This is a genomic window from Cupriavidus sp. UYPR2.512 (assembly GCF_000379565.1).
GTDB lineage: Bacteria > Pseudomonadota > Gammaproteobacteria > Burkholderiales > Burkholderiaceae > Cupriavidus.
Window position 1 is genome coordinate 1 of the sequence record NZ_KB903156.1, and the last position, 46,482, is coordinate 46,482.

At 67.2% G+C, this 46,482-nt stretch carries 46 protein-coding genes; 27 read left to right on the plus strand and 19 right to left on the minus strand.

Going from position 1 to position 46,482, the window contains the following annotated elements:
- Together A3A5_RS0126700 and A3A5_RS0126705 are read right to left on the minus strand one after the other, a co-directional pair.
- On the minus strand, positions 1-1,517 hold a 1,517-nt coding region (locus A3A5_RS0126700), incomplete at its 3' end, for a DUF802 domain-containing protein (protein ID WP_018313534.1).
- Positions 1,518-1,527: 10 nt separating this feature from the next.
- Positions 1,528-2,268 (minus strand): DUF3348 domain-containing protein, encoded by a 741-nt coding sequence (locus A3A5_RS0126705; RefSeq protein WP_026201169.1) that lies wholly within the window; start codon positions 2,266-2,268, stop codon positions 1,528-1,530.
- Between the two features lie 116 nt (positions 2,269-2,384).
- On the opposite strand from A3A5_RS0126705, the gene A3A5_RS0126710 reads away from it, so the two are divergent.
- The gene (locus A3A5_RS0126710; RefSeq protein ID WP_026201170.1) at positions 2,385-3,008 is read left to right on the plus strand and encodes a glutathione S-transferase family protein; all 624 of its coding nucleotides are present in this window, start codon (positions 2,385-2,387) and stop codon (positions 3,006-3,008) included.
- Between the two features lie 335 nt (positions 3,009-3,343).
- Positions 3,344-4,720, plus strand: a complete 1,377-nt coding sequence (locus A3A5_RS0126715; RefSeq protein ID WP_018313537.1) for a DUF1214 domain-containing protein — start codon at positions 3,344-3,346, stop codon at positions 4,718-4,720.
- A gap of 153 nt (positions 4,721-4,873) precedes the next feature.
- Here the strand turns inward: A3A5_RS0126715 and A3A5_RS0126720 are convergent, their stop codons facing one another.
- From A3A5_RS0126720 to A3A5_RS0126730, 3 genes are all read right to left on the minus strand, one after another.
- The gene (locus tag A3A5_RS0126720) at positions 4,874-5,239 is read right to left on the minus strand and encodes a glyoxalase superfamily protein (RefSeq protein WP_018313538.1); all 366 of its coding nucleotides are present in this window, start codon (positions 5,237-5,239) and stop codon (positions 4,874-4,876) included.
- 132 nt (positions 5,240-5,371) lie between these two features.
- A complete protein-coding gene (locus A3A5_RS0126725) occupies positions 5,372-7,576 on the minus strand; it encodes a phosphocholine-specific phospholipase C (RefSeq protein WP_018313539.1) in 2,205 nt (734 codons plus the stop codon).
- 46 nt (positions 7,577-7,622) lie between these two features.
- Positions 7,623-7,832 carry a hypothetical protein gene (locus A3A5_RS0126730; protein WP_026201171.1) on the minus strand — a complete coding sequence of 70 codons (210 nt, stop codon included), beginning with the start codon at positions 7,830-7,832 and terminating at the stop codon, positions 7,623-7,625.
- Between the two features lie 419 nt (positions 7,833-8,251).
- Here A3A5_RS0126730 and A3A5_RS0126735 point away from each other — a divergent pair, with 419 nt between their 5' ends.
- A complete protein-coding gene (locus A3A5_RS0126735; protein ID WP_018313541.1) occupies positions 8,252-8,938 on the plus strand; it encodes a GntR family transcriptional regulator in 687 nt (228 codons plus the stop codon).
- Between the two features lie 22 nt (positions 8,939-8,960).
- Here the strand turns inward: A3A5_RS0126735 and A3A5_RS0126740 are convergent, their stop codons facing one another.
- Positions 8,961-9,938 (minus strand): tripartite tricarboxylate transporter substrate binding protein, encoded by a 978-nt coding sequence (locus tag A3A5_RS0126740; protein WP_018313542.1) that lies wholly within the window; start codon positions 9,936-9,938, stop codon positions 8,961-8,963.
- A gap of 53 nt (positions 9,939-9,991) precedes the next feature.
- A complete protein-coding gene (locus A3A5_RS0126745) occupies positions 9,992-11,227 on the minus strand; it encodes a CaiB/BaiF CoA-transferase family protein (RefSeq protein ID WP_026201172.1) in 1,236 nt (411 codons plus the stop codon).
- Between the two features lie 253 nt (positions 11,228-11,480).
- Here A3A5_RS0126745 and A3A5_RS0126750 point away from each other — a divergent pair, with 253 nt between their 5' ends.
- Together A3A5_RS0126750 and A3A5_RS0126755 are read left to right on the plus strand one after the other, a co-directional pair.
- Entirely contained in the window at positions 11,481-12,461 is a 981-nt protein-coding gene (locus tag A3A5_RS0126750; protein WP_026201173.1) for a quinone oxidoreductase, read from the plus strand.
- Positions 12,462-12,605: 144 nt separating this feature from the next.
- On the plus strand, positions 12,606-13,364 hold the full coding sequence (locus A3A5_RS0126755; RefSeq protein WP_018313545.1) for an enoyl-CoA hydratase/isomerase family protein: 759 nt from the start codon (positions 12,606-12,608) through the stop codon (positions 13,362-13,364).
- 6 nt (positions 13,365-13,370) lie between these two features.
- On the opposite strand, the gene A3A5_RS0126760 is transcribed toward A3A5_RS0126755, so the two are convergent.
- On the minus strand, positions 13,371-14,261 hold the full coding sequence (locus tag A3A5_RS0126760) for a LysR family transcriptional regulator (protein ID WP_018313546.1): 891 nt from the start codon (positions 14,259-14,261) through the stop codon (positions 13,371-13,373).
- A gap of 111 nt (positions 14,262-14,372) precedes the next feature.
- Between A3A5_RS0126760 and A3A5_RS0126765 the strand changes: the two genes are divergently transcribed.
- The 18 genes from A3A5_RS0126765 (at position 14,373) to dmpG (ending at position 30,505) form a co-directional block, all read left to right on the plus strand.
- Positions 14,373-15,491, plus strand: coding sequence for a muconate/chloromuconate family cycloisomerase (locus A3A5_RS0126765; protein WP_018313547.1), 1,119 nt, complete (start codon positions 14,373-14,375; stop codon positions 15,489-15,491).
- 64 nt (positions 15,492-15,555) lie between these two features.
- On the plus strand, positions 15,556-16,551 hold the full coding sequence (locus tag A3A5_RS0126770) for a tripartite tricarboxylate transporter substrate binding protein (RefSeq protein ID WP_018313548.1): 996 nt from the start codon (positions 15,556-15,558) through the stop codon (positions 16,549-16,551).
- 155 nt (positions 16,552-16,706) lie between these two features.
- A complete protein-coding gene (gene poxR, locus A3A5_RS0126775; protein ID WP_018313549.1) occupies positions 16,707-18,440 on the plus strand; it encodes a phenol degradation transcriptional regulator PoxR in 1,734 nt (577 codons plus the stop codon).
- A 304-nt stretch (positions 18,441-18,744) separates the two neighbouring features.
- Positions 18,745-18,891, plus strand: coding sequence for a hypothetical protein (locus tag A3A5_RS43625; protein WP_157637306.1), 147 nt, complete (start codon positions 18,745-18,747; stop codon positions 18,889-18,891).
- A gap of 176 nt (positions 18,892-19,067) precedes the next feature.
- Positions 19,068-19,292, plus strand: coding sequence for a phenol hydroxylase subunit (locus tag A3A5_RS0126780; RefSeq protein ID WP_013952185.1), 225 nt, complete (start codon positions 19,068-19,070; stop codon positions 19,290-19,292).
- Positions 19,293-19,342: 50 nt separating this feature from the next.
- Complete coding sequence (locus A3A5_RS0126785) at positions 19,343-20,338, plus strand: aromatic/alkene monooxygenase hydroxylase subunit beta (RefSeq protein ID WP_018313550.1); 996 nt, start codon at positions 19,343-19,345, stop codon at positions 20,336-20,338.
- A gap of 32 nt (positions 20,339-20,370) precedes the next feature.
- Positions 20,371-20,652 (plus strand): MmoB/DmpM family protein, encoded by a 282-nt coding sequence (locus tag A3A5_RS0126790; protein ID WP_018313551.1) that lies wholly within the window; start codon positions 20,371-20,373, stop codon positions 20,650-20,652.
- A 35-nt stretch (positions 20,653-20,687) separates the two neighbouring features.
- On the plus strand, positions 20,688-22,208 hold the full coding sequence (locus A3A5_RS0126795; protein WP_018313552.1) for an aromatic/alkene/methane monooxygenase hydroxylase/oxygenase subunit alpha: 1,521 nt from the start codon (positions 20,688-20,690) through the stop codon (positions 22,206-22,208).
- A 31-nt stretch (positions 22,209-22,239) separates the two neighbouring features.
- A complete protein-coding gene (locus A3A5_RS0126800) occupies positions 22,240-22,599 on the plus strand; it encodes a phenol hydroxylase subunit P4 (protein ID WP_018313553.1) in 360 nt (119 codons plus the stop codon).
- Between the two features lie 37 nt (positions 22,600-22,636).
- Complete coding sequence (locus A3A5_RS0126805) at positions 22,637-23,704, plus strand: NADH:ubiquinone reductase (Na(+)-transporting) subunit F (RefSeq protein WP_018313554.1); 1,068 nt, start codon at positions 22,637-22,639, stop codon at positions 23,702-23,704.
- Positions 23,705-23,715: 11 nt separating this feature from the next.
- A complete protein-coding gene (locus A3A5_RS0126810; RefSeq protein WP_018313555.1) occupies positions 23,716-24,039 on the plus strand; it encodes a 2Fe-2S iron-sulfur cluster binding domain-containing protein in 324 nt (107 codons plus the stop codon).
- A gap of 71 nt (positions 24,040-24,110) precedes the next feature.
- On the plus strand, positions 24,111-25,046 hold the full coding sequence (locus A3A5_RS0126815; RefSeq protein ID WP_026201174.1) for a catechol 2,3-dioxygenase: 936 nt from the start codon (positions 24,111-24,113) through the stop codon (positions 25,044-25,046).
- Positions 25,047-25,160: 114 nt separating this feature from the next.
- Positions 25,161-26,615 carry a 2-hydroxymuconic semialdehyde dehydrogenase gene (locus tag A3A5_RS0126820; RefSeq protein WP_018313557.1) on the plus strand — a complete coding sequence of 485 codons (1,455 nt, stop codon included), beginning with the start codon at positions 25,161-25,163 and terminating at the stop codon, positions 26,613-26,615.
- An 8-nt stretch (positions 26,616-26,623) separates the two neighbouring features.
- Positions 26,624-27,406, plus strand: a complete 783-nt coding sequence (gene dmpE / locus A3A5_RS0126825) for a 2-oxopent-4-enoate hydratase (RefSeq protein WP_018313558.1) — start codon at positions 26,624-26,626, stop codon at positions 27,404-27,406.
- Positions 27,407-27,442: 36 nt separating this feature from the next.
- Positions 27,443-28,231: a 2-oxo-3-hexenedioate decarboxylase gene (gene dmpH / locus A3A5_RS0126830; RefSeq protein ID WP_018313559.1), complete on the plus strand. Its 789-nt coding sequence runs from the start codon at positions 27,443-27,445 to the stop codon at positions 28,229-28,231.
- Complete coding sequence (locus tag A3A5_RS0126835; RefSeq protein ID WP_255343542.1) at positions 28,228-28,446, plus strand: 2-hydroxymuconate tautomerase; 219 nt, start codon at positions 28,228-28,230, stop codon at positions 28,444-28,446. Before dmpH ends, A3A5_RS0126835 begins: the two co-directional genes overlap by 4 nt.
- Before the next feature lie 32 nt (positions 28,447-28,478).
- On the plus strand, positions 28,479-29,423 hold the full coding sequence (locus tag A3A5_RS0126840) for an acetaldehyde dehydrogenase (acetylating) (protein ID WP_018313561.1): 945 nt from the start codon (positions 28,479-28,481) through the stop codon (positions 29,421-29,423).
- 17 nt (positions 29,424-29,440) lie between these two features.
- On the plus strand, positions 29,441-30,505 hold the full coding sequence (gene dmpG / locus A3A5_RS0126845) for a 4-hydroxy-2-oxovalerate aldolase (RefSeq protein WP_018313562.1): 1,065 nt from the start codon (positions 29,441-29,443) through the stop codon (positions 30,503-30,505).
- 16 nt (positions 30,506-30,521) lie between these two features.
- Here the strand turns inward: dmpG and A3A5_RS0126850 are convergent, their stop codons facing one another.
- Positions 30,522-32,183, minus strand: a complete 1,662-nt coding sequence (locus tag A3A5_RS0126850; RefSeq protein ID WP_018313563.1) for a serine hydrolase — start codon at positions 32,181-32,183, stop codon at positions 30,522-30,524.
- Between the two features lie 358 nt (positions 32,184-32,541).
- On the opposite strand from A3A5_RS0126850, the gene A3A5_RS0126855 reads away from it, so the two are divergent.
- The 3 genes from A3A5_RS0126855 to A3A5_RS0126865 all read left to right on the plus strand — a co-directional run bounded on the left by A3A5_RS0126855 (position 32,542) and on the right by A3A5_RS0126865 (position 36,525).
- A complete protein-coding gene (locus tag A3A5_RS0126855; RefSeq protein WP_018313564.1) occupies positions 32,542-34,176 on the plus strand; it encodes a methyl-accepting chemotaxis protein in 1,635 nt (544 codons plus the stop codon).
- Positions 34,177-34,254: 78 nt separating this feature from the next.
- The gene (locus A3A5_RS0126860; protein WP_018313565.1) at positions 34,255-35,220 is read left to right on the plus strand and encodes a threo-3-hydroxy-L-aspartate ammonia-lyase; all 966 of its coding nucleotides are present in this window, start codon (positions 34,255-34,257) and stop codon (positions 35,218-35,220) included.
- Positions 35,221-35,295: 75 nt separating this feature from the next.
- Positions 35,296-36,525, plus strand: coding sequence for an RtcB family protein (locus tag A3A5_RS0126865; protein ID WP_018313566.1), 1,230 nt, complete (start codon positions 35,296-35,298; stop codon positions 36,523-36,525).
- A gap of 209 nt (positions 36,526-36,734) precedes the next feature.
- Here A3A5_RS0126865 and A3A5_RS0126870 read toward each other — a convergent pair whose 3' ends face one another.
- Both A3A5_RS0126870 and phnN read right to left on the minus strand, forming a co-directional pair.
- Entirely contained in the window at positions 36,735-37,727 is a 993-nt protein-coding gene (locus A3A5_RS0126870; RefSeq protein WP_018313567.1) for a tripartite tricarboxylate transporter substrate binding protein, read from the minus strand.
- Between the two features lie 43 nt (positions 37,728-37,770).
- Complete coding sequence (gene phnN / locus A3A5_RS0126875; protein WP_018313568.1) at positions 37,771-39,576, minus strand: phosphonate metabolism protein/1,5-bisphosphokinase (PRPP-forming) PhnN; 1,806 nt, start codon at positions 39,574-39,576, stop codon at positions 37,771-37,773.
- A gap of 353 nt (positions 39,577-39,929) precedes the next feature.
- On the opposite strand from phnN, the gene A3A5_RS0126880 reads away from it, so the two are divergent.
- Positions 39,930-40,475, plus strand: a complete 546-nt coding sequence (locus tag A3A5_RS0126880; RefSeq protein ID WP_018313569.1) for a MarR family winged helix-turn-helix transcriptional regulator — start codon at positions 39,930-39,932, stop codon at positions 40,473-40,475.
- A 102-nt stretch (positions 40,476-40,577) separates the two neighbouring features.
- Here the strand turns inward: A3A5_RS0126880 and nadC are convergent, their stop codons facing one another.
- The 8 genes from nadC to fliL form a co-directional block, all read right to left on the minus strand.
- Complete coding sequence (gene nadC / locus A3A5_RS0126885; protein WP_018313570.1) at positions 40,578-41,411, minus strand: carboxylating nicotinate-nucleotide diphosphorylase; 834 nt, start codon at positions 41,409-41,411, stop codon at positions 40,578-40,580.
- 123 nt (positions 41,412-41,534) lie between these two features.
- Positions 41,535-42,320 (minus strand): flagellar biosynthetic protein FliR, encoded by a 786-nt coding sequence (gene fliR, locus A3A5_RS0126890; protein WP_018313571.1) that lies wholly within the window; start codon positions 42,318-42,320, stop codon positions 41,535-41,537.
- A gap of 60 nt (positions 42,321-42,380) precedes the next feature.
- A complete protein-coding gene (gene fliQ, locus A3A5_RS0126895; RefSeq protein ID WP_012355210.1) occupies positions 42,381-42,650 on the minus strand; it encodes a flagellar biosynthesis protein FliQ in 270 nt (89 codons plus the stop codon).
- Between the two features lie 40 nt (positions 42,651-42,690).
- Positions 42,691-43,437 (minus strand): flagellar type III secretion system pore protein FliP, encoded by a 747-nt coding sequence (gene fliP, locus A3A5_RS0126900; RefSeq protein WP_198293179.1) that lies wholly within the window; start codon positions 43,435-43,437, stop codon positions 42,691-42,693.
- Between the two features lie 71 nt (positions 43,438-43,508).
- Positions 43,509-43,964: a flagellar biosynthetic protein FliO gene (gene fliO, locus A3A5_RS0126905; protein WP_018313574.1), complete on the minus strand. Its 456-nt coding sequence runs from the start codon at positions 43,962-43,964 to the stop codon at positions 43,509-43,511.
- Positions 43,961-44,410: a flagellar motor switch protein FliN gene (gene fliN, locus A3A5_RS0126910; RefSeq protein WP_018313575.1), complete on the minus strand. Its 450-nt coding sequence runs from the start codon at positions 44,408-44,410 to the stop codon at positions 43,961-43,963. Before fliN ends, fliO begins: the two co-directional genes overlap by 4 nt.
- Complete coding sequence (gene fliM, locus A3A5_RS0126915; RefSeq protein ID WP_010810394.1) at positions 44,403-45,422, minus strand: flagellar motor switch protein FliM; 1,020 nt, start codon at positions 45,420-45,422, stop codon at positions 44,403-44,405. The genes fliN and fliM overlap by 8 nt, the downstream gene beginning before the upstream one ends.
- A 59-nt stretch (positions 45,423-45,481) precedes the next feature.
- Positions 45,482-45,973, minus strand: a complete 492-nt coding sequence (gene fliL, locus A3A5_RS0126920; RefSeq protein ID WP_018313576.1) for a flagellar basal body-associated protein FliL — start codon at positions 45,971-45,973, stop codon at positions 45,482-45,484.
- Positions 45,974-46,482: the final 509 nt, after the last annotated feature.

Sequence of the window (46,482 nt, forward strand, 5' to 3'; positions counted from 1 at the left end):
GCAAGGGTCTGGCTGGCATGCGCCTGGGTCTGGGCCGAGATCTCGCGCACGCTCTGCGCCAGCGTAGTGCTGATCTCGTCCTGGCGGCTTACCGTATGCGCGTTCAGTTGTTCCCACTCCTGGCGCAAGGCAGTCGTCATGGTGCCGAGCGTATCGGCCCAGGCCGACAGGCGCTGCGCATCGTGCGCGGCCAGCTGCGTCTGCAGCCCGGCATGCGACTCGCCCACGGTGCGCACCAGCGCCGCCGCATGTTCGCCGAAGGCGGCCGCGGCGGCCGTCAGGGCTTGCCGGTTGTCGCCGGCGAGCTGCTCGCCGGTGCGCTCCTGGCGCGACAGCGCCTCGCGCCACGCGTCGGCAGCGCTGGCGGCAGCAGTGTCGAGACGGGTGGCGACACTGTCCAGCAGCCCGGCCGAGCGTTGTTCGAAGGTCTGGGCAAAGCCGTCGAGGGACGTGCGCAGATCCGCTGCCAGTGCCTCGCTCGTGCGTTGATGCCCGGCCAGCGCCTGGTTCCAGGTATCCGCGACGCCCGCGGTGGCGCTCTCGAAGCGGCTCGATACCCCGTCCAGATGCTGTTGCACGGCGTGGGTAACGGTATCGCGCAAGGCAGTGGTTTCGCGTGCCAGGCCCGCCATAGTTGCGTCCACCGCAGGCTGGATCGCGGCGCTTGCGGCGCGGGCGCTGTCGGCAATGCTGTCCTTCAGCGATTGCTCCACCGAAGCCGCCAGGCGGGTGTAGACCACTTCAGTCTTGCCGTGGAAGGCGTCCTGGCTGGCGGCCAGGCGCTCGGTCAGGGCCAGGTTCTGTTCCGCCATCGTGGTCATCATGGCCTGCATGCGCTCGACCAGTGCCGGCATCACGTCGGCCTGGCGCTGCAGCAGCCGGAACGCTTCATCGCGCTGGTGGCCGCGCGAGTAGGGGCGCAGCGTGGTGGCGATGCGGGCGTCCAGCGCCTGCGCGGCCTGGATCCGCTCGCGCCGGCACAATGCCGACAGCAGCCCCAGCATCGCGGACGTGGCCACGCCCGCGACCGAGGTGCCGAAGGCAAAGCCCAGGCCCTTGACCGGTGCGGCCAGCGAGGCGCGGATGGCCTGCAGGTCGGTGGCGGTCTCCAGCGCGATGCCGGTGCCGCGCAGGGTTGCCACCATGCCCAGGAACGTGCCCAGCATGCCCAGCAGCACCAGCAGCCCGACCAGGTAGGGTGTCAGCGCGGGGCCGGGCAGGCCGACGCGCTCGCCTTCCACGCGCAGGCGGGCGCTGTCGCGCAGGCTGGGATGCAGCCGTTCCAGCCAGCTGCCAAGGCTGGCCGGCGCTTCGGACAGGCCGGCGACGGCCTGTGCCAGCGTGGCGGTGGCCTGCCGGTAACGGTGCAGCTCAAACGCCCCCGCCAGATAGCAGCCGCCGATCAGCAGCGTCACGGCCAGTGCCAGGAAGTTCGTGCCTGCATAGCCGGCGGCGATCCAGCACACGATGGCCAGGCCCGCCAGGAAAGCGACAATATGGGTAAGGTATCGGGTCATGATGTTCTGGTTAGCTGTCCTGCAGCGCCGCCAGCAAGCCTTCAAGGGGCTGCCAGCGGATGTCGAGTTCGGCGAGCAACACGCTCTGCATATCTTTGCGGAATACCCCCAGCCATGCCCCGGGCCTGGCCGTTGCGGGCTGTCCAGCGGCCTGGGCTTCGGCCAGCGCCGCGGCTTCGGCCTGGCGCAGGCGCTGGAAGTGCGGCTCCAGCATCGTCGGCAAGGCGCCCAGCAGGCTCTGTTCGCGCGCGGCCAGCACGCGCTCCATCACGGCATCGACCATGGCCAGCTTGGCCATGCCGGGTGCGTGGCCGGACAACGCGCTGCGCAGGCGCCCGCGCAGGTTGCCGATCGCGGTTTCCATGGTCTGTTGCAGCGTCAGGTAGCGCTGGCGATAGACCGCGTAGTCGACCTGCGTATCCACGGGGTCGGGCAGCGCGGACGGCCGGGCCGGCCCGCGCCGCTTGCCGGCAAGCGTGGTGTCTTCCACGATGGCATCGGCCAGCGCGGCGCGCACGCGGGCGCATTCGCGTGCCTCAGTGCTGTCGACAGCACGTGCGGCAGGCGCCGCCGCCGGCGCATTGGCCTTCAGCGCCGATGACAGCGCGATCGCATCCGCCCAGCCAAGCCATTGGCTCAGCTGGCTCGAGAGCGAGCTTGCAGGAGGAGGGGCATCGGCGTCAGTCAGGCGAGCCAGCAGGCGGACGAGCGTCGGGCCGCTGAAACCTGTGCGCCGGGGCACTTGTAACATTGCGCCGGATTCGAAAAATCCAGCAGTTTACACGCCCGGGCGGTGGCGCGGCCGGCTGGCGTGGTGGATGATGGGCGGGAATCCGTCCCGGACCCATTCCACCACGGAGTGAAATCATGAGACTGGTTGGCATGCTTGATTCCCCTTATGTCCGCCGCACGGCGATCTCGCTGCGCCTGCTCGGGTTGCCGTTCACGCATGAGTCGGTATCCGTCTTCCGTGAATTCGAGCGCTTCCATGCCATCAACCCGGTGGTCAAGGCGCCTTCGCTGGTCTGCGACAACGGGGTCGTGCTGATGGACTCGACGCTTATCATCGACTATGCCGAGTCGCTGGCGGGCCGCAGCCTGATGCCGGCGCAAACTGCGTCACGGCAGGCCGCGTTGCGCATCGTCGGGCTGGCGCTGGCGGCGAGCGAGAAGGTGGTGCAGAACTTCTATGAGCACAGCCAGCGGCCGGCGGGCAAGCTGCACCAGCCGTGGCTGCACCAGCCGTGGCTGGACCGTGTGGATGCCCAGCGCGAGAGCGCCTTTGCACTGCTGGAGGCCGAGCTGGCCAGGCGTCCCGTCCCTGCAGGCGAGGCGGATATCGGCCAGGCCGAGCTGACCGCCGCGGTCACCTGGACCTTTGCGCAGTTCATGATGCCAGGCGCGGTCGATACGGCGCGGCATCCGGCGCTGGTTGCGCTGACGGCGGCGCTTGAGCGGCTACCCGCATTTGAGGCATTGCCCTGCGCATAGGTGGCCGCTGGCGCGCCTACCGCGGTAGGGTGCCAATCGCAGGCATTCCGATGCAACATCAGTCCCCCTGTGGAACGCGATTTCAACGGGGAAGACATGAAGACCAGCCGGCGGCGATCGAGCCGGTTTACGAGCCCGGTGGCCTGTCGGCCTCCACCCTGCTGCAGGGCGTCTGCCTGGTCGTCGAGGACGATCCGCTGGTGCATCTCTGGGGGGAAGCAGTGTCCAGGTCGACTTTATTCAGATCACCTGGACAATTTATTTAGTTCACTTTTTTCCACCCCTCAGCGACAGTCTAGCGATCGCAAATCGCGATACTGGAAAGAGAGGGCCCCATGTCGATCTCAAACCGCGCCGTCGGTGCCTCCATGCTGGCCGTTTCCATGTTGGCGGGCCTGGCCGGATGCCATAACCCGCCGGCCGCGGCGTTGGCTGCGGCGTCGGCTGTCCCGTCGCGCCCCCCGCCGGCCGCGGTGTCGGAACAGGACATCTACGATGCCTACATCTACCTGCTGGGCCGGCTGCTTGTCCTGCGCCAGCAGCAAATCGACTTCAAGAAGGAAGGTTTCCAGTGGAACCGGATCATTCATCGCGACGTCGGCGGTGTGTCGTGGGCCAACCCCAATCTGGATGTCGCCTACAGTGAGGCCTGGATTGCGGTCGACGAAAAGACCTGCACGGTCTTCAGCGTGCCGGCCATCAAGGGGCGCTACTACACCATTCAGTTCCTGAACGGCTGGGGCGAAACCGTCGCCAATATCAACGAGCGCAACTATCCGGACCATCCAAGCGGCGAATTCGCGATGTGCCTGAAGGGTGCCAGTGCGGCACTTTCGCCCAAGGCCAGGCGCATCGATCTGCCGGGCAAGACCTCACGGGTGCTGGCCCGGGTGGAAATCGGAGCAGACAAGAAGCAGGCCATTGCCCTGCAGCATCGGATCACGACGCGGATCACTGGCACGCCGACGATTGCCCCGGTGCCCGCCACGCCCGCCTTCAGCAATGACAAGCTCCCCGGTGTCGAAGCCTTTGACTCGGCCGCCGTTGCGCTTGGCTCGGAGCCGGACATCAATCCGGGCATGGAGCCCATCCAGGCCAAGGTGCGCGCCGTGAGCGCCGCGGTGGCCCGCAGCCCCGCCGAACGCGCGCGGGTGGACAAGGTCATCCGCGAACAGACGCTGCCGGCGTTCTTCCAGTCATTCTCCACCGCAGGCACCGTCAAGAACGGCTGGAACAGGCCCGCTACCATTGGCAAGTACGGCAGTGACTACCAGACCCGCACCCGCATCGACCTGGGGGGGATCTGGGCCAACAGCACGGATGAGGTCGTCTATTTCAAGACGGATACAGACGGGACGGGCACCAGGCTCGACGGCGGCAATGTCTACACCATCACCTTCCCAAAGGACGAGCTGCCTGCCCGCCACGTCAAATACTTCTGGTCGGTGATTGCGGTGGATTCCAAGAACTTCCGCGTGATCCCGAATGCGAAGAACCGGTTCCTGATCAACAAACAGTCCAGGCTAAGCTATGACCAGGACGGTTCGCTGACGCTGTACTTCGGACCTGCCCGGCCAAAGGACGCGCCTGACGGCAACTGGCTGCCCACGCCCAAGGGAAAGAACTACAACCTGACGTTCCGCCTCTATGGGCCGGACCAGCCGATCCTGTCCGGGGAGTGGTTCCCGGCGCCGCTGGTCAAGCGCAACTGAGCTGCGAGTGAGGATCCGGTGTCCGGTCCCGCAAATAGGCTCGATATGAAAGCGCCCAGTTGCGGCCATCGCTACGGCCATGGCGCCTCCGCGCGCCTGGCCTGAGGCGCAACTGGACGATTTCATTGATCAAGCCATCCACGGGACAGGACACTAATCCACTGACACCTCGCAAAACCGCAGCCGGTTCCCGAACGGATCGGCCACCTGCAGCATCCGCCCCCAGCCCGCATCCTCAACGCCGGGCCTGGCGTACGGATACGCCTTGGCAGACAGCTCCCGCTGCAGCGCATCAATATCCTCCACCGTCACGAACACTGTCGATCCCGGCGTGGCATCGCCATGGTGCTCGCTCAGGTGCAGCGTCAGGCCACTGCGCCTGACCTGCGCGTACAGCGGAAACCCCTCTTCATACCGATGCTCCCAGTCGAGCGAGAAGCCGAGGAAGTCGAGGTAGAACTCCTTGGCCTTGTCGACCGAGAAGATCCGGAGAATGGGGATACCGGCAGACAGGTTCATGGCTTTTCGTTTGGTCGTCGTGCAGGAATGCCGGATAATAACGCCGGCCCGCGGTGATTTGCGGCTACGCTTACGCGACTTGCTTCGCACAATCTGCCCCGGGGCTCAACGCGAGCCCTGGGGCGTGCCGCATCAAACCACTCCCATCTCCGGATCGCTGACCGCGTCCTCGCCGGTCTCCATCCGCCCCGCAAAGCGACGCGCAAACGCCGGGCTGGCCTCGCAGGTCACGACGAAGTCGTACCAGTTGCCGCTGTCGGCTACCGGCCATTCCAGCGTTTCCACCTTGCCCCGCTTCACGTTTTGCGTCCACGGGCCGTCGTCGCGGTAGGCCAGCGCCGTGACGGTGAAAGTCACGTCGGCATCGCTGTCGTTATGCAGCTTCACCTGGACCGTGGGCTTCCTGCACGGGTTGTAGCAGACCTGGATTTCCGTCGGCGTGGTCACCGCTTCGTTGATATCGCCGGAGAACGAGCGGTGATAGCCGTTGGGCCCCAGCACCCACAGGTCGTACTTGCCGCCGTCGGCATTGATGTCCCACGCATCGTCCAGCGTCTTGCCGGCTTCGACCACGTAGCGGCGCGGAATGCGGTCGAGGTGCAGCTTGTCATAGACGTGGAACAGCGCGCCGGCCTGGTTGGTGCTGGCATTGGCGAACAGCAGGCGGACTGCCTTGGATGCGGCATCGACGCGCGCACTGGTATGCAGTTCGTATGGCAGCTTGCGCGACGGACGGGTGCCGGTGTCCTGCTCCGGCAGCGCGGGCGTGGCCGGCACCGGGATCGCCGGCTGGGCCTGCTGCCATGCGGTCAGGCTGGTGGCGTCGGCACGGGTGGTGCGGCCGGCCAGCGTGGGCAGGGTCTCGGCGTTGGGCGTGGCAAAGTTGAAGGCGCTGGTCAGGTCGCCGCAGATGGCACGGCGGTAGGCGCTGATCTGCGGCTCCATCACGCCGAAGCGTGCCTCCAGGAAGCGCAGCACCGAGGTGTGGTCGAAGACTTCAGAGTTGACCCAGCCGCCGCGGCTCCACGGCGACACCACCCACAGCGGCACGCGCGGGCCGGGGCCGAAGGGCTTGCCGTCCTGCGGCGGCTGCTTGGCCGTGGCGGGCTGGAAGTTGAAGTACTCGTACGCCATCTGCGCGTCGTCGAGGGTCGACTTGCCGGCCAGCGTGCCGTCCAGGTTGCGCGACGGCGCGGTCGGCGGCGGGCTGTGGTCGAAGAAGCCGTCGTTCTCGTCGAAGTTGATCAGCAGCACGGTCTTGCTCCAGACCTCGGGCGATGCCGTCAGCGCGTCCAGGATGGCCTGCACGTACCAGCCGCCCTTGGCCGGGCTGGACGGGCCGGGGTGCTCGCTGAACTCGGCCGGCGGGATGATCCAGGACACCTCGGGCAGCTTGCCGTTGAGCACGTCGTCACGCAGCGACTGCAGGAATCCGCCGTCGGGCATGGTGTTGCAGAAGCCCTTGGCCAGCGGGCTGTACTGGTCGTCGATATCCGGGTTGTAGGGCGGGTTGACGCCGGTGCCGGCAGTGTTGGAGAGCTTGCGCCCGGCGGGCATCTTCTCCATCTCGGCGCGCCAGTGCCGGAAGCTCATCATCTGGTTGCAGCCGTAGTTGTCCGGCACGTTCTGGTAGACCTTCCAGCCCACGCCGGCGGCCTGCAGGCGGTCGGCGTAGGTCTTCCAGGTCCAGCCTTCGGTGGACGGGCCCACATCGGCGCCCGCGTTGAAATCATTGACCATCACCGCGACGTTGTCGCCGGTGGGGCCGTTGCTGCCGGTCCAGTAGAACAGGCGGTTGGGGATGGTGCCGGTGTGCATCGCGCAGTGGTAGGCATCGCACAGCGTGAAGGCGTCGGCCAGCGCGCGCTGGAACGGGATCTCGGCGTCATCGTAGTAGCCCATCGACAGCGTCTTCTTGGCGACCGGCCAGCGGTCCATGCGGCCGTGGTCCCATGCGGCCTGCGCGTCGGGCCAGGTGTGCGGCGTGCCGCCGGCGCGCTGCGCGTTGCCCTGGGTTTCATCGAGATGGTAGGGCGTCAGGAGATTGCCGTTGGCATCGGTCTGGTAGAACGCGTTCTTGCCATTGGGCAGCGGGATCGCGAAGCGGTCGCCATAGCCGCGCACGCCCTTGAAGGTGCCGAAGTAGTTGTCGAACGAGCGGTTCTCCAGCATCACCATCACGACGTGCTTGACGTCCTGGATGGTGCCGGTGGCGTTGTTGGCCTCGATGGCGAGCGCGCGGCGGATGCTGGGCGGAAAGGTGGCCAGCACCGCGGCGGCGGCGCCGGTGCCGAGGCTGGTCTTCAGGAACTGTCTTTTTGACGGGTTGAAGGTCATGGCTGTGGCTGGGTCGGTCTGTCGCTGAGTCGGAAAGCGGCCCGCATTACGGGGCGCAACGCGTTGAGCAGGAGCGTGGCTGGTCAGGCTTGCCGGCGTTGTCCGGCTTGTTGCCATTGGCGGCGGCGGGCTGGAGGGTGCCGCCGCTCGCGCCCGGCGAGTCGCCGCCGCCGCAGGCGGCAAGCATCAGTGCGAGCGTGATGGTGCCGGCGGCCAGCCATGGCCGGGTGGAACGCGACAGTAATGAGGGTCTCATTTTGTGCATTGGCTTGTAGTCGTTGAGGGGATAACGATTGCCGAGCCCATGCGCCGACATCGGATGCAGGCCATGGACTTCCGCCGCGCGGACGACAAGTGCGGGGAACTGGCCGGTTGGGGTGCGGTTGGCCTTGGCTTGTCGCGACAGCGGGCGATTGTTGATTGGTCAAATGTCAGATGTTTGACATCGAACACATTTGACGATTTGGTTTTGTAACCAAAAGTGTCGCAGCTGGCAGAGTTGGCAATTGCTGGCTGCCAGGAGCCGCCTGCTACCCGGTGGCAGGCCGTTTGCGTCGGCCTTCCGTCAGGCTGGCGTAGCGGGATGCCACATCGTGTGCACGCAACGGGCATCAATGAATACGCAGGGCAGGGTAGAATCACGCCATCCCCGTCCTCCGTACGCCGCCGCAGTTCATGTCCGAAGAAAAGAAGAGCCTGTCCGAAACCATCCGCGCCGCGATCGAGCAGGAGATTCTTTCCGGAAAGCTTCCCAGCGGCACCCAGCTGGAAGAGCAGCAGTTGCTGGCGCGCTTTGGCGTGTCGCGCACGCCGGTGCGCGAAGCGCTGATCCAGCTGGAGTCGGCCGGCCTGGTGGACCTGGTGCCGCGCCAGGGCGCGATCGTGTCGTCGATCACGCTGCGCGAGTATGTGGCGATGAACGAGATCCTGGTGCAGCTTGAGGCGCTGGCGGCGCGCCTGGCCGCACGCCGCATCTCGGCGGCGCAGCGCACGGCGATGCAAGCCGCGTTCGACGACTGCCGCGCGGCCGCGGAGCGTGCCGATTCGGATCGCTACCGCGAGGCCAATGATGCCTTCCATGAAGTCATTTACGCGGCCTGCTGCAATGACATCCTGTCGCGGCAGATCCGCACCATGCGCGCGCGCATGCGCGGCATGCGCGACCTGCGCTTCGAGAAGCCGGCCCGCATCGTGGCCTCGCTGGCCGAGCATGAGGCGGTGATGGGCGCGATCGTGCGTGGCAACGAGGACGAAGCCGGGGCGGCGATGGTCCGGCATATCGCCACCGGGGGCGACGTCTACGCGGACATGATTGCCTCCATGCCCGGCGACGAAGCCGGCGGCAAGCGCGGCCGGCGCTAGTCCGCGGCCGGGGCAGGCAGGCTCAGTCCAGCTTGACGCCGGCCTGCTCGATCCGCGTCACGGCCGACTTGCCGTCTGCCGCGGCCCACTTGCCGAACTCCGCGGGCGACGCCGAGGTAGACACCTCGCTGCCGTTGGAGGCGAGCTTCGCACGCAGCTGCGGATCCGCCATCACCCTGGCGGTGGCGGCAAAGAGCTTGTCGCGGATGCCCTCGGGCAGCCCGGCCGGCCCGTACAGCCCGAACCAGAAGGTGAAATCAAAGCCCGGCAGCCCCATCTCCGCCAGCGCCGGCAAGCCCGGTGCCACCGCCGAGGGCTTGGGCGTGGTTACGCCGATCATCTTCACCACGCCCTGCGTGCCCATCGGCAACACCGACGCCGCGGTGCCAAACGACAACTCCACCTCGCCCGCGGCCACGGCCTGCAGCGCCGGCGCGCCGCCCTTGTAGGGCACGTGCGTCATCTTGACGCCAGTGGCTTTCTCGAACTGCAGCCCGGCGAGATGCGGCGAGCCGCCAATGCCGGACGACGAGTAGTTGAACTTGCCCTGCTGCGCGCGCGCCTGGGCCACCAGTGTCTTGATATCGCTGACGTTCAGGTTCTTGTTGACGGCCAGGATCAGCGGCGACACGGTCAGCCGCGTCACCGGGGTGAAGTCGGCCGCCTTGTAGCGGGCCTTGTAGAGCTGCTGGTCGATGCCGTACAGCGTGGACGTGGCCAGGCCCAGGGTGTAGCCGTCAGGGGCCGCCTGCGCCAGTGCCGCGGAGGCCAGCGTGCTGCCGGCGCCGGGCTTGTTGTCCACCAGTACGGTCTGGCCAAGCTCCTTCGACAGCGCCTCGCCGAACACGCGCGCGACATAGTCGGCCGCACCCGCCGGCGTGTAACCCACCAGCAGCCGGATCGGCCGGGTCGGGTAGTCCTGCGCACCGGCCAGGCCAGGCAGGGCGGCCAGGGTCGCAAGGGCGGCGCCGATCGCGGCACGCCCAAGAGTGTGTTTCATCGTTGTCTCCTTGGTGTTGTCATCGTCGCTATGGTTGTCCTGACTGCTGGCGCTCAGGACGCCACGTTGGCTTCGCGCAGGGCCGCGACGCCGGCTTCGTCATAGCCAAGCCCGCGCAGGATCTCGTCGGTGTGCTCGCCGGGGTCGGGCGCGGCGCGGGCAAAGCGTTCCGGATGCGGCGCGGCCGACAGGTTGATCGGCGAGCGCAGCAGTTCCAGCGGCCCCAGCGCCGGGTGTTCGGCGGGCCGGGTCATGCGCAGGTGGCGCACCTGTGCGTCCTCGAAGGCCTGGCCGATATCGAACACCGGCCCGCACGGCACGCCGGCGGCATTCAGGCGCGAAGTCAGTTCGGCCGCGCTGAAGGCGGCGGTGCACTGGTTGATGGCCTGGTCCAGCCGGTGGCGGTCGGCGGCACGGCCTGAGGCGGTCTGGAATGCGGGATCTTCCAGCAGCCAGCCGGCCTCGACCGTGCGGCAGAAGTTGGCCCACATGCGGTCGGTGCTGGCGGCGATATTGACCACGCCGTCGCGGCAGCGGTAGGTGCCCATCGGCACCAGCGTCGGGTGTGCATTGCCCTGCTGGGTCGGCACTTCGCCGTCGACGGTGTAGCGCGTGGCCTGGAAGTCCAGCTTGTTGAGCATGCCCTCGATCAGCGAGGTATGGACCCATTGCCCGCGGCCGGTGCGCGCGCGGTGCAGCAGCGCCAGCAGGATGCCCTGGCCCAGGAACATGCCCGCGGTGGTATCGGAGATGGCAATGCCCACGCGCAGCGGGCCTTTGCCGGGCTCGCCGGTGACCGAACTCAGCCCCGACATGCCCTGCACGATCTGGTCCAGTCCCGGGCGCTCGCAATAGGGCCCGTCCTGGCCGAAGCCCGAGATGCTGGCCAGGATCACGCGCGGGTTGATTGCGCTCAGGCGCTCATAGGTCAGCCCCAGCCGCTCCTTGACCACCGAGCGGAAGTTCTCCACCACCACGTCTGACTGGCGCACCAGGCGCGCCAGCACCTCGGCGCCCTGCGGTGTCTTCAGGTCCAGGCACAGGCTGCGCTTGTTGCGATGCAGGTTCTGCTCGTCCGAGCCGCGCCGCCGCCCGGTGACGGAACCGCGGTCCTGCGGCGGGGGCGGCTCCACGCGGATCACGTCAGCGCCCCAGTCCGACAGCAGGCGCACCGCCGCCGGGCCGGCGCGGGCAATGGACAGGTCCAGCACGGTGATGCCGGACAGCGGCAGGTCCGCGGGCGGGGCGTGAGGCCCGGCGGCTTCGGTGCCGGGAGGCAAAGATGTCATGGCAGGTCCTGGGCAATGGATTGCCGTGAGTATACAAATAACAATCATAAAAATACGTATACGGAGTTTCCATGATGCGGAGCGCAGCGGGATGGCGTAGGCTGCGAGGGTTTTCCTACGGATTTGCGTCACCTCGATCCTGTGAAAATGCCATTTGTGCCATTTAAGTCATACGAAATAGACGATCAGCGGCCAGGGCTGCCGGTCCTAATCGCGCCCCTGCCTAACCGGCGCCCACGTTTTGGGTGTTTGTATGCTGACTGATGCTGTTTGTATTAACAGGGTGGGCGGGCCTGAGGTGCTGGAGTCCTGCCAGGTCACAGTGCCGCTGCCCGGTCCCGGCGAAGTGCAGGTGCGCCAGTCGGCCATTGGCCTGAATTTCGCGGACATCTACCAGCGCAAGGGCGCGCATGGCCCCCACACCGCGGCGCCGTTCCCAGTCACGCTGGGCTCGGTTGGGGCCGGCAAGGTGACCGCGGTTGGTCCCGGAGCAGAAGGGTTCGAGCTTGGCCAGCGCGTTGCCTATATGCATCCCGGCGCCTGCCAGGTGACGCGCAACGTGCCAGCCGGCCGGGTCGTGCCTTTGCCGGACGCGATCCCGGAAGAGGTGGCCGGTGCCACGCTGCTGCGCGGGCTGACTGCCGAGTACCTGCTGCGCCGGCTCTACGCGGTGCAGCCGGGCGACGCCGTGCTGGTGCACGCCGCGGCCGGGGGCATGGGCGTGCTGCTGTCGCAGTGGGCGCGCGCGCTTGGCGCGACCGTGATCGGCACCGTGGGCAGCGAGGCCAAGCGCGCGGTGGCGCAGGAACATGGCTGCCACCATGTCGTCAATTACCGCGAGGCGGACTTCGTGGCCGAAGTGCTGGCGCTGACCGGCGGCGAGGGCGTGGCGGTGGTCTACGACGCCGTCGGCAAGGACGTGTTCGTGCCGTCGCTGCAATGCCTGCGGCCGTGCGGCATGGCGATCAACTACGGCACCGCGTCGGGCGACGTGGAGGCCTTCGACCTGCAGCTGCTGCACGCGCGCTCGCTGATCGTGTCGCGGCCCACGCTGCGCACCTATATCGCCAGCCCGCAGGCGCTGGCCAATGCCGCGGCCACGCTGTTCGCCGCGGTCGCGGGCGGCCAGCTGCGACTGGAGGTCAGGCACCGCTACCCGCTGGCCGCCGTGCGCGACGCGCACCGCGACCTGGAAGGCCGGGCCACCACGGGCTCGGCCGTGCTGATCCCATGAACGCGCCGCCGGCAGTGCCTGGTGGCAACGCGTGCAAGCGCGGCCCGCGTCTGCGCAAGCACGGCTGGAGCGCTTCGACAGCGCCCTTGCACGCCTGGCGCGCAGCAGGCCGGTGCCCACTGATCCCTACCTGGAGTTTTCCCGATGCAGACTGATGGTTCCCTTCCTTCGCTCGACATTGCCGGTCATGTCGCCACGATCACGCTGCGCCGCCCGGAGGTGGCCAACCGCCTCGGGCCGGATGACCTGGCCGAACTGCAACGGCACGTCGATGCAGTGAATGCCAGCGACGTGCGCGTGCTGCGCCTGCGCGGCACCGGCAAGTACTTCTGCAGCGGCTTCGATATCGGCAGGCTCGCGGCCGGGCAGCGCGGTGCCGGCTTCGAGACCCTGGTCAACGCGGTGGAGGACTGCCGCGCGGTGACCATTGCCGAGATCCACGGCGGCGTCTACGGCGGCGGCACGGACCTGGCGCTGGCGTGCGATTTCCGGCTTGGCTCCGCCGCGGTGGACATGTTCATGCCCGCGGCGCGGCTGGGGCTGCATTTCTACCAGCGCGGCATGGAGCGCTATATCAGCCGGCTGGGGCTGAACCACGCCAAGCACCTGTTCCTGAGCGCGGAGCGCATCGATGCCGACGAGATGTTCCGCCGCGGCTTCCTGACCGAGCTGCTGCCGGCCGAGCGCCTGCGCGAGCGCGCCGACCAGCTCAGCGACACGGTGGCCGGGCTGGCGCCGCTGGCGGTGCAAGGCATGAAGCGGCACCTGAACGCGATCGGGCGCGGCGCGCTGGATACCGAGGCGCTGGCTGGCGACATCAGCCGGGCTACCCAGTCGCAGGACATCCGCGAAGGCGCGCTGGCCTGGAAGGAAAAACGCAAGCCGCGGTTCACCGGCACCTGATGTCGCTTACTGCCCCTGCCGCATCACCCATTCCACCGCCCGCGCCAGGAACGGTGACGTGTCGCCTTCGCGATAGCTCATGATCACCGGCGAGACGAAGCCCGGCGCGTCGATCGGGCAGTAGCGCACGTCGTCGCGATGCAGGCGCTGGATCGACGCCGGCACCAGCGTGATGCCGATGCCGGCCGCCACCAGCCCCAGCGCGGTCTGCAGTTCGTTGGCCTCCTGCGCCACGCGCAACTGCAGGCCCTGCGCGCGGAACAGCGACAGCAGGTGGTCGGCATAGCTGGGCCGCGGCCGGGCCGGGTAAAGAATGAACGGCTGCGCCGCCAGCGCCTGTGGCGTCAGCGCCTTGCGGCGCGGCGCGGGCAGGCGTGCGGGCAGCGCGGCCACCAGTGGCTCGGCCATCACCACCTGCTGGCGGATGGCGGGGTCGTTCAGCGCGATGCGGCCGAAGCCCAGGTCGATGCGGCCGGCCTTGAGCGCCTCGATCTGCTCGACGGTGATCATCTCGGCCAGTCCTACCTCTACCTGCTGGTCGTGCCGGTCTGATTCGCGCAGTTCGCGGATCAGCTCTGGCAGCACGCCATACAGTACCGACGGCACGAAGCCGATGCCGAACCAGCGCTTGTCCTGCCGCCCGATGCGGCGCGTGCCTTCGATAGTTTCTTCCAGCCGCTGTGTCAGCTGGGTGGTCTGCTCCAGCAGGAAGCGGCCAGCCTCGGTCAGCCGCAGCCCGCGGCCGACGCGGTCGAACAGTGCCACGCCCACTTCTTCTTCCAACTGCCGGATCTGGCGCGACAGTGGCGGCTGCGCCATATGCAGCCGCTCGGCGGCGCGGGTGACGTTCAGTTCCTGGGCCACGACCTGGAAATAACGCAGGTGCCGGAGTTCCATCGGTGTCCTGTTTCCATACCTGTAGGGTATTGATTGAGACATCATCGGTCTTGGACACCGGCAAAGTCAAGCCGCATACTTGGCCTCAATATCAATTTGCATCGACAAGGTATGACCACGACTATCACTTCGGTGGAAGCCATCCTGGTGGACCTGCCCACCATCCGGGCCCACCAACTGGCCATGGCCACCATGCAGCAGCAGACGCTGGTGATCGTGCGGCTGCGCTGCAGCGATGGCGTGGAGGGCATCGGCGAGGCCACTACCATCGGCGGCCTGTCCTATGGCGACGAAAGCCCGGAAGGCATCAAGCTGACCATCGACACCTACCTGGCCCCGGCGCTGGCCGGCCAGGATGCCACCAACGTGCATGCCGCGATGGCGCGCCTGGGCAAGGTCGCGCGCGGCAACCGCTTTGCCAAGTCCGCGCTGGAAACCGCGTTGCTGGATGCGCAGGGCAAGCGCCTGGGCGTGCCGCTGGCCACGCTGCTGGGGGGCGCGGTGCGCTCGACGCTGCCGGTGCTGTGGACGCTTGCCAGCGGCGACACCGCCCGCGACATTGCCGAGGCCGAGCAACTGCTGGCCGAGCGCCGCCACCATACCTTCAAGCTGAAGATCGGCCGGCGCAGCGTGCGCGACGACGTGGCCCACGTGGCCGCGATCAAGCGCGCGCTGGGCGACCGGGCGCGCGTCACCGTCGACGTCAACCAGGCCTGGAACGAGGCCGATGCTGCCACCGGCATCGCCATGCTGGAAGCCGCCGGCATCGACCTGATCGAGCAGCCCACTCCGCGTGAGCAGCGCATGGCGCTGGCCCGGCTGGCCGCGCGCTTCGTGGTGCCGATCATGGCCGATGAAGCGGTGTGCGGCCCGGAAGACGCGATGGAACTGGCGCGCATCGGCGGCGCCGACGTGTTCGCGCTGAAGATCGCCAAGGCCGGCGGCATCTTCGGCATGCTGCGCACCGCCGCGGTGGGCGACGCCGCCGGCATCGCGCTGTACGGCGGCACCATGCTGGAGGGCAGCGTCGGCACCATCGCCGCGGCGCATGGCTTCTGCACGCTGCCGCAGCTGGCCTGGGGCACCGAGCTGTTCGGACCGCTGCTGCTCAAGGACGATATCGTGCAGCAGCGCCCGGAGTATCGTGACTTCAGCCTGCACTTGCCGGAAGGCCCGGGCCTGGGCCTGGCTCTGGACGAAGACAAGCTGGCGCACTACCGCCGCCACTGAGCTGGCGCGCCATTCCAGCGCCTGGCGCGTTGCCCGCGCCGGCGCATCAAGCAGTGAGGAGACTATGAAGACATTATTCCAGCGGCTGGCAAGCACCGGCCGCGCAGGGGCGCTGGCACTGGCCGCCGGCCTGTCGTTTGCTGCGCCGGCCGCACACGCGGCCTATCCCGACCACCCCATCCGCTGGATCGTGCCGTTCCCCGCGGGCGGTGCGATGGACAACATCGCCCGCACGCTGGGCGAAGACATGTCGCGCACGCTCGGCCAGGCCATCGTCGTCGAGAACCGGCCGGGCGCCGGCGGCAATATCGGCGCCGAACTGGTGGCGCGCGCGCCCGCCGACGGCTACACACTGATCATCGTCGCCAATGGCATGGCCGTGAACCCGGCGCTGTACGGCCGGCTGAGCTACGACCCGGTCAAGGACTTCGCGCCGGTGTCGCTGCTGGCGGTGGTGCCCAACGTACTGGTGGCCAGCAAGGCGCGGCGCCAGGAAAGCACAGTCAAGGACGTGGTGGCGCACGCCAAGGCGGCGCCGGGCAAATACACCTATGCCTCCGCGGGCAACGGCACCTCGATCCACCTGGCGGGCGAGCTGTTCACCTCGATGGCCGGCGTCGACATGCTGCATATCCCCTACAAGGGCAGCGGCCCGGCCATGACGGATCTGCTGGGTGGCCAGGTCGACTACATGTTCGACAGCATTACCTCGGCCAGGCCGCATATCGAATCGGGCAAGCTGACGGCAATCGCGGTCACCACCAGCAAGCGCTCCAGCGCGCTGCCCAATGTGCCGACGGTGGCCGAAGCCGGCCTGCCGGGCTATGAACTGTCGCCGTGGTTCGCCGCCTTCGTGCCGGCGAAGACGCCGCAGCCGGTCATCGACACGCTCAACCGCGCCATGCTCGAGGCGCTGCGCAAGCCTGCGGTGCAGAAGCGGCTGGCGCTGATCGGCGCCGAGCCGATCGGCAGTTCGCCGGCGGTGCTGCGCGAGCACCTGGCGAAGGAAACCGAGAAGTGGGGTGTGCTGATCCGTCAGCGGGGGATTCGGGCGGATTAAGCGGCCTGGACCAACGCGGTTCATAGGGGGACTCCCGGAAATGCTCCGGGAGGAATGCCATTACCCAGCCCCCGTCTCCCTGGCACATAATGTGCGTAAGATGCCAGCCGAAAGGCACACTCGAGCGGATCACCCGCCGGCACTGAGGGGAGACAATGAGCAGTTCAACCGACAAGTTCTCGGCCACCATGCGCGATGGCCTGGCCGATCTTGCCCGCCGCCTGCGCTTTGCCATGGAGGAGGGCGCGATCTGGCTGGACGAGCAGCGCATGATCCTGATCCATACTGCCGCCCTGGGCGCGCTGCGCAAGGAACTGGTGGACACCCTGGGCATGGAGCGCGCGCGCGGCCTGTTCACCCGCATGGGCTTCCATTCGGGCATGCGCGATGCGGAGGTCGCGCGCAAGCTGCGCGCCGGCCACAGCGACTTCGGCCAGCTGGAGATCGGGCCCTGCCTGCATACCATCGAGGGGGTGGTGCGGGTCACGCCGGTCAAGGTCGACATCGACATTGCCGCCGGCATCTACGAGGGCGAATTCCTGTGGGACGACTCCTTCGAGGGCGACGTCCACCGCCAGCTGTTCGGCATCGTCGATGAGCCCGCCTGCTGGATGCAGATCGGCTACGCGACTGGCTATACCTCGGCGCTGATGGGGCGCACCATCCTGTATCGCGAGGTTGAGTGCATCGCCTGCGGGCACGTGCACTGCCGCATCATCGGCAAGCCGGTGGAAGCCTGGGAAGACGGCGCACAGGCACTGGCGCTGTACCAGCCCGATCCCGTGATCGAAACGATCATCGCGCTGCAGAGCGAGGTTGAGCACCTGCGCGCGCTCCAGGGCACCCCGGCCACGCCGGCCGACCTGGTCGGCACCTCGCCCGGCTTCCGTGCCGCCTGGGGCCTGCTGCAGCGTGCTGCGGCCAGCAACGTGACGGTGCTGCTGCTGGGCGAGACCGGCGTGGGCAAGGAGCGTTTCGCGCAGGCATTGCACAGCGTGAGCGGGCGCGCCGACAAGCCCTTCATCGCCGTGAACTGCGCGGCGATCCCCGATGAGCTGATCGAGTCCGAGCTGTTTGGCGTGGAAAAGGGCGCCTTCACCGGCGCTAGCCAGTCGCGCCCCGGACGCTTCGAGCGTGCGCACGGCGGCACCCTGTTCCTTGACGAGCTGGGCGAGCTGTCGGCCTCGGCCCAGTCCAAGCTGCTGCGCGTGCTGCAGGAAGGCGAGGTCGAGCGCGTGGGCGGCACCGGCACGCGCAAGGTGGACGTGCGGCTGGTGGCCGCCACCAATGTCGACCTGGCCGAAGCCGTGAAGCAGGGCACCTTCCGCAAGGACCTGTACTACCGCCTCAACGTCTACCCGGTCACGATCCCGCCGCTGCGCGAGCGCCTGGACGATATCCGGCCGCTGGCCGAGCGCTTCGTGGCCCGCTACGGCGCGCGCCACGGCAAGCGCATCGTTGGCATCACCGACCGCGCGCTGGCCGAGCTGCGCCACTATGACTGGCCCGGCAACGTGCGCGAACTGGAGAACGTGATCGAGCGCGGCGTGATTCTGGCCAGCCAGGGCGGCCAGATCACCGCCGACCACCTGTTCCTGCCGGGGACCGTGGCACCGGTGGTGGATACCGCGCCGCGGCTGGGGGCGGGCGGCACCTTGCCAGACCTGCGCGAAGCCGCGGTCCACGCGCTCTTGGACCAGATGTCCGAGCAGCAGCTGGCGCTGGGCGACGTCGAGACCGTGCTGATGGAGGCGGCCATGCAGCGGGCCGACGGCAACATGAGCCAGGCGGCGCGGTTGCTCGGCATTACGCGGCCGCAGCTGGCGTATCGGTGGAAGATGCGCGGTACGCGCGGGGGTAACGGTAACGGCAACCACAACGGCAACTGAGGCCGCTGGCAGGCATTCAGAATGCTGAAGCTTTGCTCCCCTCTCCCGCTTGCGGGAGAGGGGCAGGGGGTGAGGGCAGCGGTGGCAAATCACAGGCTTTCACTTCGTGGACAAGCTCACCCTCACCCCAACCTCTCCCGCAAGCGGGAGAGGGAGCACACATGCGGTAGATCAAGCTCCTCCCACGCAATCCCCTGCACCAACCGTTCCTAGGCCTTCTCTGGCTTCCTCCCGTCTCCCCGGCTTTCCCCCTTGATCATTTGATGCAACCCCTTCCGGCCGCGCATCGGCCCGAAGTCGCCCGATGCTGCGCCGCGTCAGCGATTTTTCCCTGACGCATCAAGCCACATCACTAACGTTGCCCACGCACGCTGCTGCGCCGCAGGGCAATCCCATCCGCATCTGCTCGCTGCCCGCAAACGCCCACCCGGCGCGGCTTTTGATCATTTGATCAAGGTTTGCGGACAGCTTCATCAATTCATCGATAGGTTTGGGGCGGACCTTACCGGGTTAACGCGCACGCTCGCCAGCGCCAATTCCCCGCAACCCTTGCCCCACAACGCTTCGCGCTCGCTGGCACGGTCTTCGCAGTAAGGCCTGCGTCCAGCCAACGCAAAGGAGCGCGCCATGAACACCCCGTCGGTTCCCCTGTTCGAAGCCACGCCGCGCTATGTGCGGGTCGAGGGCCGCACCCCCGAAGGGTTTGTGCAGTTCGCCTTCAGCGTGGCCGACCCCGAGCTCAACGTCGAACTGATCATGCCGGAGCCGATGTTCGAAGCCTTCTGCTGCGTCAACCGCGTGCGCTTCCTGCCCCCGCTGGAAGCCGCGCCGCAGCCGCAAGCCGACGACTGACGCCGCAGCCACCGCATCACAAAGAGAGAAGGGATACAGGAGACCAAGCGATGCAAGTCGATATCAAGACCCAGCAGATCCAGCCGCTGCGCCAGACCTACGGCCATGTCGCGCGCCGTTTCGGCGACAAGCCGGCGTCGCGCTACCAGGAGGCGACCTACGACGTGCAGTCGGAGGTGAACTTCCACTACCGGCCCACCTGGGACCCCCGCTTCGAGCTGTATGACAAGCGCCGCACGGCGATCGTGATGCAAGACTGGTATGCGCTGAAGGACCCGCGCCAGTTCTACTACGGCGCCTACGTTACCGCGCGCGGGCGCCAGCAGGATGCAACGGAGAAGAGCTTTGCCTTCGTCGAGAAGCGCGGGCTGCTGCAGGCGCTGCCGGCCGAATGGCAGGAACGCCTGGCCGTTGGCCTGCTGCCGCTGCGCCATGTCGAGTGGGGCGCCAACATGAACAACTTCTACTGCGCCGACTATGGCTGGGGCACGGCCATCACGCAGGCCTGCACCTATTGCGCGATGGACCGCCTGGGTATCGCCCAATACCTGTCGCGCATCGGCATGCTGCTGGACGGCAATACCGGCGTGGCGCTGGAGCGGGCCAGGGTGGCTTGGCTAGAGAGCGCCGCGTGGCAGCCGCTGCGCCGCTTTGTCGAGCACACCTTTGTCACCGAGGACTGGTTCGAGACCTTCGTCGCCCAGAACCTGGTGCTCGACGGGCTGCTCTACCCGCTGGTCTACCAGCATGCCGACGCGGTGATCGCGCGCGCCTGCGGCACCGGGCTGGCGGTGCTGACCGAATTCATGAACGACTGGCGCGACGAGCACGCACGCTGGGTCGATGCCGTGATCCAGGCCGCCGCGGCCGAGTCGGACGCCAACCGCGTGCTGCTGTCGGGCTGGGCGCGCGCCGCCTGCGCCGAGGTGGCACAGGCGCTGGTGCCGGTGGCCGATGCGCTCACCGGCGAGGACGGCGCGCAGATGGTGGCGCTGTGCCGCGAGCAGTTCGAAGTTCGCCTGGGCAAGCTCGGCCTGGCTGCCTGATCCGCCCGCAACGAACCCCACGGAGACACGCCATGTCAGCGACCGCTGCCAACGTCTACATCGCCCTGCAGAACAACGACGACACCCGACTCATCATCGACGCCATCACCGAGGCCAACCCGCATGCGGTGGTGTCGCAGTTTCCCGCCATGGTCAAGATCGACGCCCCCGGCCACCTGACCATCGTGCGCGAACTGGTGGCCGGCAAGCTCGGCCGCGACTGGGACCTGCAGGAGATCCACCTGAACCTGATCTCGCTGTGCGGAAACATCGACGAAGACGAAGACGCCTTCACGCTGCGCTGGAACGCCTGACCGGACAGCGGCACACAGAACATCACGGAGACATCATGGACGCACGCAAGAAGCTCAACCTGCGCGAGAAGTACGCCTCGATGACGCGGGACCTGGCCTGGGAAACGACCTACGAGCCGATGGACAAGGTCTTCCCGTTCGACAAGTACGAGGGCATCCGCATCCACGACTGGGACAAATGGGAAGACCCGTTCCGCATGACCATGGATGCCTATTGGAAATATCAGTCGGAGAAAGAGCGCAAGCTGTACGCGATCATCGACTCGTTCGTGCAGAACAACGGCCACCTGAACGTATCCGACCCGCGCTACCTGAACGCGCTGCGGCTGTTCCTGACCGGCGTGACGCCGCTGGAATACGCCGCCCACCGCGGCTACGCGCACCTGGGTCGGCATTTCCGCGGCGCCGGCGCGCGCGTTGCGGCGCAGATGCAGTCGGTCGACGAGCTGCGCCACGCCCAGACCCAGTTGCACACGCTGTCCGTCTACAACAAGTACTTCCATGGCTTTGGCGAATGGCGTCACATGCACGACCGGGTCTGGTACCTGTCGGTGCCCAAGTCCTACTTCGAGGACGCGATGAGCGCGGGGCCGTTCGAGTTCATCACCGCGATCTCGTTCTCGTTCGAGTACGTGCTGACCAACCTGCTGTTCATGCCGTTCATGTCGGGCGCCGCCTACAACGGCGACATGGCCACGGTGACCTTCGGCTTCTCTGCGCAGTCCGACGAGTCGCGCCACATGACGCTGGGCCTGGAAGTGGTCAAGTTCCTGTGCGAGCAGGACCCCGGCAATATCCCGGTCCTGCAGAAGTGGCTGGACAAATGGTTCTGGCGCGGCTTCCGCCTGCTCACGCTGGTCGGCATGATGATGGACTACATGCTGCCCAAGCGCGTGATGTCGTGGGCGGAGGCCTGGGAGATGTACTTCGAGCAGGCGGGCGGGGCGCTGTTCAAGGACCTGGAGCGCTACGGCCTGCGCATGCCCAAGTACCACGAAGTGGCCACCAAGACCAAGGACCGCATCACGCACGAAGCCTGGGCCACCTTTTACAACTACGCGGGCGCGGCCGGCTTCCATACCTGGGTGCCCAAGGCCGACGAGATGGCATGGCTGACCGAGAAGTACCCGCAGACCTTCGAGCGCTACTACAAGCCGCGCCTGGACCACTGGCAGGAGCGCCAGCAGGCCGGCGACCGCTTCTACAACGCCACGCTGCCGATGCTGTGCCAGACGTGCCAGATCCCGATGGTGTTCTCGGAGCCGGACGATCCCACCCAGACCTGCTACCGCGAAAGCAGCTACCACGGCATGAAGTTCCACTTCTGCTCGGACGGCTGCAAGGACATCTTCGACGACGAGCCCGCCAAGTACGCGCAGGCCTGGCTGCCGGTGCACCAGATCTACCAGGGCAACTGCGGCGGCGCCACGCTGGAGGACGTGCTCAAGTGGTACCGGCTGAACCCGGGCGCTGACAACCTGGACTTCGAGGGCTCGCAGGACCAGCGCAACTGGAACGCGTGGAAGGGCATCGGGCCTGCCGCCGACGCCGCCTGAAGCGGCCCCATCAAAAGACAAGGAGACAACCATGCCCGTCGTATCCATCGGCGACTACGCCTTCGAGGCAGCCGACCGCGAGGCCGTGTTCCACGGCAACCGCCTGCTCTATATCGGCTGGGACGGCCACCTGCTGTTCTGCGCCCCGCATTGCTTCCCGTTCCCGCCGTCGATGCCGCTGCGCGACGTGGTGGACAAGGTGCTGCCCGGCGTCTACGGCTACCACCCCGACTTTGCCCGCATCGACTGGGGCAAGGTGCAGTGGCTGCGCGGCGGCCAGCCCTGGCAACCCGACCTGGACCGCTCGCTGGAAGAAAACGGCCTGGGCCACAAGGACGTGATCCGCTTCCGCACGCCGGGGCTGGACGGCATCGGCGGCAGCCGCAGCTGAGGCGCATGGTCGAACGCACCACCGGAAGGAGACCAAGATGTATTCGCTGACCATTGAACCGATCGGGCAGACCGTCCCCATCGCTCCTGGGCAGACCGTGCTGGATGCCTGCCTGCGCAACGGCGTGTGGCTGCCCCATGCCTGCTGCCATGGGCTGTGCGCCACCTGCAAGGTGCAGGTGGTGGACGGCGAGGTCGAGCAGGGCGAGGCCTCCAGCTTCGCGCTGATGGATTTCGAGCGCGACAACGGCCAGTGCCTGGCCTGCTGCGCGACCGCGCAGTCGGACCTGGTGATCGAGGCCGACATCGAGGAAGACGCCGATGCGCTGGGCCTGCCGCTGGCCGACTATCGCGCCGAAGTTGTCGAGACGCGCGCCCTGACGCCCACCATCCTGGGCATCTGGCTGCGTGTGAAGGATGGCGGACGCACGGCATTCCAGGCCGGTCAGTACGTCAACCTGAACGTGCCGGGTTGCGACCAGCCGCGCGCGTTCTCGCTGGCCAGCGCGCCGGGCGACGACCTGATCGAACTGCACGTGCGGCGCGTGCCGGACGGGCAGGCCACCGGCTACCTGCACGACCAGCTGGCGGTCGGCGACGAACTGTCGTTCTCCGCGCCCTATGGCCGCTTCTTCGTGCGCAAGTCGGCGCAGGTGCCGATGCTGTTCCTGGCGGGCGGCTCCGGTCTGTCCAGCCCGCGCGCGATGATCCTGGACCTGCTGGCCGCTGGCGAGACCCTGCCGATCACGCTGGTGCAGGGCGCGCGCAACCGTGGCGAGCTGTACTACGACGCGGAGTTCCAGGAGCTCTCGCAGGCCCACCCCAACTTCCGCTACGTGCCCGCGCTGTCGGACGAACCCGCCGACAGCGGCTGGAGCGGCGCGCGCGGCTACGTGCATGACGTGCTGCACCAGCTCTACGCGCAGGACGGCAATGCCGACTTCCGCGGCCACAAAGCCTACCTGTGCGGGCCGCCGCCGATGATCGAGGCCTGCATCCGCACGCTGATGCAGGGCCGGCTGTTCGAGGCGGATATCCACACCGAGAAGTTCCTGTCCGCGGCCGATGCGCAGAACAGCGCGCGCAGCCCGCTGTTCAAGATCTGAGGAGGCCGGCCATGCATACCGTCGAGATCGCCGGCAGCGGGCTGCGCTACTCCTGCGCGCCGGAGCAGAACCTGCTGCGGGCCATGGAAGTGCTGGGCCAGCGCGGCATCCCCGCCGGCTGCCGCGGCGGCGGCTGCGGTGTGTGCAAGGTCCGCATCGAGGCCGGCGACTATCACGCCGGCAAGATGAGCCGGGCCTGCCTCTCCGAAGCCGAGCAGCGCGCCGGGCTGGTGCTGGCCTGCAAGACCTACCCGGACAGCGATATCCGCCTGCGGCCTGTGGCCCTGCTGCAGCGCTGCCTGGAAAAGCAGCGTCGGCGCGAACAGGGCCGGTAACAAGCGAACGAAGCACAAGCAAAGAAGGTGGCACCCACACAACGCCACCCCACCACACCAGGAGACCCATCATGGCATTGACAGGCGTATTGCGACCGGGGCACGTAGCCCTGCGCGTGCTGGAGCTGGAACCGGCGCTGAAACACTACATCGAGGTACTCGGCTTGATCGAAACCGCGCGCGATGCGCAGGGCCGGGTGTTCCTGAAGGCATGGGACGAGCACGACCACCACAGCGTGGTGCTGCGCGAGGCCGACAGCCCGGGCATGGACTACATGGGTTTTCGTGTCGACAGCGGCCACACGCTGGAGCGGCTGGCGCAGGATGTGGAGAAATCCGGCCTGGCCACCGATTGCCAGTGGATCGCCGCGGGCGAGCACCCGCATACCGGCGTGCGCTTTCGCTTCACCATCCCGACAGGGCACGCGATCGAACTCTTTGCCGATAAGGACAAGCTTGGCTGCAAGACCGGCGACCTCAACCCCGACCCCTGGCCGGACGACCTGCGCGGCATGGCGCCCAGCCGCTTCGACCACTGCCTGCTGTATGGCGATGATGTCGACGGCACCGTCAGGCTGTTCCGCGACGTGCTGGGTTTTTCTCTGGCCGAGCAGGTCGTGGCCGGCTCCGACGGCGAGATGCTGATCGGTGCCTTCCTGACCTGCTCGAATAAGGCGCACGACATCGCATTTATCCGGCATCCGGAGAAGAACCGCTTCCACCATGCCTCGTTCCTGCTTGATAACTGGAGCGAGGTGCTGAAGGCGGCCGACATCATCTCCAAGAAGGATGTCTCGCTCGACATCGGCCCGACCCGCCACGGCATCACGCGCGGTGCGACGATCTACTTTTTCGATCCCTCGGGCAATCGCAACGAGGTGTTCTCCGGCGGCTATATCCACTACCCGGACAAGCCCACCATTACCTGGACTGACAACGAGCTGGGGCGCGCGATCTTCTATCACGACAGGAAGCTGAACGAAGCGTTTTTGAATGTGCTGACCTAAACGCGAACGCTCGCCTCCCGCTGGTTTGCCCCCTCTCCCGCTTGCGGGAGAGGGGCACCCAAACGATGGGCGGAGGGTCGCAGTGCGCGATTGCTTCAACATCAGAGAACCAATATGAAAGACTTCAAGAACTTCATCAACGGCGAGTGGGTCGGCACCGCGCGGACCTTCGAGAACCGCAACCCCGCCGATAACAGCCTGATCGGCCACGTGCACGAGGCCGGCAAGGCCGAGGTCGACGCCGCGGTGCAGGTCGCGCGCCGTGCGCTGCAGGGGCCGTGGGGCCGCATGACGGTGGCGCAGCGGGTCGAGCTGCTGCACGCGGTGGCCGACGGCATCAACCGCCGCTTCGACGAATTCGTGCAGGCGGAGATCGCCGATACCGGCAAGCCGTTCGGGCTGGCCAGCCATATCGACATCCCGCGCGGCGCGGCCAACTTCAAGGTTTTTGCCGACCTGATCCGCAACGTGCCGACCGAAAGCTTTGCCATGGACACGCCCGACGGCGGCAAGGCCATCAACTATGCGGTGCGCAGCCCGCGCGGCGTGATCGGCGTGGTGTGCCCGTGGAACCTGCCGCTGCTGCTGATGACGTGGAAGGTCGGGCCGGCGCTGGCCTGCGGCAATACGGTGGTGGTCAAGCCCTCGGAGGAGACCCCCGCCACCGCGACGCTGCTGGGCGAGGTGATGAACGAGGCCGGCGTGCCGCCGGGCGTCTACAACGTGGTGCATGGTTTCGGCCCGGATTCGGCCGGCGCGCTCCTGACCGCGCACCCGCAGGTCAACGGCATTACCTTCACCGGCGAGACCCGCACCGGCGAGGCCATCATGAAGGCCGCGGCCAACGGCGTGCGGCCGGTGTCGTTCGAGCTGGGCGGCAAGAACGCGGGCATCGTGTTCGCCGATGCGGACTTCGACAAGGCCGTGGCCGGCATCACGCGCTCGGCGTTCGAGAACAGCGGCCAGGTGTGCCTGGGCACCGAGCGGGTCTACGTGCAGCGGCCGATCTTTGCGCGCTTTGTTGCCGCGCTGAAGGCGAAGGCCGAGGGGCTGAAGCTGGGACACCCCACCGACGCGGGCGTGACCATGGGGCCGCTGGTGTCGCATGAGCATCGCGACAAGGTGCTGTCGTACTACCGCAAGGCCGCCGAGGCCGGCGCCACCGTGGTCACCGGGGGTGGCGTGCCGCAGATGCCGGGGGCGCTGGCCGAAGGCGCCTGGGTGCAGCCCACCATCTGGACAGGCCTGCCGGAAAGCGCCGCCGTGATCCGCGAGGAGATCTTCGGGCCCTGCTGCCATATCGCCCCGTTCGACACCGAAGAGGAAGTCATCGCGCTGGCCAACGACACCCCGTACGGACTGGCCGCCACGGTCTGGACCGGCGACCTTGGCACCGCGCACCGCATGGGTAGCACGCTGGAGGTGGGCATCTGCTGGATCAATGCCTGGTTCCTGCGCGACCTGCGCACGGCTTTTGGCGGCGCGAAGCAATCCGGCATCGGCCGCGAGGGCGGCGTCCATTCGCTCGAGTTCTACACCGAGCTGCGCAACGTCTGCGTCAAACTGTGAGGCCCACCATGCAGAGCGAACTTATCCGCGAGATCGGCGCCGGCCTGCACCAGGCGCTTGCCACCAGGCGCCCGGTGGCGCCGCTGACCGAGTCCTGGCCGGACCTGAGCATCGACGACGCCTACCGCATCCAGTTGGCCATGGTGCAGCACCGGCTCGACGCCGGCGAGCGCGTGGTCGGCAAGAAGATCGGCGTGACCAGCCGCGTGGTGATGGACATGCTCGACGTGCGCCAGCCAGATTTTGGCCACCTGCTGTCCGGCATGGTCTACCCCGACGGCGCGGCGATTCCCGCCGACACCCTGATCGCGCCCAAGGCCGAAGGCGAGGTTGCCTTCGTGCTGAAGGAAGACCTGGAGGGGCCGGGTGTGACCAATGCCGACGTGCTGCGCGCCACCGCCTACGTGCTGCCTTGCTTCGAGATCGTCGATTCGCGCATCCGCGACTGGAAGATCCGCATCCAGGACACGGTGGCTGACAACGCTTCGTCAGGCGTTTTCGTGCTGGGCGACGCCGCAGTGGACCCGCGCAGCGTGGACCTGGGCACGGTCGGCATGACGCTGGAGAAGAACGGCGAGATCGTCGCCACCGGCGCCGGCGCGGCCGCGCTCGGGCATCCCGTCAATGCAGTGGCATGGCTGGCCAATACGCTTGGCCGGCTGGGCATTGGCCTGAAGCGGGGCGAGGTGATCCTGTCCGGCTCTCTTGCCGCGATGGTGCCCGTAACCGCCGGCGACCGGCTGCGCATCAGCCTGGGCGGCATCGGCTCGGCCGGCGTGCGCTTCGTCTGAGCCCGACCCTTTTTCCAACTCAGCGCAGGACAAGCCATGAACCTGACACAAGACACCATTGCCCGGCTCGCCGGGCACCTGGAGAACGCCGAACTGCAGCGCGAGGCGGTGCGCAAGATTACCGATGAATACCCGGACATGGACTGGGACGACGCCTACGCCATCCAGGACGCCATCCGCGCGCGCAAGGAGGCGCGCGGCACCCGTATCGCCGGGCTCAAGATGGGCCTGACTTCGTTCGCCAAGATGCGCCAGATGGGCGTGAGCGACCCGGTGTACGGCTTCCTTACCGACTACGGCGCCTGCATGGACGGCGCCGCCATCGATACCGGCACGCTGATCCACCCCAAGGTGGAAGCCGAGATCGCCTTCGTGCTGAAGGCGCCGCTCAAGGGGCCGGGCTGCCATATCGGCGACGTGCTGGCAGCCACCGATTTCGTGGTGCCGGCGGTGGAGGTGATCGACTCGCGCTACGAGAACTTCCGCTTCGACCTGAAGAGCGTGATTGCCGACAACACCTCGTCGGCGCGCTTCGTCGTGGGCGGCACGCACCGCGGCGCCGAGGGGCTGGACCTGAAGAACCTGGGCGTGGTGCTGGAGAAGAACGGCGAGGTGGTGGCCACCGCGGCCGGCGCGGCGGTGCTGGGGCATCCGGCCAACAGCGTCGCCATGCTTGCCAACATGCTGGGCGCGCGCGGGCGCGAGCTGCCGGCCGGCACTTTCATCATGACCGGCGGCGTGACCGAGGCCATCGCGGTGGCGGCCGGCGACAACATCACCGTCCGGTACCAGCATCTGGGCACCGTGTCGATGCACTTCACCTGAACCACGGGCCAAGGAGACACACCATGCCAATCATGCAGGTCTTCCTGATCGAAGGCCGTACCGAAGAACAGAAGGCGCGCCTGATCCGCGCGCTGACCGATGCTGCGGTCGAGGCGGTGGGCGCGCCGGTGGAAACCGTGCGCGTGATGATCACCGAGGTGCCGAAGACGCAGTTCGGCATCGGCGGCAAGACCGCCAGGGAACTGGGCCGCTGACGCGGCGGGACCATAGCGAAAAGGACAACGACATGGACATGAAAGCAAACGCCAAGCACAAGGTGGCCATCATCGGTTCCGGCAATATCGGCACCGACCTGATGATCAAGGTGATGCGCCACGGGCGGAACCTGGAAATGGGCGCCATGGTGGGCATCGACGCCGCGTCGGACGGACTGGCCCGAGCCGCGCGCCTGGGCGTGCCGACCACGGCCGAGGGCATCGACGGGCTGGTCGGCATGCCGGGCTTCGGCGATATCCGCATCGCCTTCGATGCCACCTCGGCGGGCGCCCATGCGCACCACAACCACGTACTGCGGCAGCACGGCGTGCGCGTGATCGACCTGACGCCGGCGTCGATCGGCCCGTACGTAGTGCCCGTGGTCAACCTGGACCAGCACCTGGACGCCCCCAACATCAATATGGTCACCTGCGGCGGCCAGGCCACCATCCCCATGGTGGCGGCGGTGTCCCGCGTGGCCAAAGTGCACTACGCCGAGATTGTGGCGTCGATCTCGAGCAGGTCGGCCGGGCCCGGCACGCGCGCCAATATCGACGAGTTCACCGAGACCACCAGTCGGGCGCTGTGCTCGGTGGGCGGCGCCGCGCGCGGCAAGGCCATCATCGTGCTCAACCCGGCGGAACCGCCGCTGATGATGCGCGACACAGTCTTCACCTTGTCGGATGACGGTGATGAAGCGGAAATCGCGGCGAGCGTCGAAGCGATGGCGCAGGCAGTACAGGGCTACGTACCGGGTTACCGGCTCAAGCAGCGCGTGCAGTTCGAGCGTATCGCTGCGTCGGCGCCGTTGAATATCCCCGGCCTGGGACCGATGAGCGGGCTCAAGACCTCGATCTTCCTGGAAGTGGAGGGCGCCGCCCATTACCTGCCGGCCTATGCCGGCAACCTCGACATCATGACCAGCGCCGCGCTGGCCTGCGCCGAGCGCCTGGCCGAGACCCGGCTGTCCGCATGAGCCGCAGGGAGACAAACATGACCGCACAACCCACCAAGAAGCTCTACATCTCCGACGTGACGCTGCGCGACGGCAGCCACGCCATCCGCCACCAGTACAGCCTGGACCACGTGCGCCGCATCGCGGCCGCGCTCGACGCCGCGCGCGTGGATTCGATCGAGGTCGCGCACGGCGACGGGCTGTCGGGCTCCAGCTTCAACTACGGCTTTGGCGCCCATACCGACCTGGAATGGATCGCCGCCGTTGCCGAGACCGTGCGCCATGCCCGCGTGGCCACGCTGCTGCTGCCGGGCGTGGGCACCGTGCACGACCTGCGCGCCGCCTATGATGCCGGCGCGCGTGTGGTGCGCGTGGCCACGCACTGTACCGAAGCCGATGTCTCGCGCCAGCACATTGAATATGCGCGCGAACTCGGCATGGACACCGTCGGTTTCCTGATGATGAGCCACATGACCACACCCGCGGCGCTGGCGCAGCAGGCGAAGCTGATGGAAAGCTACGGCGCCCAGTGCGTGTACGTAGTCGATTCCGGCGGCGCGCTGGGAATGCAGGATGTGCGCGAGCGCTTCCGCGCCTTCAAGGACGTGCTCAAGCCCGAAACCCAGACCGGCATGCACGCTCACCACAACCTGAGCCTGGGCGTGGCCAATTCCATCGTCGCCGTGGAAGAGGGCTGCGACCGCATCGACGCCAGCCTGGCCGGCATGGGCGCCGGTGCCGGCAACGCCCCGCTGGAAGTCTTTATCGCCGCCGCCGAACGCCTGGGCTGGCAGCACGGCTGCGACCTGTACACGCTGATGGATGCCGCCGACGACATCGTGCGCCCGCTGCAGGATCGCCCGGTGCGCGTCGACCGCGAGACCCTGGCGCTGGGCTACGCCGGGGTCTATTCCAGCTTCCTGCGCCATGCCGAGGCCGCCGCGGCGCGCTACGGCCTGGGCACGGTCGACATCCTGGTCGAGCTGGGCAGGCGGCGCATGGTGGGCGGGCAGGAAGACATGATCGTGGATGTGGCGCTGGACTTGCTGGCGCGGCGCAGTGCGCAGGCGGGGCAGGGTGTGTCGTCGGCGGCGGTGGCCTGACCGTCGGCAGGCGCGGTCAGGGCGACGCCGGCGCGTCGACGCAGTCTTCTGCCGGTGAGCGAAACTCCACGCGCCAGCCGGGCAACTCCGCGATCTCGAAGGTCCGGCCCTCGGACGGCAGCAGGTGGTAGCGGGGTTGCCCGGTGATGGTCATGAGCAGGTGCCCGGCCGCATCCAGCGCGACCTCGATGCGCTGCACGCTGTGCCGGTACTCGCCGACGCAGCGCGCGCGGAAGTCAGCCGTGGTCGCGTCGCCGCTTGCCATGCGGTGGAAGACGATATCGTCGACCAGCGGTTCCAGCGGTGCCGCAATGCGGTCAATGGTGCCTTCCCGGTTGTAGAGGAAGGTGAGGGCCAGGCTGTCGGGATGGATTTCGGCGGGTTTTTCGGCGGTGCTGAACACATCGTAATGACGATGGGCGAGCTGGCCGGACATGCCGCGCCAGCGCCAGGCGAGTGCTTTGCCATCGGTATCGATGGTGATCTGCCCGTAGGCGGGGTGGGAGTAATCGCCGGCGTAGTCGTGCAGCGGATGGCTGGGAGCGGTGCCGGCGTGTTGCCGCGCCTGTCGTGCCGACTTGTCGACCCGCAGCTGCGCGAGCATTTCCTGGCGCCGGGCGCGCATGCGGCCGAGCCAGTCGATGGGCGCATGGCCGCACAACTGGTCCAGGGCCGCATAGGTCAGCAGCGCGGTCACCGCGCTGGGTGCCCGGTTGGTCAGCACCGCAATGCCGATGCGTCTGGATGGCATCAGCGTCATCAGTGCCGCCCAGCCCAGCCAGCTGCCGCTGTGCGAGACCGTGCGCTCGCCGCGGTATTGCTCGACCGTGAGGCCAAGGCCGTAATGCTGATCGCCGACCTCCGGGAAATCCGACGTGCCGACATGCACGCCTGGCGTCATCATGTCGCGCACGATCGCCGGCGATAGCAGCACACGCCCGCCAGCCTTGCCTTCATCCAGCAGGCAGCGCATCCATTTCGCCAGGTCCTCCACCGAGGTGGCGAGGCCACCGGCCGGTTTCACAATGGAGGACCAGTTCGCACGCAAGCACTCGCTTGCAACCATCGTATGCGGGTGCGCGTGGTCGGCAGCCGCGGCCAGGGCCTCGGCAGAGAAACCGAAGCGTGAGAAGCCCAGCGGCCGCAGCAGGCGTTCCTCGGTGAAGTCCTCCCAGCGTTGGCCGCTGAGGCGCTCGGTCACATGGCCGGCGATCACGTAGCCAAGGTTCTGGTACTGCCAGCGTTCGCGCAGGTCACGGCTGGGCGCCAGGTGGCGCAGCCGTGCCAGTAGCTCGCTGGTGTCAAGGTCACCCGGTGCATGGAGCCAGTCGTGGCGCGGCATGCCGCTGTGGTGGCAGAGCAGGTCGCGCACCGTGATGCGCTCGGTGGTGACGGCATCGTGCAGCCGGAATCCGGGGATGAGGTCGCGCACGGGCGTGCCCCAGTCGAGCCTGCGCTGGTCCACCAGCAAGCCCAGGCCGGCCGCGGTAAATGACTTGGTGATCGAGCACAGCATGAACTGCGTCGCAGCGGTTACCGGCGCGGGCGCGGCGGTATCCCGGATGCCATAGCCGCGCACCCTCACTGGCTCGCCGTCGCGAATCACGGCAAGTGCGAGCCCGGGGATTTTCCACTCCGCCATCGACTCTTCGACCAGCGCTTCGAATCCGTTCAGCATGGGTGTACCTGGGGGCATGGGCTCCGTATGCTGCCATGTCCGGGCGATGCAGTCGTCCCTTGGGGCGCAGGATTGTGCCTTGCCCACAACAACCTCAACGTCGCCAGCCCTGTGTGTGGCGAACTCGTACCTCCACTCCCCACTCTGGTGGGGATCAGTTCCCCTCAGCCGGACCGTTAGCCAGCGCAACAACGAGCACGGATAGCAGACATTCGCGGGGGCACTACCCCTGCCGATCGCGAACGCCGGGCCGACCAGCAGGAACGGGCGCGCAGTGGCATGCAGCTGTGGGGCATGCAAGGGTTGGATCCATAACAAACGAAGCGCATACGTCTTATTGGACGGTGAGGGAGTGATCATGAATTTCACGAATCTGTCTATCCGCACGCGGCTGCTGGCCGGGTTCGGCACGCTGGCGGGCATGGTGCTGGTGGTGTCGGCGTACTCGTTGCATGCACTCGGGGATGCGACAGCCGGATTCAACGACTATCTGAACGGACTGAACGCCCGCGCAGACATGGCCGCGAAAGTGCGCAGGGCGGTGGACCGGCGTGCCGTCGCAGCGCGCAACCTGGTGCTGGTGACCGATGCGGCCGAGCTGGAGCGCGAGAAAGCCGAGGCCTTGCGCGCGCACCAGGACGTGCAGACGCGGCTGGCGCGGCTCAATGAGATGGTGCGCCAGCCCGGTGTCAGCGATGAGGCGCGCGGGCTGGTCGACGAGGTGGCGAAGGTCGAGGCCCAGTATGGGCCGGTCGCCACGGCCATCGTCGGCCTCGCGGCGGAGCGCAAGATCGACGAAGCGGTTTCCCGTATCGACAAGCAATGCCGTCCGCTGCTGGCGGCGCTGATCAAGGCGACCAACGCCTACGCCGAGTTCACCACGGCGCGCCAGAAGGAGATGGAGCGCAGGCTAGAGGCGGACTATGAGCGCCAGCGCAACCTGCTGATCCTGATTTCGCTGGTATCGGCGGCCATCGCTGTGGTTGGCGGCTTGCTGATCACGCGTGCCATCACGCGGCCGATCCAGCGTGCCGTGGAGGTGGCAGACACCGTGGCCGGCGGTGATCTGGGCGCGCGCATCGAGGTAGACCGCCAGGACGAGACCGGCCGCCTGCTGGCGGCGCTGCGCGACATGAATGAGCGCCTCACGGCCACTGTCACCCAGGTGCGCGCAAGCAGCGGCAATATCGCGGTGAGCACCAGCGAGATCGCCAGCGGCAACGCCGACCTGAGCAGCCGCACCGAGGAGCAGGCGGCTTCGCTGGAGGAAACCGCGGCCAGCATGGAAGAACTGACCGAGACCGTGCGCCAGAACACCGAGAATGCCCGCCAGGCCAGCGAGCTGGCGCGCAATGCGGCGGATGTGGCGCAGCGCGGCAGCACCACGGTGCAGCGCGTGGTCGGCACGATGCAGGACATCAGCGCGAGTTCGAGCAAGATCGCGGAGATTACCGGCATCATCGAGGGCATTGCCTTCCAGACCAATATCCTGGCGCTGAACGCGGCGGTGGAAGCCGCGCGCGCCGGCGAGCAGGGCCGCGGCTTTGCCGTGGTGGCCAGCGAGGTGCGCGGGCTGGCCCAGCGCTCGTCGAGCGCGGCCAAGGAGATCAAGGAACTGATCGAGGCCTCGGGGCGCCAGGTGCAGGACGGCTCGTCGCTGGCCACCGAGGCCGGACAGACCATGGTCGAGGTGACCCAGGCAGTGGCGCGCGTGACCGGCATCGTGGAGGAGATTGCCACGGCATCGGCCGAGCAGACCCGCGGCATCGAGCAGGTCAACCAGGCCATCGTGCAGATCGACCAGGTGACGCAGCAGAACGCGTCGCTGGTGAGCGAGGCGGCCAACGCATCGCGCGCGCTGGAAGAGCAGGGCCGCGAGTTGAGCGAGGTGGTGGCGTTCTTCCGCCTGCCGGGCGAAAACGGCGTTTCGCACCTGGCCGCCGATGCCCAGGGCATCCAGCGCCGCGCGGCGCACAGGCTGGCTGCGGTGTAGCGGCACGTTGGGGCGGCGTGGCTGCAAGGTGGCCCCGGGGCGGGTAAACTGGCCGGTCCCAGCCTCCTTGCCACCGCCATGACCGCCCTGCCTATCTCCTTCGACGACGTCGCTGCCGCCCACGAACGCATCCGCGCGGCGGCCCATCGCACCCCGGTGCTGACCTCTGCCACCGCGGACGCGGCCACCGGCGCGCAGCTGTTCTTCAAGGCCGAGAACTTCCAGCGCATCGGCGCCTTCAAGTTCCGCGGCGCCTACAACGCCATCGCCCAGTTCACGCCGCAGCAGAAGGCGGGCGGCGTGCTCGCGTTCTCTTCCGGCAACCATGCGCAGGCGATCGCGCTGTCGGCCCGGTTGCTGGGCGTGCAGGCGGTGATCGTGATGCCGCAGGACGCTCCCGCGATCAAGATCGAAGCCACGCGCGGCTATGGCGCCGAAGTGGTGCTGTACGACCGCTACCAGGATGATCGCGAAGCGCTGGGCCGGCGCATCGCCGCCGAGCGCGGCATGACGCTGATCCCGCCGTATGACCACCCGCATGTGATGGCGGGGCAGGGCACGGCGGCCAAGGAGCTGTTCGAGGAAACCGACCCGCTGGACATGCTGGTGGTGTGCCTGGGCGGCGGCGGGCTGCTGTCGGGCTGCGCGGTGGCGGCCCAGGCGATGTCGCCCGGCTGCGCCGTGTACGGCGTCGAGCCCGAGGCCGGCAACGATGGCCAGCGCAGCCTGCGCAGCGGCGAAATCGTCCGCATCGACACCCCGCGCACCATCGCCGATGGAGCGCAGACGCCGTTCCTGGGCAACCACACCTTTGCCGTGATCCGCGAGCTGGTGACGGACATCGTCACGGTGTCGGATGCCGAACTGGTGGACACCATGAAGTTCTTCGCCGGGCGCATGAAGATCGTGGTCGAGCCCACCGGCTGCCTGGCCGCCGCCGCGGTGCTGCACGGCAAGCTGGATGTGAAGGGCAAGCGCGTGGGGGTCATCATCTCGGGCGGCAATGTCGACCTGGGCGCCTTCGGCAGCTTCCTGCTGGGTTGAGTCGGGCGGCAGGGAATCCTGGACTGGCCCCGGCCGTCTAACCTGCAATCCGCGACGACACAGCCAGGGGCGGCCATGACGGACAAGCGCCACTATGACGTACTGGATACCGGCGCCGGCAAGCCGGTCAAGCTGTGGACGCGCGGCGTCCCGGTGGAAAGCGCTGCGCGCGAGCAATTGCTGAACACGGCACGGATGCCGTTTATCTTCCGCCATCTTGCGGTGATGCCGGATGTACATCTGGGCAAGGGCTCGACCATCGGCTCGGTGATCCCGACCGTGGGCGCGGTGATTCCCGCCGCGGTGGGCGTGGACATCGGCTGCGGCATGATGGCCGTGAAGACCTCGCTCACTGCCGCTGACCTGCCCGACAACCTCGGGCCGCTGCGCAGCGCGATAGAGCACGCCGTGCCGCACGGGCGCACCGCGCAGGGCGGGCGGCGCGACCAGGGTGCCTGGGGCTCGGCGCCGGCGCCTGTCGATGCGGCATGGGCCGAAATGGCGCCGGGCTTTCGCCGCATCACCGACAAGTATCCGCACCTGGCGCGCACCAACCATCGCAACCACCTGGGCACGCTCGGCACCGGCAACCACTTTATCGAGGTGTGCCTGGACGAGGCCCAGTCAGTCTGGTTCATGCTGCACAGCGGCTCGCGCGGCGTCGGCAATGCCATCGGCACGACCTTCATTTCGCTGGCGCAGCAGGACATGCGCAAGCACCTCGCCAACCTGCCGGACCGCGACCTGGCCTACCTGGTCGAGGGCTCCGAGCATTATGAGGATTACATCTTCGCCGTGTCATGGGCCCAGGCCTACGCGCGCCGCAACCGCGAACTGATGATGGAGGCGGTGCTGGCCGCGGCGCAGCGCGTGCTGCGCAGGCCGTTCCAGGCGCGGCTGGAGGCGGTCAACTGCCATCACAACTACGTGCAGAAGGAACACCACTTCGGCGCCGACGTGCTGGTGACGCGCAAGGGCGCGGTCAGTGCGCGCGTGGGCGAACTGGGCATCATCCCGGGATCGATGGGCGCGCGCTCGTTTATCGTGCGCGGCAAGGGCAACCCGGAGTCGTTCTGCTCATGCAGCCACGGCGCGGGCCGAACCATGAGCCGCAGCGAGGCCAAGCGCCGCTTCACCGTGGCCGACCAGGTGCATGCGACCGAGGGAGTCGAATGCCGCAAGGATGCCGCGGTGATCGACGAGATCCCGATGGCGTACAAGGACATCGATGCGGTGATGGCGGCGCAGGCTGACCTGGTGGAGATCGTGCACACGTTGCGGCAGGTGGTGTGCGTGAAGGGGTGAGTGGGGGTGAGCGTTGCCAGGAAGCGACCGTCGGCTTCTGATCCGGCCTGATGGCCAGCTGGCATGCGCCCGGGGCCACCGGATTGTCGCGGCCATCCCGCAGGCACGAACGCGCTCTCACGGGGGCTGGCTTGCGCCCGCGTGGCAACGATGGACTATGGGAAGTCGGGGGATCCGCCTGCTGTGGCCTGGCCGGTGCCCCAGGTGGGTCAGTCGAGGAGCAGATTGATCTTCGTCGCGAATTTCTGCCAGCGATCGATGTCGGAACTCACCAGCTTCTGGAATTCAGCGGGCGTGCTTGTCGTCGTGGCAAAGCCGAGCTGCGTCAGCGATGCCTTGATCTCGGGCTTGGCGATGGCCCTGGCGATTTCCGTGTTCAGCCTTTGCACGATCTCGGGCGGCGTATTTGCCGGGGCGAGGATGCCGAACCACTGGTCGACGTCATAGCCGGCCACGCCAAGCTCGCTCACGGTGGGTACGTCGGGCAGGAACGGTGAGCGCGCCTTCGAGGTGACGGCGAGCGCGCGCAGCTTGTTGCTTTTCAGGTAGGGGATGGTGTTGGTCAGCGTGTTGATGCTGACATCGGCCTGGTTGCCGAGCACGTCGGCGATGGCGGGGGCGCAACCCTTGTACGGCACATGCAGCATATCCATCTTTGCCGAGACCTTCAGCAATTCGCCGGCCAGATGCTGCGGGGTGCCGTTGCCGCACGACGCATAGCTGGGGGGTGAGCCGCTCTTGCCCGCCGCCAGCAGGTCGTTGAAGTTGCGGAGCTTCGAATGCGATGGCACGGCGATTACCGATGGCACCGAAGCGAAGGTGATGACGGCGCTGAAGTCGGACTTGGGATTGAACTGCAGCTTCTTGAAGACGCTCGGGTTGATGGCAAAGCTGCTGTTGACGATGAGCAGCGTATAGCCGTCGGCAGGGCTCTTGGCGACGAACTCCGCGCCAATATTGCCGCTGGCGCCGGGCCGGTTGTCGACGACCACGGGCTGCCCCAGCGACTTGCTGAGGTCATTCCCGATCAGGCGCGCAAGGGAATCGGTCCCCCCTCCGGCCGGGAACGTTACCACCACGCGGATCGGCTTTTGCGGGAAGGTACTGGCGATATTGGCTTCGGCGCGCCCGGGCAGGGTGCCCAGGCTGCCTGCGACAAACAGGAGCGATGCCAGACTGCTGACGACGGATAGGGGTCTCATTGATATGCCTCGTCGGTTAGGGTGAAGGAAGCGGAAAAGCTGGTCAATCGGGGTCTATACGCACCGCCTGGCAGCACTCGCCGCCAGCGCGCGCCAGTGCCGCAGCCGCCTCAAGCGCTTCAGCGGAGCCGGCGTGGATACGGTAGAGGGGTTGCCCTGGCGCTACCTTTGCACCGATCGCGCACAGCATGTCGACGCCTGCACCGCCATCGCGCGGCGCCCCGGCGGCGCGCGCCACGCCGGAAATCTGCAGGCCATCGACGCCCGTCACCCGGCCCCGCATGGCGGCGGGCACGACCTGCGTATGCGTACCCGGCGCCACTGGATCGGGGCGAACGCCCTGCGCGGCGGCGATGCGATCGAACGCGGCCTTGGCCTTGCCTTCATGCAGCAGCACGGCCGCAATTTGCATGCCGTGTTCGGGCGAGTCCACGCGGGGATCGAATGCGATGATTTCGCCGGCAAAGCGCAGGGCTTTTTCACGCAGGTCGGCGGGTGCATCGGGAGCGTTGTCGAGCACGAGTCGGACGTCGCGCACTTCCAGCGCGGGGCCGATGCCGCGCCCGATCGGGCGGCTGCCGTCCGTGACCAGTGCGCGTACGTGCAGGCCCAGTCCCTTGCCGACGTGTTCGAACAGCGCGCCCAGCGCCTCGGCATCGGCGCGCGTTGCCAGCTTGGTTTGCGGCCCGTAGGGCAGGTCGACGATGACGTGGGTGGCGCCGGCGGTGTACTTCTTCGACAGGATCGACGCCACGGACCAGCGCCGCGAATCCAGCCGCAGCGGCCGCGTGATGGCGTTCATCACATCGTCGACCACCGAATGGTTCAGCCGTCCGTTCCACGCGATGCAGGCGCGCGCCTGGGCCACGCATCGACGCACGTCTTCATGCGCCAGGTCGACCCGTGCGATGGTCTCCATGGCATCGGCGGTGCCGGCGGCAGAGGTGATCGCGCGCGACGATGTCTTGGGCATCGCCAGCCCGTAGGCCGCGACGATCGGCACCACGATCAGCGTGATGCGGCTGCCGGGAACGCCCCCCATCGAATGCTTGTCGACGACTACCGGTTCGTCCCAGTCGATGCGGGGTGTGAAGGCGGTACGCGCGCGTGCCAGTGCCACCACTTCCTCTTCTGTGAGCGTGCGGGTTGCGGCAACGAGGAACTCGGTCAGCTCTGCCTCGGTGTACCGTCCGGCGATCGCGTCCTGAAGCACGGCAACGTAGGCAGCTTCGTCGAGCGGCTCGCCGCGCAGCTTGACCATCAGGTTGGTGCGGCTGGCCGGCCGTTCGGCGGCGGATGCCCTGGTGCCGTTGCGCAAGGCTTCGACAAAGCGTGCCGTGCCCGCTTCCAGCGTGCTGTCGTTCGACACCGTGATACACGGGACGTGTGGCGGTACCGGTGCCCCCGCGCGTGCCACGCGGCTGGCAACCTGGTCGCCCGATTCCCGCCCGCGCGCGGCAATGCGCCGGGCAAGCACGTCACGTGGTGCCGTTACCAGGACCACCACGAAACGGGGCAAGCGAGCCGCAAGTTCCGCGATGACGCCGCGCGAGCCATTGGCCACGACGTTGCGACCGCGTTCGAGCTCGCACATCAGGGATCTCGGCAATCCGTAGCGCAGGTCGTGCGCGTCCCAGGTCACCAGGAACTCTCCGCTTTGCTGGCGCCGCACGAACTCGGTTTCCGAGACACCCTCGTGCTCCTCGCCAGCAGAGCCGTCGGGACGCGTAATAACGCGCCGCGCAAAAACGTAATCGTCATCGAGCGCGGCACGTGCACCGTCGATCAGGGAGTCCTTGCCAGCGCCACTGGGCCCCACAACAAAGAAGAATGTGCCGGTCGCCTTCATGAGAATTACCTTAGATGTCGAAGTTATGTGGCTATGCTAGCACCGGCCAAGGGGGTGTCAAGATAAGTTCGATGTCTAAGGTAATGCAAGCAACGGGCCAGCGCCCGCAAATCCAGTGTGTACGCGGGATTCGCGGACTTATAGGGGAAAACACGGGGAACCGGGGGCGCGGTGACGGTGCCCCATGCATGGGTTGCGGGCATCGTGCACTGATGAAGTGAACGCTACATGGAGAGGCGTTGCGATGAGGTGGTGGTGTCGGCGTGCGAGCGCCGGAGGCGCTATCATGTGCGCTGTCGCTGGCACCGGGTCGTCCGGTGCCACATGCATACGCTCTACTTTCCCTCACAACTATGGCCACAAGAAAGCCGGATGCTCCCGTCCCGATCACGCCTGCGGATGAAGCCGATGAAGAACGGCTTGCCCACCTGGTGAAGGATGCCGCCCGGGCCTATATCCGGGCGCTGCAGCTGCGCCTGGCGGAACATTCGGTCTCGTATGGGCACTGGACGATCCTGCGCATCCTGTGGCGCCATGACGGCGTGTCGCAGCGAGAGCTGAGTGAACGGGCCGGCGTGACCGAGCCGACGACGTTTGCGGCAGTCAAGGCGCTGGAGGCGCTGGGCTACGTGGAACGCACGCACCTTCCCGGCAACAAGAAGAAGGTGCATGTGTTCCTGAGCAAGACCGGACGCGCGCTGCGCCGCAAGCTTGAACCGCTGGCGACCGAGGTGAATGAACTCAGCGTGGAAGGTGTGAGCGAAGAAGACGTGCTGACCACGCGCCGCGTGCTGATTACGATAGCGAAGCGGCTGGTCGCCGACGAAGTCGCGTCGGCAGAACATGGGCGGCGGGTCCCGTCCACACAGGAGGTAGGGCGCCTGCTCTCGGATCTGTAGACGACCCGCAACGGAAAAGACCCTCGCCGGGCGAGACCGGAAAGGGTGAATGCCTTGGGTAGAAGGCGTGAATCGGTCAGGGGGCCCTGGGCCCCGCAGGTGTCAGGCTTCGTCGAGTCCGATATCCACGGCAGGGGCAGACTGGGTGATCTTGCTCGTGGAGATGTAGTCCACGCCCGTTTCCGCCACGGCCCGGATCGTTTCCAGGCGGATGCCGCCTGACGCCTCGACCTTGGTCCGGCCATTGACGATCTGCACGGCTTCCTTCATGTCGGGCACCGACATGTTGTCCAGCATGATCACGTCGACACCGGCTGCCAGGGCTTCATGCACCTGTTCCAGCCGGTCGCATTCCACTTCCAGCTTGGTCAGCACGGGCAGCTTGCGGCGCACGCGTGCCACGGCGGCAGCGATACTGCCGCACACGGCGATGTGGTTGTCCTTGATCATCACGCCGTTGTCCAGGCTCAGCCGGTGGTTCAGTCCGCCGCCACAGGTCACCGCGTGCTTTTCCAGCGCGCGCAGGCCCGGCGTGGTCTTGCGGCTGTCGATCAGGCGCGCCTTGGTATGGGCGATGGCCTGGGCATAGGTTGCCGTATGGTTGGCGATGCCGCACAGCCGCTGCATGATGTTCAGCGCGGTGCGCTCGGCCGTCAGGACGCTGCGTGCATTGCCGCTCACGTTAAGCAGCACCGCGCCTTTCTCAACCTTGTCGCCGTCGGCGACGCGCACATCGACCGAAAGCGTCGGATCGTAGCGCGCGAAGATGCGTGCCGCCACGTCGATGCCGGCGATAAGCATCGGCTCGCGGGCGTTCATGCAGAAGGTGCCGGTCTCTCCCGGTTCAATCATGGTCTGGACGGTCAAGTCGCAGATGCCAATGTCTTCGGTCAGCCAGAGGTCGATCAGCTTGTCCGTGGCGAAAATGTCGTACATGAAGGGCTCCTGAACGGTGGTTGCGGTACTTCAGTAATCTTAGAGATCGAATTACATGACGCAATACTAGCCCTTCCATGCGCCATGTCAAGTAATATTCGAGATCTAAGATAAAACGCAAGCCTACCGCGCAAACTGCCCCAGCACCGTCCCGATTGCCTCCAGCCCCGCCTCGATCATGTGCTGCATGTAGGTGCCCATCTGCGGCATCACCAGCATCAGCACCAGCAGCCCGCCTGACAGCGTGACCGGGAAGCCGACCGCAAAGATCGACAGTTGCGGCGAGGCGCGGTTCAGGATGCCCATCGCCAGGTTCAGCGTCAGCAGCGCGGCGATCATCGGCAGCGCCAGCAGCAGGGCGGCGGAGAACACCATGCCGCCGGCGCGGGCCACGGCCATGGCGCCGCCGGCGGACAGCGGCGTGCCGCCGATGGGCAGGCCGTTGAAGCTGTCGACCAGCGTGCCCAGCATCAGCAGGTGGCCGTCCAGCGCCAGGAACAGCAGCATTGCGATCAGGTTCAGGAAGCGCGACAGCACCATGGTCTGGCCGCCGGCGGCGCGGTCGAAGAACGAGGCAAAGGACAGGCCCATCTGCAGGCCGATGATCTCGCCGGCCTGCTGCACGGTGGCAAAGACCAGCCGCATGGCGAAGCCGGTGGCCAGGCCGATGCCGACTTCGTTGAGGATGATCATCAGCCCGCCGAAGGAGTACACCGTCATCACCGGCAACTGCGCGATGGTGGGCGACACCACCATCGCGATCACGGCGGACAGCGCGATCTTGACGCGGCGCGGGATGGTGGATTCACTGAACAGCGGCGCGGTGCCGATCAGGGCCAGGATGCGGAAGAAGGGCCACAGGAACGCCGCGAGCCAGCTGTAGAGCTGGGCTGAGGTGAATTCGACCACGGCGGGGAGTCAGCGGGCAGGGGGGGGCGGTGGGGGCGACGAGGGCGAGCGCGGCCGCAGTCAGTGCGCCAGCGCGGGAATGCTCTGGAACACCTCGCGCATGTAGTCGACCATGGCATTGATCATCCACGGCCCGGCCAGCACCATGGTGGCGAACAGCGCAATCAGCTTGGGGATGAAGCTCAGCGTCATCTCGTTGATCTGTGTCGCGGCCTGGAACAGGCTGACCACCAGGCCGGCGGCCAGCGCCACCAGCAGCAACGGGGCGGCCAGCAGCAGGGTCATCTTCATCGCCTGGGTGGCGATGGTCATTACGGTCTCGGGTGTCATGGCTCGGACTCTGCGGTGTGTGGCGGGCGCTGGGGCCGCCTCAGTTCATGAAGCTCTGCGCCAGCGAACCCAGCAGCAGTTGCCAGCCGTCGACCAGCACGAACAGCATCAGCTTGAACGGCAGCGAGATCGTGGCCGGCGGCACCATCATCATCCCCATTGCCATCAGCACGCTGGCAACGACCAGGTCGATGATCAGGAACGGGATGAAGATGGTGAAGCCGATCTGGAACGCGGTCTTCAGCTCGCTGGTGACGAAGGCCGGCACCAGGATGCTGAGCGGCACTTCCTCGGGGCCCTGCATCTCTGGGGCCTTGGCCATCTGCGCGAACATGGCCAGGTCTTTCTCGCGGGTCTGGCGCAGCATGAAGGCCTTGAGCGGCTCCGCGGCCTTGGCCGCGGCGGCCTCCAGGCTGATCTTGTTTTCCGACAGCGGCTTGTAGGCGTCGTTGTAGACGCGGTCGAACACCGGCGCCATCACGAAGAAGGTCAGGAACAGCGACAGGCCCACCAGCACCTGGTTGGGCGGCGAGGTGGCGGTGCCCAGCGCGCTGCGCAGCAGGCCCAGCACGATGATGATGCGGGTGAAGCCGGTCATCATCAGCATTGCCGCGGGCAGGAACGACAGCGAGGTCAGCAGCACCAGCGTCTGCACCGGCAGCGACCAGATCTGGCCGCCACCCGGGGCGGGCTTGCTGATAACGCCGGGCAGTGCCTGGGCCCAGGCCGGCGCGGGCGCGAATGCCAGTACGGCGGTGGCCAGCATCAGCGCCAGCAGGGCAAGCATCGGGAAGCCGCGCGCGGCCGCAGTGTCGCGCGCGGCGCGGGCATGGCGCCGCAACGCGGCACTCGGGAAATTCATGACTTGAAGTGATCCTGCATCGAACGCAGCAGCTTTTCGGCAAAGGTGCCGCCACCGGGCTGTTGCGAGGGGCCTGCACCGCCGCTGGCGGCGAGGGGATGGGCTGCGGTGGTGCCCGCAGGCAGGGTATGCAGCGGCCGGATCTCGCCAGGGCTCACGCCCAGCACCAGCCAGGTATCACCCACTTCCACCAGCACCAGGCGCTGGCGTGCGCCAAGCATGGTGCTGCCGACCACCTTCATCGCGCCACCGGTGGCGTGACGCACCAGGCCGGCACGCCGGGCCACCCAGGCCATGCCCAGGATCAGCGCGACAATGGCGAACAGCCCCAGCCCGGCCTGCGCCAGGCTGGCCGCGCCGCTGATGGCGGGCACATGCGTGCCATCGGCGGCCATGGCGGCCCCCGGCAGCGCCGCAAGCACGGCCAGGCTGGCGCGCGTCTGCATGATCATTTGTTCAGCTTCCGGATGCGTTCGGACGGCGTGATGATGTCCGTCAGGCGGATGCCGAACTTGTCGTTCACCACCACTACCTCGCCCTGCGCGATCAGGTAGCCGTTGACCAGCACGTCCATCGGCTCGCCGGCCAGGCCGTCCAGCTCCACCACCGAGCCCTGCGCCAGCTGCAGCAGGTTCTTGATGGGCACCTTGGTGCGGCCCAGTTCCACGGTCAGCTGCACCGGGATATCAAGAATCATCTCGATATCGTTGCGGAAGCCGCTCGGCGCTTCCTTCGCCAGCGGCTGGAAGACGGTGGCGGCGGCCGGGGTGGCCGCGGGTGGGGCCGCTGGTGCGGCAGCTGCGGGGATTCCGGCGGATGTGGCGCTGGTCTGCTCGGCCAGCGCGCTGGCCCAGTCGTCCATCGGATCGACGGGCTTGTCCTCGATGCCGTCACTCATAATCGCTGTCCTCGGTGTCCAGGTGGGAATCGCCGTCCTGGTGATTGATCATTCGTTCTACCCGCAGCGCGTACTGGCCGTTCATCGTGCCGAAGCCGCATTGCATGACGGGCACGCCGTCCACCTTGCCGAACACCTTCTCCGGCAGCTCGATCGGCAGCACGTCGCCGGCGCGCATCGCCAGCACTTCAGCCACGGTGCTCTGCAGGTGCGCGAACTCGGCCACCAGCTCCACCTCGGCCGCGCGCAGCTGCGTGGACAGTTGCGTGACCCAGCCCTTGTCGACTTCCTTCTCGTCCTGCAGCGGATTCATCAGCAGGTCCTTGAGCGGCTCGATCATCGCGTACGGCAGGCAGACATGAAGCTGCCCGCCGACGGCGCCCAGTTCGATATGGAAGGCGGTGGTCACCACGGCCTCGTTGTGGGTGGCGACGTTGGCAAACTTGGGGTGCATCTCCGAGCGGATGTACTCGGTCTCGATCGGGTGCACCGTGCGCCAGGCGTTGCCGTAGCTGGCCAGCGTCAGCTCCAGCATGCGCTGGATGATGCGCTGCTCGGTCTGGGTGAAGTCGCGGCCTTCCACGCGGGTGTGGAAGCGGCCGTCGCCGCCGAACAGGTTGTCCACCACCAGAAACACCAGGTTCGGGTCGTAGACGAACAGTGCCGTGCCGCGCAGCGGCTTCAGGTGGACCAGGTTCAGGTTGGTCGGCATCGGCAGGTTGCGCGCGAAATCGCCGAATTTCTCGATCCTGATGCTGCCCACGGTGATGTCCGCGCCGCGGCGGATGAAATTGAACAGCGCCGTGCGCATCGAGCGCGCAAAGCGCTCGTTGATGATCTCCAGCGTGTGCAGGCGGCCGCGGATGATGCGTTCCTGCGTGGCCAGGTTGTAGGGGCGCACCCCGCCCTCGTCGAGCGCAGGCTCGCTGGCCTTGGGCGTATCGGCTTCGCCGGATACGCCCTTGAGCAGCTCGTCGACCTCGTCTTGCGAGAGGAACTTGTCGTAGGCCATCTAGTGTCCTGCCCCTTGTGCGGCGTTATGGATGAATCCGGTGCGGCCCTGGCTTGCGCTTACTGCACCACGAAAGAGGTGAAGAGCACGTCCAGCACCCGCTGCGCCGGCAGGCCGTTGGCAAACGGCTTGCTGATGGTGTCGCGGATATCGTCGGCCAGCTTGCGCTTGCCTTCGACGGTGGCCAGGTCGGCAGGCTGCCTGGCCGACAGCAGCAGCAGGATGCGGCTGCGTGCCTCTGGCAGGTACTGGGCCAGGCGTGCCTGGGTCTCGGCATCTGCCACCTTCAGCGACAGGCCGGTGTGCAGGAAGCGGTCGCCGTCGTCGCTGCGCAGGTTGACGGTGAACGCGTCCAGCGGCACGAAGATCGGCGGCGGTACGACCGGCGCGGCGGGCGCAGCGGGCGCCGCCGGCTGGCGGTTGCTCAGCACGCTGCCCAGCACGAAGCCTCCGGCGCCCAGTACCACCACCAGCACGCCGGCGCCGATCAGCAGCAGCCGGCCGCGCTTGCCTGTGTTGCCAGTCCGGGGAGGAGAAGCCGTGTTCGCCATGAGAAGCCTGTATCGGAATGCCTGCCATTCTTCCGGAATCGCAGGCCAGCAAAGGGCCGAAAAAAAGGGGGAAACCCTTTCAGCTTGGCCATTTGAGCGGAAAGGGGGCAGGCACGGCTACGCGAGCGGGCGCCGTTTGGGTTGCGCGCCTGCAGGCTGGTTAACGCTTGTTGAGGAGGGAACTTGAGTGTTGGTGTTTTGGTGGGGGGATTGGCGGGGATAGGGGGTGGCACTGCGGTTGGGTGTCGTTCTTGGCGGGCGTGGGCTGTTTCGCCGGCGTAGCCGGCGAGTCACTTTCTGTCCGAGCGACAGAAAGTGACCAAAGAACGCGTCGCCTATGCGGCTGGCAATCCATTCCTCGCCGTTGGTAGTTCGGGCGGCGGTGATTTCCGTTCGATGTGGGTGCCCGTTCGAGCCTGCTACGCCATGTGAGTCAGGGACAGTGCCTGCGTTAACCCACTATTGAACGATCCCCATGCAGGGCGTAGGCCGCCTGCTGCCGACCGTAT

Excerpts from the sequence above, each read along its gene's own strand:
- A3A5_RS0126705 (WP_026201169.1), bottom strand. The coding sequence starts at position 2,268 with ATGTTACAAGTGCCCCGGCGCACAGGTTTCAGCGGCCCGACGCTCGTC.
- A3A5_RS0126710 (WP_026201170.1), top strand. The coding sequence starts at position 2,385 with ATGAGACTGGTTGGCATGCTTGATTCCCCTTATGTCCGCCGCACGGCG.
- A3A5_RS0126715 (WP_018313537.1), top strand. The coding sequence starts at position 3,344 with ATGTCGATCTCAAACCGCGCCGTCGGTGCCTCCATGCTGGCCGTTTCC.
- A3A5_RS0126720 (WP_018313538.1), bottom strand. The coding sequence starts at position 5,239 with ATGAACCTGTCTGCCGGTATCCCCATTCTCCGGATCTTCTCGGTCGAC.
- A3A5_RS0126725 (WP_018313539.1), bottom strand. The coding sequence starts at position 7,576 with ATGACCTTCAACCCGTCAAAAAGACAGTTCCTGAAGACCAGCCTCGGC.
- A3A5_RS0126730 (WP_026201171.1), bottom strand. The coding sequence starts at position 7,832 with ATGAGACCCTCATTACTGTCGCGTTCCACCCGGCCATGGCTGGCCGCC.
- A3A5_RS0126735 (WP_018313541.1), top strand. The coding sequence starts at position 8,252 with ATGTCCGAAGAAAAGAAGAGCCTGTCCGAAACCATCCGCGCCGCGATC.
- A3A5_RS0126740 (WP_018313542.1), bottom strand. The coding sequence starts at position 9,938 with ATGAAACACACTCTTGGGCGTGCCGCGATCGGCGCCGCCCTTGCGACC.
- A3A5_RS0126745 (WP_026201172.1), bottom strand. The coding sequence starts at position 11,227 with ATGACATCTTTGCCTCCCGGCACCGAAGCCGCCGGGCCTCACGCCCCG.
- A3A5_RS0126750 (WP_026201173.1), top strand. The coding sequence starts at position 11,481 with ATGCTGACTGATGCTGTTTGTATTAACAGGGTGGGCGGGCCTGAGGTG.
- A3A5_RS0126755 (WP_018313545.1), top strand. The coding sequence starts at position 12,606 with ATGCAGACTGATGGTTCCCTTCCTTCGCTCGACATTGCCGGTCATGTC.
- A3A5_RS0126760 (WP_018313546.1), bottom strand. The coding sequence starts at position 14,261 with ATGGAACTCCGGCACCTGCGTTATTTCCAGGTCGTGGCCCAGGAACTG.
- A3A5_RS0126765 (WP_018313547.1), top strand. The coding sequence starts at position 14,373 with ATGACCACGACTATCACTTCGGTGGAAGCCATCCTGGTGGACCTGCCC.
- A3A5_RS0126770 (WP_018313548.1), top strand. The coding sequence starts at position 15,556 with ATGAAGACATTATTCCAGCGGCTGGCAAGCACCGGCCGCGCAGGGGCG.
- poxR (WP_018313549.1), top strand. The coding sequence starts at position 16,707 with ATGAGCAGTTCAACCGACAAGTTCTCGGCCACCATGCGCGATGGCCTG.
- A3A5_RS43625 (WP_157637306.1), top strand. The coding sequence starts at position 18,745 with ATGCTGCGCCGCGTCAGCGATTTTTCCCTGACGCATCAAGCCACATCA.
- A3A5_RS0126780 (WP_013952185.1), top strand. The coding sequence starts at position 19,068 with ATGAACACCCCGTCGGTTCCCCTGTTCGAAGCCACGCCGCGCTATGTG.
- A3A5_RS0126785 (WP_018313550.1), top strand. The coding sequence starts at position 19,343 with ATGCAAGTCGATATCAAGACCCAGCAGATCCAGCCGCTGCGCCAGACC.
- A3A5_RS0126790 (WP_018313551.1), top strand. The coding sequence starts at position 20,371 with ATGTCAGCGACCGCTGCCAACGTCTACATCGCCCTGCAGAACAACGAC.
- A3A5_RS0126795 (WP_018313552.1), top strand. The coding sequence starts at position 20,688 with ATGGACGCACGCAAGAAGCTCAACCTGCGCGAGAAGTACGCCTCGATG.
- A3A5_RS0126800 (WP_018313553.1), top strand. The coding sequence starts at position 22,240 with ATGCCCGTCGTATCCATCGGCGACTACGCCTTCGAGGCAGCCGACCGC.
- A3A5_RS0126805 (WP_018313554.1), top strand. The coding sequence starts at position 22,637 with ATGTATTCGCTGACCATTGAACCGATCGGGCAGACCGTCCCCATCGCT.
- A3A5_RS0126810 (WP_018313555.1), top strand. The coding sequence starts at position 23,716 with ATGCATACCGTCGAGATCGCCGGCAGCGGGCTGCGCTACTCCTGCGCG.
- A3A5_RS0126815 (WP_026201174.1), top strand. The coding sequence starts at position 24,111 with ATGGCATTGACAGGCGTATTGCGACCGGGGCACGTAGCCCTGCGCGTG.
- A3A5_RS0126820 (WP_018313557.1), top strand. The coding sequence starts at position 25,161 with ATGAAAGACTTCAAGAACTTCATCAACGGCGAGTGGGTCGGCACCGCG.
- dmpE (WP_018313558.1), top strand. The coding sequence starts at position 26,624 with ATGCAGAGCGAACTTATCCGCGAGATCGGCGCCGGCCTGCACCAGGCG.
- dmpH (WP_018313559.1), top strand. The coding sequence starts at position 27,443 with ATGAACCTGACACAAGACACCATTGCCCGGCTCGCCGGGCACCTGGAG.
- A3A5_RS0126840 (WP_018313561.1), top strand. The coding sequence starts at position 28,479 with ATGGACATGAAAGCAAACGCCAAGCACAAGGTGGCCATCATCGGTTCC.
- dmpG (WP_018313562.1), top strand. The coding sequence starts at position 29,441 with ATGACCGCACAACCCACCAAGAAGCTCTACATCTCCGACGTGACGCTG.
- A3A5_RS0126850 (WP_018313563.1), bottom strand. The coding sequence starts at position 32,183 with ATGCTGAACGGATTCGAAGCGCTGGTCGAAGAGTCGATGGCGGAGTGG.
- A3A5_RS0126855 (WP_018313564.1), top strand. The coding sequence starts at position 32,542 with ATGAATTTCACGAATCTGTCTATCCGCACGCGGCTGCTGGCCGGGTTC.
- A3A5_RS0126860 (WP_018313565.1), top strand. The coding sequence starts at position 34,255 with ATGACCGCCCTGCCTATCTCCTTCGACGACGTCGCTGCCGCCCACGAA.
- A3A5_RS0126865 (WP_018313566.1), top strand. The coding sequence starts at position 35,296 with ATGACGGACAAGCGCCACTATGACGTACTGGATACCGGCGCCGGCAAG.
- A3A5_RS0126870 (WP_018313567.1), bottom strand. The coding sequence starts at position 37,727 with ATGAGACCCCTATCCGTCGTCAGCAGTCTGGCATCGCTCCTGTTTGTC.
- phnN (WP_018313568.1), bottom strand. The coding sequence starts at position 39,576 with ATGAAGGCGACCGGCACATTCTTCTTTGTTGTGGGGCCCAGTGGCGCT.
- A3A5_RS0126880 (WP_018313569.1), top strand. The coding sequence starts at position 39,930 with ATGGCCACAAGAAAGCCGGATGCTCCCGTCCCGATCACGCCTGCGGAT.
- nadC (WP_018313570.1), bottom strand. The coding sequence starts at position 41,411 with ATGTACGACATTTTCGCCACGGACAAGCTGATCGACCTCTGGCTGACC.
- fliQ (WP_012355210.1), bottom strand. The coding sequence starts at position 42,650 with ATGACACCCGAGACCGTAATGACCATCGCCACCCAGGCGATGAAGATG.
- fliP (WP_198293179.1), bottom strand. The coding sequence starts at position 43,437 with ATGCTTGCCCTGCTGGCGCTGATGCTGGCCACCGCCGTACTGGCATTC.
- fliO (WP_018313574.1), bottom strand. The coding sequence starts at position 43,964 with ATGATCATGCAGACGCGCGCCAGCCTGGCCGTGCTTGCGGCGCTGCCG.
- fliN (WP_018313575.1), bottom strand. The coding sequence starts at position 44,410 with ATGAGTGACGGCATCGAGGACAAGCCCGTCGATCCGATGGACGACTGG.
- fliM (WP_010810394.1), bottom strand. The coding sequence starts at position 45,422 with ATGGCCTACGACAAGTTCCTCTCGCAAGACGAGGTCGACGAGCTGCTC.
- fliL (WP_018313576.1), bottom strand. The coding sequence starts at position 45,973 with ATGGCGAACACGGCTTCTCCTCCCCGGACTGGCAACACAGGCAAGCGC.